Below are 56,356 nucleotides of genomic sequence, written 5' to 3'. Positions count from 1 at the left end.
CCGACTATCACTATGGGGTAGCCCGTCCCCTGGGCGGCATTCAGGAGAATGTGCAGCCCCTTGTAATAGCGCATGACCCCGACGAACAGGAAGAAGCGCGGACCGAAACGCTGCCGCCAAGCATCCAGAACGCTCGCCGAAGGCACCGGGTAGGTGGTCTTGTCCAGACCATAGGGGATGATCGAGGTCTTGTGCCGATACCGCTTGAGGACCTCGCTGGTCTCCAGGTAGTTCGGCGAAGCCGCGACAATACGGTCGGTGCTGCTGAGAAAACGGTTCATCAGCGGCCGATAGAGCTTGAGCAGGTATTTCTGGCGAATGATGTCGGAGTGGTAGGTCACCACCGTCGGCTTGTCGATACGCGCAGCGAAGTGCAGCAGGTCCATGAACGGCCAGGGAAAGTGGTAGTTGATCAGGTCCACCTCGGCCGCCAATGCCTTCAGTCGCGCCAGGACGCTGTAGGAAAAGCCCGTCGAGGCCAGCTGCAGATCGAGCTTGGCCCGGTGCACACGATGTTCCGCCACCATCAGCTCGGACGGCCCGTCTTCGGCGCTGAGGGTCAGCACCTCGCCCTGGATGCCATGGGCAATCCCGCTCTGGCAGATCTGGAAAATAACCTGCTCGATGCCGCCGACGGTTTCCGGCAGGTAGGTCTTGAACAAGTGCAGAACGCGCATTCAGTGCTCCAACGCCTGCCGATAGGCGGCAGCGGTAATACCTGCACAACGCTTCCAGGAGAAGCCCTGCGCTTGCTCTAGGCCCGCCACCCGGCGCGCCTGCCATTCGGCCTGATCCTCGATCAGGCGCAGGATGGCACGGCACCAGCCTTCGGGGTCGCCGGCCTCGACATAGGTTCCAGCCTTCCCTGCCACCTCCGGCAGTGCCGAGCTTGGCGACAGCAGCACCGGCACACCGCTGGCCATCGCCTCCAGCACGGGCAGGCCGAACCCCTCATAGAGCGAGGGGAACAACAGCATGCGTGCTCCCGCCAGCAACTCGGCCAGGCGCTCGTCGTCCAGGTAGCCGAGCAGGCGCACCTGCCCGCTGGCCAGGGCCGCCTGCAGTTCGGCGGCAAAGTCGTCTCGACGCCAGCCGGCCATGCCGGCGATCAGCAGCGGGTAGCGCCGGCGCACCGCCTCGGGCAGCAGCGCGTAGGCGCGCAGCGCCAGCGCCAGGTTCTTGCGTGGTTCGAGGGTGCCGACGCAGAGCAGGTAGGAGCCCGGCGTCACGCCCAGCGGCGCCGTTACCCGGCCCAGATCGGCCAGCGGTCGCGGATGAAAGCGCTGGGCATAACCCAGCGGGGCCACCTTGAGGCGCTCGCGCGCCACGCCGTAATGCCGCTGCAGCTCGTCGGCAACGAACTGCGAGTCGGTGAGGATGACCCGCGCCCGGTCCAACGCGGGCTCGACGCACCTGGCGATTTCGGCCAGACGATCTGCCGGCTGCGTCTGCGGATAGTGGACATGGGTCAGGTCGTGCAGGGTCATCAGCATCGGGCCCTCGAACTCGAATGGCCACAAGCTGGGCTCGTGATACAGCGCTGGCTGCAGGCGTTCAACCCCCTGAGTGAAAAGCCTCTGTTCCACAGCACGTCGCACCTGATAGGCCTTGGGCACGACCGATTTGACCAAACGACTCAATTGCGAATAGCCGGGCATCGCCGCTTCAGGCACGGATTGCTGCCAGCCTAGACCAGTAAACAGCTGTGGCTGGACAAGTTGCTGCGCAGCCAATGCCGAGGCCAACGACGCAACGTACTGACCAATACCAGTACGCGGTGCCCGCAGGATAGTGGCGTTAAGCGCGACGGAGAGCGGGTTTCTCATCAGCCTGCTCAATTCGTCCGGCAATGCTTAACGTTCTGTCGAGTAATTGCAGACTGGCCTCGCGCCAACCAATCCACCGCCAGTCAGCTAGCGATTTACCGGCAGGGAAGACGCCACTGTTGATATGCCCCTCAACCAATTTGGCCAATGCCTCAGGGTCGCCCAGATCAAAGTACGCGGCAAAGTCACCGCCGATTTCTCGGAAGACGGGAATATCACTGACCATGGCCGGCACACCGCGCTGCATGGCTTCAACCATGGGTAGCCCAAAGCCCTCCGCATGCGAGGGGAACACCAACGCACTAGCTCGAGCGTAGGCGTACTCCAGTCCCGAATCATTAAGCTGGTTGAATACAAACAACTGGCGGCTGAGTTGCGGATGCCTCTGTATACGCCCGATCAACTCCTCACTTTTCCATCCCACCTTGCCAATGATACACAAGCGCGCCTTTATTCCCCGAGCCCATATCCGCTCAAAAGCATCCAACAAATAAGCATGATTCTTCCTGGGTTCAATGGTGCTGACCATCAGATAAACCGGTTCATTCGATACGAACACCGTTTCGATCTCAGAATCCAGCTCAGGATCGCGCTGGGTCAGATCAAGCTCCGAGCCCAGATAGAAATGTTCAAACTGTCGTGAATCGGCTAACTCCTGCCCCAGGCGTGCTGCAACTGCATGCCGCACATCATCCTCAACAGTACGGGAAATACACAAAAACCCGTCGGCAGTTTTCGCAACCCAGTCAAACCATCGTTCAAACACCCGAGTCAAACCCGCATCGCAAAATTGTGGTTGCATCAGCGGTATCAGGTCATAGACCACGCTAATGATGCTGGCACCCCGCGCCTTGAGACGCTCAGCCAGATCGTAGAAGTCCAGATGCCAGGAGGAATCGAGCAGCAGGAAAACGTCCCCCTCAGCGATATCCATCGGCTCGCTACGTTGCAAGGCAGCCACATTGCGTCGATCCAACCAAAGAAAAGCTCGCAACGGTACCGTGATCGAGAGGTTGAGTACCCGGCAGAAGGTAAAAAACGGCCAGCGCAGTGCAGTGCTGGCCAACACAGGTGCACGATTGATTAACGCTGAGTACGCTCCCCAATAACGCAGTCTCAACCGGTCAAGCCTCTGCGCCCACTTGCGCTGCCAGGACAGTGGCCGTGAGGCGGGCGGAAGTAGAGAAATAACGCGCTTGAGCTGGCCCTCCTGCATGATCACCGGAATACACTCACAGCCGGCGTTCGCACGTTGCAGCTCACTTATGACATTACGCACCACTCGCTGAATCCCCGAATTCAAATCCGGGTGTTCAAAGACGTAAGTACATTCAATTAGCAGGCGCATATGCCTTCAATACTCCCGTTGGCTATTGCTCAACCGATCAGATCCACTAGGTCGTTCATACGCGTGCAACCTTCCGCTACACACAGTAGATTCAAGAAGCCCCAACTCTGTGGGGATATATCCTCACTCATACGCCGCTCTAATGCCTCAGGCTGCAAATTGCGCAGCCTTGGAGTGTGTTCGGACACCTCATACAGGCGATAACCTAGCGCCTGCAGTTGACATGCAAGCGCCATGGGATCATCGCCCGAACGAGTCAGACCGAATGGCCAGAATTCAATAATCATCAGTGGCCGCCAACCGCTTGCCAGCAGCTGCGCTGCTCCGCGCAGAATGCGCGCCTCCGAGCCTTGTGTGTCGGACTTGATAATATTCGGCAACGACGTACGTGTATCAGCGTAATAAGCATCGAGCGTGGTGACCGGCACTGTGGCGACCTCACGTGCGCTGCCATCACTAAACAGTCGGTGATCGCCAAGATTGTTGCCAGAACGATACAACGACATCTGGCCATGAAGATCACTTACCGCGCAATGATTGACCTGCACGACACCATGGCAATCGACCATAGAAACGTTGCGGCGCAACAGTTCAACATTCGCGGCATCCGGCTCAAACGCGGTTACCATGCCATTGGAGCCCACCAGTTTGGCCGCCAGCACGCTGTACCAGCCTATATTGGCCCCCAAATCCAGCACCCGATCACCGGACTGGCAAAGGCGCCCAAATACCGTAGTTTCGAACGGCTCCCAAATACCATCCCGGGCCAGATTGCGCGAAATGCACTCATCACCAATAGCGTGAATTGCAAAGTCAAACGGCGGTAAGTCCAAAGCACGCGCCCGAACAAGCCGATAGTCCGGCGCCACGCGTCGACGCAACCAATTTGGCCACTTCATCTAGTCCCCCCTACAGGGTTCTCACAACGCGACCGATTGTCCGCTAAGTCAACCACTTACGAGTCGTTCCCTTATATTTATCCCAATGTCGCGGCTGAAATTCTACAGGGCGCGTATGCCAAGCCCCACAGGTTGTACACCTGTTCACCGTCTGGATAGAGCACTGCATAACGTGCGCCCCCAACGCAATAGTCCACAACCTTACCCAACATCAGTTGCCCCTTGTTCACTGGATTGGGGGTACATACGGCGATACCCGCCATCAACCCGTACTCACCTGGACACAGAGGGCTGGTGAATTCGAATTCGATGACCTGGGGCGCTTGCAGCCCGTCGCTAGACAGGTAAATACCTTCCTGCGCCGAATTGAAATGCATAATCTGCCTTCCGCTGCTATCGGCAATCCCCAAAGTGATGCCGTAGTCAGGCGGCAGCGGCTGTTGGGCACGATAGACCACCTCCACCTTGCATGGGCGGTTGAAGCCAACACGATCAGACTCCACGCCATGCTCATCACGCAACACGATGTCGAGGATGTGTGCCTCACCACTGCCCGTACGCAACGGGGCAACCCGCTCAGCAAAAGCAGCCTGACGTGCACTTAGCGCCTCACCTCGACTTGCAACCGTTGCAGTGCTTGCCCGCACCTTGTCGGGCTGATCGACCAGACCCGACTGCACCATGCGCCGGAACACTTCTTTCTGGTACTCGGCACCCACCGCCGCCGAGGCGCCGCACATACGCACATGCCCCTTGTTCATCCAGATGCCCTGCTGACATAGCGATCGAATGGAATCTGCCGCATGGGTTACGTAAATGAAGGTGGTACCCAAATCGAGCAACGACTTGATCTTGTGCAGACACTTGTTTTGAAAATAAGCGTCACCAACGCTCAGCGCCTCATCGACAATGAGGATATCCGGCTCTACGTATACCGCACATGCGAACCCCAGGCGCATCGCCATCCCGCTGCTATAGGTCTTGACCGGGTGATCCACAGCATCACGCAACTCGCTGAACTGAATAATATGAGGCACCGCCTCATCGGTCTGAGCACGACTCATCCCATGCAACATACAAAACTGCCGGATGTTCTCACGCCCAGGCAGCTCAGGGTTAAATCCTGCGCCAAGTTCCAGTAGCGCGGAAATTCGTCCCTCAACCCTCACGCTACCGGAGCTCGGAGTCAGCACACCGGCTAGGATCTTGAGCAACGTGCTCTTGCCGCTGCCATTTTCCCCTACAATGCCCAGGCGACTGCCGCGCTCCAGCGTCAATGACACATCATCAAGCGCTCTGACCTCATGGGCATAGCGCCTGCGTCCACCTGTGAGCAGCTCGATCAGCCGATGCTGCGGACTGCTGTAGGTCTGGTAGATCTTTGAAACGTTGCTCAGCTCGATGATCGGGCTGGAATTCGTACGATTTGTCACGCCCACACAGCCCCGTCAAATCACATCGGCAAAAGCAGATTTCAGCTTGCGGAATATCGCGACACCGCACGCCAGGATCACCAGAGAAAGAACAGACACCTTAAGCAGCGCCCCCCACATAATCTCCCCCGTGCCATAGACCGCGTGCCGGGAGATCTCGACTAGGTAATAGAAAGGGTTGTAGTCCATGATTATTCCACGCACCCACAGCGGACCATGATCTTCAACCAACGTGGCTGGATACAAAATTGGTGTCAGCCAAAAGAGGATATTGACCACCACCGGAATGATCTGCGCAAGGTCAGGGATGTACATCGCCAACGCCGAAATTCCGTAAGCGAGCCCTAACGACAATATCAAACAGGCTCCCCACGCCAACACATAGATGTACGCGGTATCAGCCATAGGGATACCCTTGTACATCATTAGCCCTGCCACAATTACCAGAATGATCGCCTGGCTGATCAAGGCAGATAGCATTGGTACCAACGGCAGCACCCAAAAAGGGAACGCAATCTTGTTGATCAGATAACCGTACTCCCGCAGCACCATTGTGCTGCGATTCACCATGTCGGAGAAAAATATCCACAGGGAAAACGGCAGAAAATAGAACAGCGCAAATGGGATATCCCCGTAGCGCACTCCCATACGCCCATTCATCAAAATGGAAAACACCACGACATTGATCACCGCATACAACAGCGGTACGCCAATGCTCCAAGCGATACCGGCATAGGAGCTCGCATAGCGATTTTTTATATCTTGCTTGGCCAGCATCCAGGCCAGTGACAGCCCGGATTTCAAACCCACGTTACGCACCATGACCTTCCGCCTACCCACACCCAGCGATCAACACCTTTAAACAGCGGAGCCAAGCCCTTCTACGTACGAGCCCCAATGTTCTCAACTTGGGAGCCGCGAGGTGCCCCCCCCTCACATCGTCAGACAGGAGCCCTGCCGTACTGATCCTCGAAGCGGACGATATCGTCCTCCCCCAGGTACTCGCCGCTCTGCACTTCGATCATCACCAGATCGATCACCCCGGGGTTCTCCAGGCGGTGCTTGTGTCCAGCGGGGATGAAGGTCGATTCGTTGGCGCTGACCAGCCGCGGCTCGCCGCCATTGACCACTCGCGCCATACCCTGCACCACCACCCAGTGCTCGCTACGGTGGTGATGCATCTGCAGCGACAGCGCCGCGCCCGGCTTGACCACGATGCGCTTGATCTTGAAGCGCGGGCCCTCCTCGAGCACCGTGTAGGTGCCCCAGGGACGGCTCACCGTGCGGTGCAGGCGATAAGCGTCATGCTCGCTGGCCTTCAACTGCTTGACCACCTGGCGCACGTCCTGCGCGCGCTCGGCGTGGGCGATCAGCAAGGCATCCGCGGTATCGATCACGATCAGGTCGTCGACCCCGACCGCCGCCACCAGACGCGCCTCGCTCTGCACGAAGTTGTTGCGGCTGTCGATGAACAGCGCATCGGCGGCCGCGCGATTGTTCTGCGCATCCGCCTCGACCAGCTCGCTCAGGGCGTTCCAGGAGCCGATATCGCTCCAGTCGAAAGCCGCCGGCACCACCGCCACCCTGTCCGAACGCTCCATCAGTGCGTAGTCGATGGAAATATCCGGCAGCTCGGCAAACAGCTCGGCGTTCAGCTCCTGCTGCGCCAGTTCGCCCTGTTGCAGCGCCGGGCTGGCGGCGACGCAGGCGGCGACCTGTTCGAGCAACTGCGGTGCCTGTTCGGCGAGCTCGCGGAGCAGGCTGCCGACGCTGAAGCAGAACATGCCGGAGTTCCACAGGAAGCGGCCGCTGGCCAGGTAATGCTCGGCCGTCTGGCGATCCGGCTTCTCGACGAAACGCACGACCCGGGCGGCGCCATCGCCGCCCAGCGCGTCGCCCGCCTCGATATAGCCGAAACCGGTTTCCGCACGAGTCGGGCGGATGCCGAAGGTCACCAGGTAGCCATCCTGCGCCAGAGTCGCCGCCTGCCTGGCCGCGGCAACGAACGCCTCGCTGTCGCGAATCAGATGATCGGCCGGCATCACCACCATGATCGCCTGGTCGCCATGCCGTTCGCGCAGCGCCAGCGCGGCCGCGGCAATCGCCGGCGCGGTATTGCGCCCCAGCGGCTCGAGCAGGTAACGGGCGCGCCGCTGCGGCAGCCTGGCCGCGGCGAACTCGTCCTTGCTCTGGAAGTAGTAATCGCGGTTGGTCACCGTGACGATCTCGCCGCCGTCGGCCAGCAAGGCGCCCGCCCGGCGATAGGTCTTGAGCAGCAGCGACTCGCCGTCCGGCAGGGCCATGAACGGCTTGGGATGGCCTTCGCGGGAAACCGGCCATAAACGGGTACCGGCGCCGCCGGACAGAATCACGGGAAACAACATCGGCCTACTCCTTGGCTACGCGAACGAGATCGGCATCCACCATCATGCGGATCAGGCTTTCCAGGCTGGTCTTCGGCGTCCAGCCGAGCATCCGCTCGGCCTTGCCCGGATTGCCGAGCAGTACCTCGACCTCGGCCGGACGGAAGAACGCCGGATCGATCACCACATGATCCTCATAGTTCAGCTCGACATACTCGAAGGCGATGCGGCACATATCACGCACCGTGGTGGTCACCCCCGTGGCCACCACATAGTCGTCGGCCTGCTCCTGCTGCAGCATCAGCCACATGGCTTCGACATAATCGCCGGCAAAGCCCCAGTCACGCTTGGCATCGATGTTGCCCAGGCGTAACTCGCGCTGCTTGCCGAGCTTGATCCGCGCCACCGCGTCGGTGACCTTGCGGGTGACGAACTCGATACCGCGCAGCGGCGACTCGTGGTTGAACAGGATGCCGCTGGAAGCATGCAGGCCGAAGCTCTCGCGGTAGTTCACGGTGATCCAGTGGCCATAGAGCTTGGCCACGCCGTAGGGACTGCGTGGATAGAACGGCGTGCTCTCGTCCTGCCGCTCGGCCTGGATCAGGCCGAACATCTCGCTGGTCGAGGCCTGGTAGAAACGACTCTGCGGGCTGAACTGGCGAATGGCCTCGAGCATATGGGTGACGCCCAGACCGTCGACGATGCCGGTCGTGACCGGCTGGTCCCAGGACGAGCCGACGAAACTTTGCGCGCCGAGGTTGTACACCTCGTCCGGGCCGGCCTTGAGCAGTGCACGCTGCACGGAGCAGGCGTCGGCCAGATCCCCGTCCAGGTAATTGATCTCCCGCTCGATACCCAACTCACGCAGACGCCAACGTGTGTCGGTACTGCGCCGGGCCACCAGACCATGGACCCGATAGCCTTTTTCCAGCAGCAGCTTGGCGAGATAGGCGCCATCCTGGCCGGTAATACCTGTAAGCAAAGCGTTTTTTGTCATTTCTTGTCTCGCCACTCAACACGCCAGGATCATATCTAGCCCGAATCTTTATTTGTCTAGCAGATGCCCTTCACAGCGGGCAATCAGCGCACCCATCAATGCCTAACCATCAGGCGATAGTGCCCTACACATGCCTGCCCCTTTTACAGCCAGCTGCTCTCTACAACTGCGCCTGGAATTCATCCAATACGTCTTGCAGAGTTTGTTTTATGGGGATTACCGGTGCCCATGCAGTATCTCTCAGGAGTTTTTCAGCACACCCAACAACCCGGCGTTGTTCAGCCAGCCTAAATCGGACAGGGTTCTGAATCAGATCAACCTCTACACCGGCCAATTGCACCATCTGTTCGATCAAGTCCCGAACACATCGCTCTCGACCGGAGCACACATTGTAAATCTCACCACCTTTGCCACTCTCGAGCAGGCTGAAATACGCCGAGACAACGTCTCGTACATCCAGAAAGTCCCGCGTGACCTCCACATCCCCGACCTCAAGACGAGGCGCTTGCAGTCCTTTTTTCACACGCACCAACTGCCTGGCCATGTCCGCAACGACAAAATCTGTTCGCTGCCCGGGGCCGACATGATTGAAGGGGCGTGCAACCATAATTCGCCAAGGCTCGGCATAACTCCATTGCTGACACAGAAGTTCCGCAGCCACCTTGCTCACCGCATAGGGGTTACGCGGCTGCGGCGATTGCAGCTCACTGATCGGTAACGCCTGATCATCGACACGACCATACACATCACCGGAACTGACGTACAGGAAACTGCCATTGAAGCCGTGACGCTTCAGCGCCTGTAATACATTCAGGGTACCCAGAAGATTGACCTGGAGCGTGGCCTGCGGGTCACGGAATGATTCCGGGACAAACGTCTGGCCAGCGAGGTGAATGACTGCATCCGGGCAGCCCTGAACCAAGGCATCGTTGAGGGAGGCGCTGTCGAGCACATTCAGCTGAGGCGTCTGCAGTAATTGCCAGGTAGACGGAAGCTGCGCCTGCACATGCCTTCCAACAAAACCGCTCAGCCCCGTAACCAGCAGCGAACCAGCCATGCCTGACTCTCCTCCTATCATAGAAACCCGCCTAGGGTAGCTTTCAGCCGAGCCAGGCGCCGGATTAACCGCCATGAGCGACTACCCTGCAGCGTTTGCAGTTGTTGCTGGGCTTGCATCAAGGCATCGCGTAACGCCTGTACCTCCGGCCCTTCACTCGCCAGCACATGCCCTGGACACAGCTTAAATTCGTCCAAGATATTGGGTGGCAAGGAGAACGCCGGCAACAGGTGATCGCGCTCGCTGGCCACCCAATAACGATTGATACCGTCGCCATAGGCATGCTGATAACCGGCTGCGATCATCAACTCCTCCCAGTCCGGTTGCTTGTCAAACGGACACTCCAATACAACGATCCAAGGGCGCCACCGAGAAAAGTCCATGCTCTGCAGCACCTGCAACTCGAAGCCCTCGACATCGATCTTGAGGAAATGAAATGGCTTATCCGTCGGCAAATAATCCTGACAAATAGCGTCCAACCGCATTGCCCGCACTGTGCGTGGTACGAACTGAATGCCCGCGCTCTCCTGCATTTCGCGCATCGCCTCACTTGGCGTGGAGAGCCCGCTGTCACAATTCTCGTAAAAGGTTAGCTCGCCGGCCGCCGGGCCTACAGCCACACAGAGATTGACATCCCCTGGTCGCTCGGCACACAAGGCTTCGTGATAGTGCTCAACCGGTTCAATATTGACCCCACGCCAGCCCCGCTCATAAAAGGCTCGCGTCACCGAGTCGTGCGTGGGGTGATTGGCGCCCACGTCAATATAATGGCCCGGCCCGAATAGCCTCAGTGCACGCCAGAGAGTGACGTCTTCAAAATTCTGTGCATAGGAGATGAATGCCATGTCGGCTCCTAACGGTTAGCGAGTGGCGCATCGGTTGCACTTACCGTAGGGGCCTGCATGGGCTCCTTATTCAACATATTCAGGGCAACGCGGGCACCTCGACGGCGTAAGGGCAGTTCGATAAAGCGGTAATTCAGGTCGCTCAGAATTAACACCATTAGCACGGCAGAGCAGGTGAACAGCATAAACGCGTCTTGAGTCGGCAACTCGCCACCACTGTGGCGGTGCCAGAGCTCGCGCACCAGGTAGAAGCAGGGCATGTGGATCAGGTACATCGCGTAGGATCGCTCTCCCACCCAGACCAATGGCCGACGTATCCAGTCCTGTTTATAGAACAGGAGGTTGCCATCATGGCTGGCCACAAACACCAGCAGCGCCGCTAGCACGGCAACCACACTTAGGCGATAGGGCGCAACGTTGAGATGGTGCGACCCGAATGTCAGCAGCAATGTCAGCAAAAGCAACACGCTCAGGGTGCTGGCCAGGCGGCTGGCGAGAAAGTGCGGTCGCGCCAGTTCATAGGCACGCGTACGGCTGATCAGGGCCAGTAGAACGCCCAAGCACAGCGCGTCGGTCCTGAAGATCACCGCAAACATTGTGTCGCGCGGACTGATGAGCTGCATCAGCGCAATGACACAGACACCCCAGACCAGGTACTTGCGCAGGCATAACGCCAGGAGCGGAAGCAGAAAATAGAACTGTTCTTCCAGCGAAAGACTCCAGTAAACAGCTGTGGCACCGTATTCTTGGCGTCCCCATGCATCGGCCAGACGAAAGTTCGCCACATGCGCCAATCCGGCCATAGTGGCCTCAATATTGGCCCTTACGCCACCAAAGGCTCGACTGTCGTTAAGCAGTAGCGCCAGCAACAGCGGCACCATCAACCACAGCCAGGCCGATGGCCACAAACGCCAGGCACGCTTGACCCAAAACGCCAGCACAACTCGTGCTCGGTTATCGCCAGCCGCCTGCTCAAGTCGGGGCAGCAGGTCCCGCGCAATCACGAAACCCGAAATGGCAAAAAAAAGATCTACCCCAATGGCGCCACCAAAGTAGGTGAAAAACAGCTCCAGGGTTGGGTTTGTCCAACTGTAGAGATTGAAATGCGCATGATGAATGACCACAAGTAGGACTGCGATCCCACGCAACACTTCAATATCGAGTATTCGCCGGCTCATGCCGTTCACTTCTTACGGGCTACGATGATTTGGCTCTTCGGCAAAATACCATCCAGCACCTGTTTAACCGCATCGCCCTGGGGGAGGCTTAAGAGTTCAGCCCAAGTAGCATCCCAGTGCCTGATGATTGCCTCGTTCTGTCCATCCAGCGAGCTTTGGCCGCTGACCCAGAAAAACAACCACCACAGGGTGCGGTAGAAACCGTATTCGGTGTGCTGCTCGATGACCAATCCGGCCTCACTTACCAGCCGAGCGAACTCCTCACGCTCAAAGATGTGTATGTGATTGGGTTTTTGGAAATACGCGGGACTGGCAATCCCTTGCTGAGACCGCTCGCTCAGGGCTGCCGGCACGGAAATTAGGTACTGCGCACCGGGCTTGCCCACTCTGACCAGTTCAGCCAAAAAGGTTGCCGGATCGTCGACATGCTCCAGCACTTCCATCGCCACCACCTTATCCAGATGGGCATCGGGTAGCGGGATAGGATTGGCATCCGTGACCAATGGATGAACCGCGCGGGCGTCAGTCTCTCTCAGGCGCGCCACCGCCCGCTCAACGTTGCCTTCATCGATATCGGCAACATAGATTTCCGCGCCCTGGCGCCCACAGAAGAGCGTAAAGCCACCATCGCCACAGCCAATATCCAGCAGGCTGTCGCTGGCCTTCACAGCAAAGCCTGCAAACAACTCGCCGCTGTCATTCTTCAACCAGCCACTACGCGCCATATCGATAAGCCCCACCGGCAACAATACCGGGGCCTCCTCAACTGATACTGCCACAACAGCCTCTTGAGGCTTTAGTTGCGCAAAACGGCGTTTCAATCGCTCCAGCATCATCGGCTCCCAGATAGAGGTTTACGTGCCACCACGATCTGACTCTTAGGCAATAGTGCATCGAGCCGGCGTTTGATCGCCGGGCCGGCCGGCAGTTGCAGAAGCTGCTGCCATAAGGTCGCCCAGTCATTGAGTAGCTCCGCATAGGGTGGCGCAATCAAATCGTGGGTGGCCGCATCCAGTTGCTTGCCTTCTGCCTGGAAATCGGCCCAGTACAACATCATCCAAAATGCCCAATAGAAGCCGAAGTCATGGCGGCTGACGATCTCCAGCCCGCTGTCTTGGACAAGGTCGGTGAACATCGCCTCATCAAAGACATGCTGATGATTGGGCGCTGCGAAGTGCGAGTCCGGAGCAATACCCTGCTGCAGACGTTCTGAGCGTGCATGCGGTACAGCAAGCAGGTACAGGGCGCCTGGTTCGCCAACCCTGTATAGCTCTGCAAGCACCGCCGACGGTTCATCGACATGCTCAAGCACCTCTTGCGCGATTATTCGGTTGAAACAGGCATCACCCAATGGAAGGGGTAGTGCCTGGTTGACAATCCCCAGGTGACTGCCAGCGCTATCACGCAACAGATGGTTGAGATGAGTGATTTTTCCCTCATCACTGTCGAGAAATGTGACATTAGCCCGGTGACGGGCACAGAATTGCGTTGCCCCGCCAGCTCCACAGCCAAAGTCCAGAACGCGATCTGCGGAGCGGATGGGAAAATTGGGGTGCAGTTCACCGGTCTCGTTGTTAAACCAGCCACTGAGCACTGCATCATGAAGGCCACAGTAACGAGAATCGACTGTATGGCGAACCATTTGAACAGCTGGTTTTCTCCTGCGCATAAACCTGTTCCAAATCATGCGCATGCTGCCGCCTCAAGGAAAGGTTTGAGCTTGCCTTTAACCACCTCACGGGAGCAATGCTGACGCATGCGTTCAATCGCATAATCGGACATCGCCATGTATCGGTCAGGCTCGTTCAGATAGGCGTGGTAAGCCTCAGTAAACGCATTGCGCAGCGATGTCCAACTGACCTGCTGGCGACACGTGCGTGTCGCAAAGCGCGGGTCATGGGGCCAGCCTGTTGCCTCATCCCAGCTGTCGACAACAAACGCCATGCACTCATCAATGTAATCGACCATCCCGGAATGCTTCGGCGCAATCGCCGGCTTACCGCAGGACAGAAACTCCATCAGCGGCAAGCACTGGCCCTCGCCGTAGGACGCGTTGACCACATAGGCCGTGGCGCTGACCATGGCTTGGTAGTCGGTATCGTCCAGATAGCCATGGAGGAGGATCACTCGGCAGCTAAACGCCGGTAAGCGGGCCAGGTAGCGCAGCATCTCGACGATGGGCTGGGTACAGGCGCGATGGGTTAGCTTGAACAACAGCACCGCATCTTCTTTGTCGGAAAAAGCGCTGCAAAACGCACTGAGCATGTCTTGCCAGTTCTTGCGTCCGTCGTAAGGATTAAATACCGAGGTAAACACCACGCCGTCGAGCTCCAGAGCGAAAGACGCAGACTGGAACAGGGCGAGGGGAACTGAGTCATCTGGCACTGACTCAGGTAGCGGCTCGGGCTGAGCCGGCTCCCCAGCCTGAGAAGCTCGTCGCGGAACAGCTACACCGAGGTACCACGCCATCGCGTAACGTTTGCCGATTTTCCACCACTGTCGATCAAATATCCGCTTTCGGGCAGGCAGTCCCGGGGCAGGAATGACTAATTGTTGCCCCTCAGATGGCAACCGGGGAGCCATAGGCTGCTCTTCAGGCGATAGGTCACTGGCCGTGAAACGACGGTGAATGACATCGAGCTCATTCCTTATGGAAGACTCCAACTCAGGGTCGTCATGTGGAGTCGGGAGACCATGCACCACTGCATGCCAGTGTCCCGGGCTGGCCCTGAGAAACATCGACAAATCCAATACACCGGTATCGAATATGGTACCCCTGCCCTGAACTTGCCATGACCCAGAATAACGCTTGCTATCGCGCAAACAGCCAAAGGTATCCCAGACCGGTGCGGGTACGTTCAACAAGGGATAGTCCGGCTCCAGCACCCGATAAGCCGCCCTCACCGTGGAAATCGAATGAGTGATAGCCTGTCCTAGCTGGCGAAGCACCCAGCCCCAGTCCTCTTCCGGCCGCCCCAGCCAGGTTTCGTGCGGAATACTGTCAAACTCCCAGGCGAATACGGGGATTGTCGGGCACTGCAGATTCAGCAATGTCCGGTGTGGCGGCGAAAAGCTCAGGAACACACACGGCTCACCCCGGCGCGAACAGTCTAGATATACGGCGTCAACCTCATCTTCTGGGTGCTCGACAACCTGGACGTCGCCCAGGCTCTCTAAAACCGGGATGAACTCCCGCAGCACGAAAAAGTAGCTGTATTCAGCAGTGCCCAGACGGCTTTGCAAGTTCGTAGCACTGGTTTCGGAATAGACAAGAATCCTCATGAGATCGCCTGCGCGACATCTGCACTGGTTTGCACAGGTACGGCTTTAGACAGAAACGTTCTCACCACCTCCGAAATACGCTCATGTGATGCCTGCATCAGCATGCCCGTGCGTGCCGCTCGGGACTTGGCGCGATAGCACTCCGGAGCCTGCTGAGCCATACGAAAACTATCTGCCAGGGCCTGACAGAGTGAAGTCCAATTCAGGCGTAGCGATTGGTGATGCAATTTTTTATCGATATCTCCATTCCAGTAAGCCGGCTGAATATCACCGCCCACCAGAAATGCGTTTTCCGCCGTCAGCCAGTCGGCCAGTGCTCCGTGCACGGGCCCAATCACGGGCCTACCAGCACTCAGAAACTCCTGCGCCGTCAGCGCCGATGCCTCGGCCTCGTGAGGTGTAACAAGATAATCGGAGGTGGCAATCAGCGCCGCATAGTCCTGAGTTTCTAAAAAGGCATTAATCGCGACTACCCGACAACGGAATGGTGACAATCGAGAAAGGGTCGTGAGCAAAGGTATCAGACCGGATGTTTCTTTATGGTGAGTGAACTTGAGCACCAGTGTCGCATTGGGCTCATCTCGGAAAGTCCAGCAGAACGCCGTTAACAGCTCCATCCAACGACAACGCTCATCCTCTGCCCTGAGAATGCAGGTGTAGACAGTGCCAAAAAGTTTCAGCCGTTGCTCTGGCGGCGTTGCTGCTGGTTCAATCAGGGATGGCTGAGGGTGTTCACTCGGCGCCACCTCGGGAGCAGTGGCAGCCGGCTGCGGCGCCTCCGAAAAAACGTAAGCGACAACCGCCTCATGCCACCAGTTGAACACCAGTTGGCCACTAATACGCAACCGCTCGATAACCCCGGGAACAGCCGGCGGAGCTACAGGCTGCTCCGATTCCGGCAGGGCCTCAAATTGACGCTCCAGCTGGGGCTCCAGCCTAGCCAGGCCGTCTACTGACAAGCCAATACGTGGACTGTCAAGCAGATGCCCACGAAACACAAGCATGCGTGGGCGTTTGTGGGGAAGCTCGCCATGATCCGCACAGAGCCCCGCGAATCGCTCGGCAGGTTGTGCAGGTAAAACCTGCACTGGGTAGTCATCCCCCATCAGCCGCCTGATCGCTCCAGCAGCCTGCTGGCTAAATACCAATGCACCGCAACACGTCTCCAAGCCCCGTCGCCAATCACTAATCGGAGCCCGGTTGCAGGCTGGAGGAAATTCGTCATACGCCCAAGCACAGGCCAATACCCTAGGGGGCTGATCCTTATCTATCGGAAGCTGATAAGGAAGGCCAAAGAACAAGGAGATGGGCTGCTCCACACTCCCCGGAACAGACAAGACTCCAGACAGGGCCTCAGCGATGAAGTAAAACCCTTGACCAGGATTGCCCAACTCCATTGGCGGGTGCCCGAGGTTAAAAATACTTCGGGTTTGCATCGACATTTTTATAGTTGTGACGTCTAAAATTGCATCAAAAGGAGGGCTCCCAGATACCGAGGCGCCCCTAGGTTGTGCAAGCATTCTATGAGCCCCAATGACAATTCAACAAGGGACAGTTGGAAATTCCTAGCACGCACCAAACTGACTCCATAGTCATGAAAAGTGATCCTCGGCGGGTATCCCGGCCTTTGCCATCCGACGCAATCGTGGCGCGGTGAAATTCCTCTGAAAGACGCGCCAGCAGAACGCCAGCAACTGGTCGGCGCAAGCGCCCCTGAGCTAGGCTTGTTATTCCGGCCGCAGGCCCTCTGCACCGCCCATCTCGCCCGTTGAGGAATATCCCATGACCGCCTTCCGCATCCTGAGCGCCGCCACCCTCCTGGCGCTGGCCACCAGCGCCTCCGCCACCAGCTTCGTGGTCACCACCGACGCCATCGTCAGCGGCGTCGCCGCGACCAGCGAGGCCACCTCGGATATCAGTTCCTCGCTGCGCGACGACAAGGTCGTGCTCGCCGCCCGTGACGATGCCGCCAGCTTCGTCGCCAGCGCCGGCGAGATCCGCGGTGTGCAGCTGGAGGCGGCGCTGCTGCATATCCGCAGCCAGGTGCCGGCGCTGGCGGCGGCCGACGACCTGCACCTGGCCGAGGCCATCCTCAGCCTCTGATTGCTCCCCAGGCAACGCCGGCCGGCCCAGTTGCTGACCGGCGCGCGCCGGCCCCGTAAACTGCACGGGCATACGCGCCCGCCTGCGGAACCCCAACCGCGCGGGCTCGTCCAACCGTCCATTCGCCGTTTGCGGAGTTTCTCCATGCGTCATTCGCTTCTCGTCCTCGCCACCGCCTGCGCCCTGTTCAGCGGCCTCGCCCAGGCGCAAACCGTGGTCGCCACCAGCAATATCATCGTCCGCGCCCTGGATCGCAGCATCGACTTCACCTCCGATACCACCACCTCGCTGCGCGACATGAAGCTGGTGGTGCAGGCCCGCGACGACGCCGCCAGCTTCGTCGCCAGCGCCGGCGAGATCCGCGGCGCGCAGCTGGAGGCGGCGCTGCTGGCGATCCGCACGCAACTGCCGCAAGCGCGTAGCGCCAGCGACCTGCAACTGGCCGAAGCCATTCTCGCCCTGTGAGGTCCCTGCGCGCCTGGTGCTGCGCCGCGCTGCTGGCGCTCAGCGGCGGCGTCCAGGCCGAGCTGCGCCTGGTGCTGGAGCACGACCAGCTGAGCGCCGCCGAGCGCCAGGCCAGCCAGGCGCTGCTCGACGACGCCCTGGCCGCCCTGCCGCCGAGCTTCGTCCAGCGCCTGGCGCGCAGCGTGAAGGTCGCCTGGCGCGACGACCTGCCGGCCAACGCCTACGGCCGCGTCGGGCGCTGGTCCGGCATCGAGCTCAATGCCAGCCTGCTGCCGGCGCTGACCGACGGCACGGCCGCCACGACGCAGACCGGACGCGTACACGGCAGCCAGCGCCGCGAACTGCTCGCCACCCTGATCCACGAGCTGACTCACCTCTACGACCGCGCCCAACTCTGGCCCGCGGCGCAGCGCCGGCAACTGCAGCGCTGCCGGCAACGCGCCGAGTCGCGGGGCCTGGTCGGCCTGCCGGACAGCTGTCGCGGGCAGACTGCGCGGCGCTTCACCCTCAGCGACGACCCGCGTCTGCTCGACCTGGCCGGCTGGGCGCAGCAGGTCGGCCGGCGCGGCGCGCGCGAGCAGGACAACGGCCAGGTCGCGCGCAGCCCGGACGTCTACGAGCTGAGCCGGCCGCTGGAGTTCGTCGCGGTCAACCTCGAGTATTTCCTCCTCGACCCCGGCTACGCCTGCCGTAGGCCGTCGCTGGCGCGCTACTTTCGCGAGCATTTCGCCTGGGCGCCGGCGCAGGCTGACTGCGCCGGCGGTCATGCCTACCTCAACGCCGGCCGCGACTTCGCCCGCCAGCCGCTGGGCCGCCTCGATCCCGAGCGGGTCTATGCGGTCGACTACCTGCTGGCCGAGGCCAACCAGCAATGGATGAGCCGCTGGGGCCACAGCATGCTGCGCCTGGTGGTGTGCGCGCCGGGCCGACCGCGCGGCCCCGACTGCCGGCTGGATCTCGACCAGCACCTGGTGCTGTCCTACCGCGCCTTCGTCGGCGACCTGCAGCTGTCGAGCTGGGATGGCCTGACCGGCGTCTACCCCTCGCGGCTGTTCGTCCTGCCGCTGGAGCAGGTGGTCGAGGAGTACACCAAGGTCGAGCTGCGCAGCCTGGCCTCGGTGCCGCTCAAGCTGTCGCGCGACGAACTGGAACAGCTGGTCGCGCGCGCCGTCGAGCAGCACTGGAGCTACGACGGCGACTACTACTTCATCTCCAACAACTGCGCGGTGGAGACCCTCAAGCTGCTGCGCAGCGGCACCGCGCATCCCGATCTGCAGGCGCTCGACAGCATCCTGCCCAACGGCCTGCTGCAACTACTGGCGGCGCGCGGCCTGGCCGACACCGCGGTGCTCGACGATCCCCGCGAGGCGCTGCGCCTGGGCTATCGCTTCGATTCGTTCCGCGAGCGCTACCAGGCCATGTTCGCCGTGCTGCGCCAGCGTCTGCCAATCGCCCAGGACAACGTCGAGGCCTGGCTGGAGCAGCCCGCCAGCGCACGCCGCGACTGGTTCGCCGAGGCCGACCTGCGTGCCAGCGCCGCCCTGCTGCTGCTGGAACAGGCGGCCCTGCGCCGCCAGCTGCTGCTGGCCCAGGACGAGCTCAAGCGCCGCTACCTGAGCGGCCGCGCCGCCGGCGACCCGAACCTGGACAAGGCCGGTGCGGCACTGGAGCAGATACTGGCCGGCAGCGGCTTTCTCAGCCGCCCGGCCGAGCTGCTCGACGGCGGCTACGGCCTGCCCCAGGCCGGCGAATGGCACAGCCTGGAAACCCAGAGCCGGCAGCGCCAGCAGCAACTGCGTCAGCTCAGCGACGAGCTCGACGCGGAAGTGCGCAAGCTGCTGGCGCCCGCGCGCCTGGCCGAGCTGCAGGCCAACGAGGCCAACCTGGCGGCCCTCGGCGCGCACCTGCGCAAGTTGCACCAAGACAGCGGCGGCCTGCAGTTGCCCTGAGTTATACGGCCAGGAATCTGGTGCGCGCAGCCCGGACGGCCCCGCGATACCCCGCACCCGCGACCGGCTAGAGAATCTCCTCGTCTTCCTCCGGCAACTGCGGGTCGACGCTCAGCCAGGGCAGCCGGCTGCGCACCCAGATATGCCGATTCGCCGGCGCCCGATCGGGCTGGTCGAGGCAGGCCACGCTGATATCCAGGCTGTGCGGGCTGAGCGCGCTGAACAGGGTCAGCTGGGCACCGCAGTGAGGGCAGAAGCTGCGCGTGCAGGTCGGCGTGCTGGCGTACTCGGCGGGCGTGCCGCGCAGCCAGCGGAAACTGCTCAGCGGCACCGTCAGCCAGGTGACCAGGATGCCGCCGCTGCTGCGCCGGCAATCCGCGCAATGGCAGTGGGCGATATCCGCGAGCGGGGCGTCGAAGGCATAGCGCAGCTGGCCACAATGGCAGCCGCCCTGGTGCGAGGCGGGCATGGCAGGAACTCCGCGAAGGGCTCGCCAGCAGTCTAGACTCTGACGGTCACCTCAACGCCCCGGGTTGCCCATGCGCGCCTTGCTCCTGCCCCTGCTGCTGGTCGCCACGGCCCTGCTCGCCGAGCAGGACGAGCGCGCCTGCATCGACTGGCTGCAGCGCTGGCAACTGGAGCTGCCGGCGCAGTTCGCCGGCTGCGCCGAGGAGGGCGACGGCGCGGCGCTGTACCGGGTCGCCGCCGGCCAGGCCGAGGCCCTGGAAGCCCTGCTGATCCGCCAGTTCGGCATGGCGCCGCTGGAGTTCCGCGGCTCGGACTGGGAGCCGGCGCGCCCCGGCTACCGCCGCACGGCGGACGGCGAGCACCGCATCGTCCTGCACTCGACGCCGACCCTGGCCAACCGCCGCGAGGACTGGGAACGGCTCGACTTTCACCTGCGCATCAGCGCCCTGCCGCCGAGCTGAAGGCTTGCGCCGAGGCGCGCAGCTGGTCGACTATCGCCGCTTTGCCCATGGAAGAAGCTGCCGTGATCGACCTGTTGCTGGCCCTCTGGCCGCTGTTCGCCATGATAGTCGCCGGCTACTGGCTGCGCCTGCGCGACTTCCCCAGCGAGGCGTTCTGGCCCGGCGCCGAGCGCCTCAACTACTTCATCCTGTTCCCCGCCCTGCTGTTCTCCAGCCTGGCCCAGGCGCCGCTGAGCAACCCGGCGCTGCCGCGCCTGGCGCTGGCGGTGCTGCTCGGCCTCGGCATCGCCTGGTTCGCCCTGCTGCTGCTGCGCCGTCTGCGCGGCTGGCCGGCCGCGCGTTTTGGCGCCTTCACCCAGGGCATCCTGCGCTTCAACACCTACCTGGGCCTGGCCGCGGTGGGCAGCCTGTTCGGCCAGGACGGCCTGACCCTGGCGGCGCTGATGCTGGCGCTGATGGTGCCGACGGTGAACGTGCTGTCGGTCTGGTCGCTGACCGCCGAGCGCGGCGTCAGCGCGCGCGGCCTGCTGCTGCCGATCGCCAAGAATCCGCTGATCCTCGCCTGCGTCGGTGGCGCCCTGGTCAACCTCGCCGGCATCGGCCTGCCCGGCGGCAGCGATCGCCTGCTCGGCCTGCTGGCCGCCGCCAGCCTGCCGCTGGGCCTGCTCTGCGTCGGCGCGGCGCTCAAACCCGAGCAGCTCGGCGGGGAAATTCCGGCGCTGGGGTGGAACAGCGCCCTGCGCCTGCTGGCCATGCCGCTGCTGGCCTGGGCGGTGGCCTGGGCGCTGGCCCTGCCGGCGATGGAGAGCGCCGTGCTGGTGCTGTTCTTCGCCCTGCCCACCGCGCCGACGGCCTATGTGCTGACCCGCCAGCTGGGCGGCGACAGCCAGCTGATGGCCGGCATCATCACCCTGCAGACGCTGCTGGCGGCGGGCAGCCTGGTGGCGATCATGGCGCTGCTGGGCTGAGCTCAGGCGGCTGCAGATAGGCCTCGAGCAGGCGCTGGTAGGCGCCGCTGGCCTGCAAGGCGGCCAGGCCGAGGTCGAACTCGGCGATCAGCTCGGCGCCGCGCGGATGGTTGCGCGGAACGATCAGGTGCAGGGTGCTGTTGCCGAACACTCCCCGCGAGCGGTGGAAGCGGCCCGCCGGCGCCCCGGTGGCGCGCAGGGCGCTCTCGCCCAGACGGCGGTCGGCGATGAACAGGTCGTCGCGCGCCAGCAGCAACAGGCGCGCGCACTCGTTGAGACCGAGCGGCGAATGGCGGGTCAGCAGGCCCTGGTCGAGCAATGCCTGGATCGGCGCCGGCGGCTGCCAGCCGAGCGGGTAGCACAGGCGCTTGCCGGCCAGGCGCGACAGATCCGCCACCTCGATGGCATCGCCGGCGCGACTGAACAGGTGCTGTTCGGCGACGAACAGCGGCGCCGAGTAGAGGAATTCCGCCTGGCGCTGGGCGCCGGGGACATAGGGGAAAGTGGCGTCGTAGTCGCCGCGCAGGGTCTTCAGGTAACCGCGCTTCCACGGCTGCCACGCCAGCGTGGCGGACAGCCCGCGCTCGGCCAGGGCGGCGTGCACCACCTGGGTCAGCAGGCCGCCGCCGGGCAGGCTCTGGCCGGTGAAGGGCGCGTAATCGTCGCCGGTCACCAGGCGCAGCTCGGCCGCCCAGGCGGCGCCGCTCAGCGCCAGCCCCAGGAGCAGGCACGCCCGCCATTGTCCCGCCATCGATCCCCAGCCTTAGCGTCGGCCCAGCGCCCGAACGCAACGAATTCGCTCCAGTGGCCATAGTGTAGAGCTTCGGGCACCGGCACTTCAGAGCTATTCACGGCGCCACGCACTCCTTGATCCAAGGCAAGCCGCGCCAACCCCGGCCGACTATGCTTGGCGTGATCCGATCGACCAGTGACCATTCCGATGAACGACCCCCAGAGCCCCGAGCAGCCCGACGTTTTCCCCTACCTGCAGCTGATGCACCAGCACGGCGGCTCCGACCTGTTCTTCAGCGTCGGCGCGCCGCCGCACATGAAGGTCGAGGGCCACAGCCAGCCGCTCGACACCCACACGCTCAAGGCTGGCGAGGTGCAGCAGCTGGCCTATCAGCTGATGACCCAGAAGCAGATCGCCGAGTTCGAACGCGATCTGGAGATGAACCTGGCGGTAAGCCTGCAGGGCGCTGCGCGCTACCGGGTCAACGTCTACTACCAGCGTGGCGAGGTGACCATGGTGGTGCGCCTGATCAAGGCGCAGATTCCGAGCTTCGAGGCGCTCGGCCTGCCCAAACTGCTGGAGAAGCTGTCGATGCAGGATCGCGGCCTGATCCTGGTGACCGGCGCGGCCGGCTCGGGCAAGTCGACCACGCTGGCGGCGATGCTGGACTTCCGCAACCGCCACAAGAGCGGACATATCGTCTGCATCGAAGACCCGATCGAGTTTCTCCACGAGCACCAGCGCTCGATCATCGACCAGCGCGAAGTGGGCCTGGACACCCACAGCTTCGCCGACGCCCTGCGCAACGTGCTGCGCGAGGCGCCGGACGTGATCATGCTCGGCGAGATTCGCGACGCCGCCACCATGCAGCACGCCCTGCACTATGCCGAGACCGGCCACCTGTGCCTGGCCACGCTGCATGCCACCAGCAGCAGCCATGCGGTGGAACGCATCGTGCGTTTCTTCCCCGACGAGGCGCGCAAGCAGGTGCTGGCCGACCTGGCGCACAACCTGCTGGCGGTGATCGGCCAGCGCCTGGTACCGGGCCGGGCGCAGAAGCGCGTGGCGGCGGTGGAGCTGATGCTCGGCACGCCCTATATCCGCGACCTGATCCAGCGCGACGAGCTCGACCAGCTGCGCGAGGCCACCGCGCGCGCCGCCGAACAGGGCCTGCAGACCTTCGACCAGCACCTGTTCGCCCTGCTCGAGGCCGGCCGCATCAGCCTGGCCGAGGCGCTCAAATACGCCGACTCGCGCACCGACCTCAGCCTCAAGTTCAAGCTCCAGCGCGGCTTCTCCGCCGACGAGGCCGAACTCAAGGTGTTGCGCGACGGCTGACTGGCGCAACGGCGAATTCCGGCCGATGCTAAGTACAAGCCGGATAAAACATTTCTCGCCGGCCGGCTACGCAACCTGCGTCGCGATCGCGACCGATCGCCAGCGGGCTCGCAAGGGGGAGCCGCCTTATGCTGACCCTGCTCAATCTGTTGTCCGCCATCGCCCTGCTGGTCTGGGGCACCCATATCGTGCGTACCGGCATCCTGCGGGTATACGGCTCGCACCTGCGCAAGATCCTCAGCCACAACGTCGGCCGCCGGCCGCTGGCCTTCGCCGCCGGCATCGGCGTCACCGCGCTGGTGCAGAGCAGCAACGCCACCGCGCTGCTGGTCACCTCCTTCGTCGCCCAGGGCCTGATGGCGCTGGCGCCGGGGCTGGCGATCATGCTCGGCGCCGACGTCGGCACCGCGCTGATGGCGCGGGTGCTGACCCTCGACCTGAGCTGGCTGAGCCCGCTGCTGATCTTCCTCGGGGTGATCTTCTTCCTCTCGCGACGGCAGACCCGCGCCGGCCAGCTCGGCCGCGTGGCCATCGGCCTGGGCCTGATGCTGCTGGCGCTGGAGCTGATCGTCGCCGCCGCCACACCGATCACCGAGGCACGCGGCATCCGCGTGCTGTTCGCCTCGCTGACCGGCGACCTGCTGCTCGACGCCCTGGTCGGCGCGCTGTTCGCCCTGCTCACCTACTCCAGCCTGGCCGCCGTGCTGCTCACCGCGACCCTGGCCGGCGCCGGGCTGATCAGCCTGCCGGTGGCCATCGGCCTGGTGATCGGCGCCAATATCGGCAGCGGTCTGCTGGCCTTTCTCACCAGCAGCCTGCAGACCCCGGCCGGTCGCCGCGTGGCGCTGGGCAGCCTGATCTACAAGCTGATCGGCCTGCTGCTGGTGCTGCCGCTGCTGCAACCGCTGGCCAACTGGCTGGACGGCCTGAACTGGCGTCCGGCCGAGCTGGTGATCTTCTTCCACCTGCTCTACAACGGTTTGCGCGCCCTGCTGATGCTGCCCACCGTGGGCTGGATGGCGCGCTTCTGCAACTGGCTGATGCCGGACCGCGCCGAAGAGGCCGGCATCGCCCGCGCGCGCCATCTGGACGCCACGGCGCTGGCCACGCCGAGCCTGGCACTGGCCAATGCGGTGCGCGAAACGCTGCGCATCGGCGATCTGATCGAGGCCATGCTCGGCCACCTGCTGCCGGTGCTGGAACACAACCAGCCGGCGACAAGCAAGGAGCTGCGCCTGCTCAACGACGACGTCGCCAGCCTGTGCCGGGCGGTCAAGCTTTACCTGGCGCAGATCCCGCGCGAAGCGATGAGCGAACACGAGAGCCGGCGCTGGGCCGAGGTACTCGAGCTGGCGGTGAACCTGGAGCAGGCCGGCGAGCTGATCGAACGCATGCTCGGCAAGATCCAGAACGAGAAGACCGCGCAGCGCCGGGCCTTCTCCGACAAGGGCCTGGAGGAGCTGACCAGCCTGCACGGACAGCTGATGGCCAACCTGCGCCTGGGCCTGAACGTGTTCCTCAGCGCCGATCACGCCAGCGCCAGCCAGCTGCTGCGCGAGAAGCGCCGCTTCCGCGCCCAGGAGCGGCGCCTGGCCCATGCGCATATCGGCCGGCTGCAGCGCCAGGTGGTGCAGAGCATCGAGACCAGCTCGCTGCACCTGGAGTTGATCGCCGACATGAAGCGCCTCAATTCGCTGTTCTGCTCCAGCGCCTACGTGGTGCTGGAGGGCGGCGAGACCGGCGCGCTGCAGCTCGAAGAAGGCGGCGAATAGCCCCGCGTCAGTCCGCGTCGGCGGCGCGCGCGGCCGGCGCCGACTCCACCCCACGCCAGGCGTACCAGGCGAAGAACAGCGCCATCAGCAGGTAGCCGTGGACGAAGTCCGGCGCGGCGTACCAGGCCAGCTTGGGCGCGTGCATCAGGCCGACGCAGGCCATGGCCGCGGCGACCAGGGCGAAGACGGTGGCCTGGCGGAACTGACGGTCGATCACCGCCGCGCACATGGCGCCGAGCAGGATGGCGCTGAACATGGCGCCCTGGCCGAGGGCGCCGATGGCCGTGGAGATGCCTTGCACCACCTCCGGCGCGCCGCGGTTGAAGCGGGTCATCAGGTAATTGGCGAAGTACGGCAGCATGGCCAGCGCCACCGCCGGGTAGTAACGGGCGTGGTTGCTGTTGAAGGCGGTGGCGATCATCGACATGCCGACGAACACCAGGATCGGCGCCACCACCGCCACCGGAATCAGCGCGGCGACGAAGGCGATCAGGCCGAACATGGTGGCCAGGCCGTAGACCGCGCCGTTGAGCAGGCTGTAGCCGCGCCCGGCGCCCATCCACTTCGAGCCCACGGTGGCAATGTACACCGTGGTGGGGAACACCCCGCCGAACAGCGCACCGAGCAGGGTGCCGACGCCGTCCACCGCCTGGCATTCACGCACGCTGTAGCGGTCGCCGGCGGCGCTCATGGCCTCGACGTTGTTCATGGTCTCGATGGCGTTGTACAGGGTGATCGGCAGGATCACCGTCATCAGCGCCAGCATGCTGGTGAACAGCAGGCCAAGGCCCTCGTACCAGGCCAGGTTGGGCAGCAGCGGGTAGAAACCCAGGTGGGTGAAGGCGTCGCTGAACTTGCCGCTGTCGGCGGCGCCGACCAGGTAGGCCAGCGCGGTGCCGACGACGATGGCGAACAGCGAGGCCGGCAGGCGCAACGGCATGCTGATGCGCGCCACCAGGCCGACCAGGGTGATGGCCAGCACCAGCAGGCCGATCATGGGAATTTCCAGGGTCTTGAACAGCATCTCGCCGGCGATGAAGGTCAGCGCCACCCCGGCCACCGCGCCGAGCATGGCCGGGCGCGGCAGATGGCGTTGCACCCAGTTGCCGATCAGGCTGATCGCCGCCTCGATCGCGCCACTGATCAGGCAGGCCGCCACCGCCACCTTCCAGGCCAGCTCGGCGTCGCCGGTGAGGTTCTTCGCCGGCAGCAGCACGCCGAACAGGAAGACGAACATCACCGGGGTGCTGATGCCGTAGGACAGCGCGGTGACGTCGGCGCGGTTCTCCTTGCGGGCCAGGCGCGCGGCGCTCCAGGCGTAGTAGAAGTTGCCGGCCATCACCGCCACCGCCGCACCGGGCAACACCTGGCCGAACACGATCTCGGCGGGAAAACCCATGCCCAGCATGCTGATGGCGATGATCACGAAGTTGGCGATGTTGTTCTGGAACAGGGCGAAGAAGGCGTCGGTGTCCTCCTTCTTGTACCAGGGGTAATGCACGCGCGGCGTCGACATGGCGGGCGGAATCCTTGTTGTCCGAATGGTCAGGTCGGCGAGTCTAGCAACCCGCCGCCGGGGCATAAACGAACAAGGCAGCCGAAGCTGCCTTGTTGCGGTGACACCGGATCCCTACGCCGGCTGCGGCAGCTGACGGCGGCGCTGCAACCAGACGATCAGGGCGAACAGCATAAAGCCCGGCAGCCACATCAGCTCCTTGGTCCAGCGGTCGGTCGGCGCCCGCACGCTGAGGATCTGCTGGTCGAACTCCAGGCCGGCGTCGGCCGCCAGGCTGCCGAAGGTGACGCTGTCGACCAGCACCTTGTCGCCCTCCTCGTAGAGGTTCAGGCCGAGCTTGGCCAGGCGTTCCTCGCCCGAGGCGCCATCCGGCACCGCCAGCAGCAGGGTGAACTCGCGCGGGTCGCCCACCGCGTTCTCGCCGAGTACGCGCAGGCGCAGCTGGCTGCCGTCGGCGACGCCGTCGAGGGCCTGCGCCAGCTGGGCCGGCGGCACGTCCTGGTAGGGGTCGTGGAGCCTGTCCATCCAGAAGCCGGGGCGGAACAGGGTGAAGGCCACCAGCAGCAACAGCAGGCTCTCGTACCAGCGGCTGCGCACCAGGAAGAAGCCCTGGGTGCCGGCGGCGAAGATCAGCATGGCGATGGTCGCCACGATGAAGATCAGCACGCCGTGCCAGAAGTCCACGTCGATCAGCAGCAGGTCGGTGTTGAAGATGAACAGGAACGGCAGCGCCGCGGTGCGCAGGCTGTAGAAGAAGGCCACCAGGCCGGTCTTGATCGGGTCGCCCTTGGACACCGCGGCGGCGGCGAACGAGGCCAGGCCCACCGGCGGGGTGACGTCGGCCATGATGCCGAAGTAGAAGACGAACAGGTGCACCGCGATCAGCGGCACGATTAGGCCGTTCTGCTGCCCCAGCGCCACCACCACCGGCGCCAGCAGGCTGGACACCACGATGTAGTTGGCGGTGGTCGGCAGGCCCATGCCGAGGATCAGGCTGAACACCGCCACCAGCACCAGCATCAGCAGCAGGTTGCCCATCGACAGCAGCTCGACCAGGTCGGCCAGCACCAGGCCGACGCCGGTCTGCGACACCGCGCCGACGATGATGCCGGCCGCCGCGGTGGCGATGCCGATGCCGATCATGTTGCGCGCGCCGGCGATCAGGCCTTCGCGCAGGTCGATCACGCCGTCGACGAAGGTGCCGTGGTCGTGGCTGCCGTCGTGGCGCATCCAGCTCAGCAGCGGGCGCTGGGTGAGCAGGATGATGATCAGCATCACGCTGCCCCAGAAGGCCGACAGGCCGGGCGACAGGCGCTCGATCATCAGGCACCAGACCAGCACCACCACCGGCAGCAAAAAGTGCAGGCCGGAGAGCAGCACGGCACGGGTCTCGGGCAGCGACTCCAGCGGCGCATTGGGGTCTTCCGGCGGCAGCACCGGCACGCTGGCGGCGACCTTCAGCAGGCCCAGGTAGACCAGCGCCAGCAGCACGCCGATGCCCGGCAGGGCGTAGTCGCCGAGCGCCGGCTTGAGCCAGCCGAGGCCGTAGTAGACCGCCAGCGACAGGCCGCTGATCAGCGCCGCGCCGAAGGCGAAGCCGGTCAGGCGGCGCAGCCAGGGCTTGGGCTGATGGCCGCCGATGGGCTGCAGGCCGAGCTTGAGCGACTCCAGGTGGACGATGTAGAGCAGCGCGATATAGGAGATCGCCGCCGGCAGGAAGGCGTGCTTGATGATCTCGACATAGGGCATGCCGATGTACTCGACCATCAGGAAGGCCGCGGCGCCCATCACCGGCGGCATGATCTGGCCGTTGACCGAGGAGGCCACTTCCACCGCGCCAGCCTTATCCGCGGAGAAGCCGGTGCGCTTCATCATCGGAATGGTGAAGGTGCCGGTGGTGACCACGTTGGCGATCGACGAGCCGGAAATCATCCCGGTCAGCCCGGACGACAGCACCGCCGCCTTGGCCGGGCCGCCGCGCAGGTGGCCGAGCAGGCTGAACGCCAGCTGGATGAAGTAGTGCCCGGCGCCGGCCCGCTCGAGCAGGGCGCCGAACAGCACGAAGAGGAAGACGAAGCTGGTGGACACGCCGAGGGCGATGCCGAACACCCCCTCGGTGGTGATCCACTGGTGGTTGGCCAGGGCGTTGAAACTGACCCCGCGGTGCGCCAGCAGCCCCGGCATGTACGGGCCGGCCAGGCTGTAGACGAGAAACACCAGGGCGATGATCGCCAGCGGCGGGCCGAGCGCGCGGCGGGTGGCCTCCAGCAGCAGCGGAATGCCGATGCAGGCGGTGACCAGGTCGCCGGTGGTCAGGCTGCCGGGGCGCAGCGCCAGCTGCTGGTAGAAGACGAACAGGTAGGCGGCGCTGGCGGCGGCCACCAGGCCGAGGGCGATATCCAGCAAGGGCACACGGTCGCGCGGCGACTGCTTGAACGCCGGGTAGGCGAGAAACGCCAGCAGCAGGGCGAAGGCCAGGTGAATGGCGCGGGTCTGGGTATCGTTGAGCACGCCGAAGCCGAGCACGAACGGCAGCGGCGAGGCGATCCACAGCTGGAACAGCGACCAGAGCAGGGCCAGGCCGGCGATCACCTGGGCCATGGCGCCGACGGGCAGACGCGCGCCGACATCCTGGGCGATCAGTTCCTCGGTGGAGAGTTGCTTGTCATGCATGGGATCAAACCTGCATTCGAGTCATCGGAGAACGGCAAAACCCGCAGGCCTGCGCCGTGCGGGTTTGCTTAACACTAGAAGCGAATCGGGCGCAGCGCCCGCCGGAAAGGCCAACCGGCCTGCTCGGCAGGCCGGTCGCTGGCAGCTTACAGCCAGCCGCGCTCCTTGTAGTAACGCGCGGCGCCTTCATGCAGCGGCGCGGTCAGGCCGACCTTGATCATGTCGGCTTCCTTGAGATCGGCGAAGGCCGGGTGCAGGCGCTTGAAACGCTCGATGTTGTCGAACACCGACTTGACCAGCTGGTAGACCACTTCCGGGTCGGCGTTGGCCGAGGTGGAGAGCACGGCCTTGCCGCCGATCGACGGGGTCGGCGCATCGTTGCCCTTGTACAGGCCGCCGGGGATGTCGGCCTTGGTGTAGTAAGTCTTCTCGGCCAGCAGCTTGTCGATCTCGGCGCCGGTCACCGGCACCAGCACCGCGTCGGTGGTGGTGGTGGCTTCCTGGATCGCGCCGTTGGGATGACCGACGAAGTAGGTCATGGCGTCGATGTTGTTGTCGCCCAGGGCGCTGGCCTGCTCGGCCGGCTTCAGCTCGGCGGCGAGGGCGAAGGCGGAACGATCCCAGCCCTTGACGGCCATGATCTCTTCCAGGGTGTCGCGCTGACCCGAACCCGGGTTGCCGACGTTGACGCGCTTGCCCTTGAGGTCGTCGAAGCTGGCGATCTTGGCGTCGCGGCGGGCGAGGATGGTGAACACCTCGCTCTGCAGGGAGAACACCGCGCGGATGTCGCTCATCGCGCCTTCGGCCTCGAACGGCGCCGCGCCGTTGAGCGCCTTGTACTGGTGGTCCGACTGCATGATGCCGAAGTTGAACTCGCCGCTGCGGATGCCGTTGACGTTGGCCACGCCGCCACCGCTGGCCGGGGCGTTGCACTTGATGCCGTGCTCGGCCGCACCGCGGTTGAGGAAACGGCAGATGGACTGGCCGGCCACGTAGTAGACGCCGGTCTGGCCGCCGGTGCCGATGGTGACGAACTTCTCTTCAGCCTGTGCCATGCCACTCAGGGTAGTGCCTGCGAGTGCGGCGGACAGGACCCATGCCAAGGATTTGCCTTTCATGGGAGATCTCCTTTTTCTGTTGTTGTAGAGCGAGCGCGCCTTGTGGGCGACGTTCGGGAGGGCAAGTCTAACCGCTCGGCGCCAATATGCACGCGCCAACGACCAATCGGTCGTAACCGCGTGTGGCGCGCCGGGCTATCGCCGTTCTCCGCCATTGGGCAGAATCGGCACATGTCACACGCCATTCACGAGTCGCCGCAGGCCTCGGTCAGCGCCAGCCTGACCCAGGCGATCCTGCACGCCGCCAGCCGCCTCGGCCTCGACCGCCAGACGCTGCTGACGGCCTGCGGCCTGCACGAAGGGCAACTGGCCGACCCCGACGCGCGGGTGCCGTTCAGTGCCCAGGAGGCACTGTGGCGCGAACTGGATGCGCGCCTGCAGCACCCGGAGCCCGGCCTGCTGCTCGGCCGCAGCCTCACCCCCGGCCCGTTCAGCGTACTCAGCTACCTGCTGCAGAGCAGCGCCACCCTCGGCGAGGCGCTGACCGCCGCGCTGCGCTACCAGCGCCTGGGCGGCGAAGGCGGCGAGCTGCACATCGAGGAACGGGGCGAGGCCCTGCTGCTGCTCTATCGCCCGCTGCACCCGCAACACCCGGCGACGCGCATCCGCGTGCTGGCGATGATGACCTGCTGGGTGCAGATGACCACGCCGCTGCTGGACGGCTTCCACCTGCTCGGCGCGCAGTTCCGCCACGCCGCACCGGCGGATCTGGCGCCCTACCGCGAGGTGTTCGCCTGCCCGCTGCAGTTCGCCGCCGCCGACTACGCCATCGCCCTGCCCCGCGCCCTGCGCGACGTGCCGCTGGTGCAGGCCAACCCGCCCTTGCAGCAGCTGCTGCGCCAGCACGCCGAAGCGCTGCTGGCGCGCCTGCCCAGCGCCAGCCTGAGCGCGCGGGTGATCGGCCTGCTCGGCGAACAGCTGGCCCACGGCGAACCGGATCGCGGCGAACTGGCGCGCGCCCTGCTGCTCAGCGAGCGCACCCTGCAGCGGCGCCTGGCCGAAGAAGGCTGCAGCTACCAGCAGCTGCTCGCCGACACCCGCCGCCAGCTGGCCGAACAGCACCTGCGCGAAGGCCGCCTGCCGGCCGCCGAGATCGCCCTGCTGCTGGGCTACTCCGAGCCCAGCGTATTCTTCCGCGCCTTCCGCCAGTGGACCGGGCTGACCCCCGGCGAATACCGCGCGCGCCACGGCAGCGGCCCCGCCACCTGAGCCCGAGCCCTGCATCAGCCCCTTCGCCGCCATGGCCGCGCGCCGGGTCGAACTGGCTGCGGGTCGCCCGGCTTCTCGGCGTCGAATCGGCCCGCAACGACCTCGGCGCATCAGCCGCGTCGATGATGACTATGCCCCTGCACGGCGTGCGCCGCCCGGACTCAAGGGGTTAGAGTGGCCGGCCACGCAACGAGGAGCCCCTCATGAGCCGACTGGCCTCGATCAAGCTGTCCACCCTCGACCTGGCGCCGATCCGCGACGACGGCGACGCCGCCCAGGCCCTGCACAACTCGCTGGCGCTGGCGCGGCACGTGGAAAGCCTCGGCTTCCAGCGTTTCTGGGTCGCCGAACACCACAACATGGACGGCATCGCCAGCTCCGCCACCGCCGTGCTGCTCGGCTACCTGGCCGCCGGCACCTCGCGCATCCGCCTCGGCGCCGGCGGGGTGATGCTGCCCAACCACGCGCCGCTGGTGATCGCCGAGCAGTTCGGCACCCTCGCCACGCTCTATCCCGGGCGCATCGACCTGGGCCTGGGCCGCGCGCCCGGCGCCGACCAGTACACCGCCCACGCCCTGCGCCGCAGCCGCGACGGCAGCGCCGAGGATTTCCCCGGCGACGTCGAGGAGCTGCAGGCCTACCTCGGCCCGCGCACCCCGGATCAACGGGTGATCGCCATGCCCGGCGCCGACACCCAGGTGCCGATCTGGCTGCTCGGCTCCAGCCTGTTCAGCGCGCAGCTGGCGGGAATGAAGGGGCTGCCCTATGCCTTCGCCTCGCACTTCGCACCGCGCTACCTGCACGAGGCGCTGCGCATCTACCGCAACCACTTCAGACCTTCCGAGGTGCTGGACAAACCCTATGTGATGCTCGGCGTGCCGCTGCTGGCGGCCGACAGCGACGAGCAGGCGCAGTACCTGGCCACCTCGGCGTTCCAGCGCATCCTCGCCCTGCTGCGCGGGCAGAGCCTGGTGCAACGGCCGCCGGTGGCGAGCATGGAAGGGCTGTGGTTGCCGCACGAGCGCCAGGGGGTCAGCGAGTTCTTCGGCCTGGCCGCCATCGGCGGACCGCAGACCGTGCGCAGCCGCCTGGAGCAGCTGCTGGAGCAGACCGAGGCGGACGAGCTGATCTTCACCTGCGATATGTACGACTTCGCCGACCGCCTGCACGCCTTCGACATCCTCGCCGAACTACAGCGCGGCTGAACCAGCCGGCGGACAAGCTGCGGGTTGTCCAACCTGCTGCTCGGACGAGGTGGGGACGCTGCCGCCTCAGCTAGATCGCGGTGCCGCAGCGCATCACCTTGCCGCGCGCCAGCACGTTGCGCTGCTCGTCGTAGAGCCAGGCCTGGGCGGTCATCGCCATCGAGCGGGCCTCCACCCGGTAGCGCTGGCCGGCGGCGAACTCGTCGTAGCGCAGGCGCAGTTCGCAGGTCAGCAGCAAGGGTTCGCTGTTGAAGCCCATGCCGCCGCCGCGGCTGGCCTCGAACTGCAGGCGCACCAGCAGTTCGTGGGCACCGGGGCCGACCTGGAAGTAGCGACCGTCCGGCCAGCGCTTGCGGTCCAGGCGGTCGGCCATCAGCAGGTCGCCGGCCGGCGCGTAGAGATCGACCCAGGCCTGTTGCGGGTCGGGTTTCGGCAGGGGTGAAGCGCAGGCACCGAGCAGCAGCGCGGCGGCGATAAGCAGGGCACGCATGGCGACCTCCGGTCTGTGGCGCGAAACCCTAGCCTACGCCCATTCGGCGCTGGAGGCAGCTGCGCCGATGGGGTAGCGTGGCGCCATGCCCATCGCCCGCCTCCGCCTGCTGCGTCGCCTTAGCGCTCCCCTGCTCGCTCTGCTGCTGGGCGGTTGCTCGACCCTGGACTACTACGCCCACCTCGGCCAGGGCCAGTGGCAGCTGCTGCAGGCACGCCAGCCGGTCGCGCGCCTGCTCGCCGATCCCGCCACCGAGCCGCAGCTGGCGCGGCGCCTGGCCCTGGCACAGCAGGCACGCGACTTCGCCAGCAGCCAGCTGGGCCTGCCAGACAACCGCAGCTACCGCCTGTACGCCGACCTCGGCCGGCCCTTCGTGGTATGGAACCTCTTCGCCACGCCGGAGTTTTCCCTGGAGCCCGAGCTGCACTGTTTCCCCATCGCCGGCTGCGTCGCCTACCGCGGCTATTACCAGCTGGGCCGCGCCCGCGGCGGCGCCGCGCTGCTGCGTCAGCAGGGCCTGGACACCCATATCGGCGGGGTGGAAGCCTATTCCACCCTCGGCTGGTTCGACGACCCGCTGCTCAACACCATGCTGCGCTGGAACGACCAGCGCCTGGTGGCGGTGATCTTCCACGAGCTGGCGCACCAGCAGTACTACCTGGCCGGCGACACCGCGTTCAACGAGTCCTTCGCCACCTTCGTCGAGCGCGAAGGCCTGCGCCAGTGGCATGCCAGCCGCGGCGAAGCGCACGCGGACGACGGCGAGCGCCAGCGCCAGCAGTTCGTCGACCTGGTGCTGGCCAGCCGCGAGCGCCTGCAGCGGCTGTACGCCAGCGAACTGGACGCGGCGGCGATGCGCGCCGCCAAGCAGGCCGAGTTCGAGCGCCTGCGCCGCGACTACCGCGCCCTGCGCCAGCGCGAATGGGGCGGCAACGGCCGCTTCGATGCCTGGATCGAAAGCCCGCTGAACAACGCCAAGCTGCTGCCGTTCGGCCTCTACGACCAGTGGGTGCCGGCCTTCGCCGCGCTGTTCGCCCAGCACGCAGGCGACTGGGCGGCCTTCTACCGGGCGGTGGCCGCCCTTGGTCGGCTGCCGCAGGCAGAGCGTCGCGCGGCATTGGACAGGCTGCAGGCCGGCGGCTAGAACTGGCCAACCCATCTGCCTGTCGAAAGTGACAGGACTCGCTCGACACCGGAGGTAAGCGATGCAACGCCTGATACCCACCCTGGCCCTGATGCTGCTCGCCGCCGGCGCGCAGGCCGCGCCCAAGCCCTGTGAAGAACTCAAGGAAGAAATCGAAGTGAAGATCCAGGCCGCCGGCGTGCCCAGCTACACCCTGGAAATCGTCGCCAACGACGAGGTCACGGATCAGAGCATGGTGGTCGGCAGCTGCGACGGCGGCAGCAAGAAGATCATCTACCAGAAGAACGGCTGATACCTCCCCTCAGCTGGCCACCTCAGTTCTTGCAGGCGCGAGCCGGCTCGCGAAGCCCTCGCCTGGGCAGCATTCGCGAGCAGCGCCCGCTGCTACAGCCTCTCAGCAGATGAATGCCCGGTGCAGCTCCTCCAGCGTCGCGAAGTGATAGGTCGGCGCCTCGCCGAGCAGCTCCTCGCGACTGCCGAAGCCGTAGCCCACCGCCGCCGCATCCAGGCCGTTGCGCCGCGCGCCGATCAGGTCGTGCTTGCGGTCGCCGATCATCAGCGCCGTCTGCGGCGCCAGCCCCTCGCATTCCAGCAGATGCGCCAGCAGCGCCACCTTGTCGGTGCGCGTGCCGTCCAGCTCGCTGCCGTAGATGCGCTTGAAGTGCCCGGCGAAACCGAAGTGACGGGCGATCTCCTCGGCGAACACCGTCGGCTTGCTGGTGGCGATATACAGGCTGCGGCCCTGCCCCGCCAGCTCGCCGAGCAGCGCCGGCACGCCGTCGAACAGGCGGTTCTCGTACAGCCCGGTGACCTTGAAACGCTCGCGGTAGTGATTGACCGCCTGCCAGGCCGTGGCCTCGTCCAGCGCGTAGCTGGCCATGAAGCACTGCATCAGCGGCGGGCCGATGAAATGCTCCAGCGCCGCCAGGTCCGGCTCGTCGATGCCCAGCTTGGCCAGGGCGTACTGCACCGAACGGGTGATGCCCTCGCGCGGGTCGGTGAGGGTACCGTCGAGGTCGAAGAGGATGGTCTGGTAATGCATCAGCCGTCATACCCCTCGACCAGATGCAGGTCCTTCAGGCGCACGTAGTTGGCCGCGCTGTAGGCGAAGTAGCTGCGTTCCTGCTCGGTCAGCGGCCGGGCCTGTTTTACCGGGCTGCCGACGTAGAGGTAGCCGCTCTCCAGGCGCTTGCCCGGCGGCACCAGGCTGCCGGCGCCGATCACCACCTCGTCCTCGACCACCACGCCGTCCATGACGATGCTGCCCATGCCGACCAGGATGCGGTTGCCCAGGGTGCAGCCGTGCAGGGTGACGTTATGCCCGACCGTCACCTCGTCGCCGATGATCAGCGGATAGCCGGCCGGGTTGAACGGCCCGGCGTGGGTGATGTGCAGCACGCTGCCGTCCTGCACGCTGGTGCGCGCACCGATGCGGATGCTGTGCATGTCGCCGCGCACCACCACCATCGGCCACACCGAGCTGTCGCTGCCGATTTCCACATCGCCCAGCACCACGGCGCTGGCGTCGACGAACACCCGCTCGCCGAGCTGCGGGCTGAACTGTTGGTAGCTGCGAATCGCCACGATAGAAATCTCCTGGGCTGCGGGAAAGCTTGATTGTAATTAAGATGGCCCCCATGTCGGTTGTTATCGACCCTGGATTGTTTATCGCGTCCCGGGGTCGCAACCCTGGAATCCATTCGCCACAGGTGCCTCGTCGTGACCGCGAACAACCCCCTGCTGCAAGACTTCGACCTGCCGCCCTACTCGCAGATCAAACCCGAGCACGTCGAGCCGGCCATCAACCAGATCCTGGCCGACAGCCGCGCGGCCATCGCCGAACTGCTCCAGCAGCAGGCCGAGCCGAGCTGGGACGGCCTGGTGCTGGCGCTGGACGAGCTGGGCGCGCGCCTGGGCCGCGCCTGGGGCCCGGTCAGCCACCTCAACGCGGTGTGCAACAGCCCGGAGCTGCGCGCCGCCTACGAGGCCTGCCTGCCCAAGCTGTCCGAGTACTGGACCGAGCTGGGCCAGAACAAGCCGCTGTTCCAGGCCTACGACGCGCTGGCGGGCAGCCCCGAGGCCGCCGGTTTCGACGTGGCGCAGAAGACCATCCTCGAGCATGCGCTGCGCGATTTCCGCCTGTCCGGCATCGACCTGCCGGCCGAGCAGCAGAAGCGCTACGGCGAAATCCAGATGCGCCTGTCCGAGCTGACCAGCAAATTCTCCAACCAGCTGCTCGACGCCACCCAGGCCTGGACCAAGCACGTCACCGACGAGGCTGTGCTTGCCGGCCTCACCGATTCGGCCAAGGCGCAGATGCAGCAGGCCGCCGCGGCCAAGGGCCTGGGCGGCTGGCTGATCACCCTGGAGTTCCCCAGCTACTTCGCGGTGATCACCTACGCCGACGACCGCGCCCTGCGTGAGGAAATCTACGCCGCCTACTGCACCCGCGCCTCCGACCAGGGGCCGAACGCCGGCCAGCACGACAACGGCCCGCTGATGGCCGAGATCCTCGACCTGCGCCAAGAGCTGGCGCGCCTGCTCGGCTTCGCCCACTACAGCGAGCTGAGCCTGGCCAGCAAGATGGCCGAATCCACCGAGCAGGTGCTGAGCTTCCTGCGCGACCTGGCGGTGCGCAGCAAACCCTTCGCCGCGCAGGACCTAGCCGAGCTCAAGGCCTTCGCCGCCGAGCAGGGCCTGAATGACCTGCAAAGCTGGGACGTCGGCTACTACAGCGAGAAACTGCGCCAGCAGCGCTACAGCATCTCCCAGGAACAGGTGCGCGCCTGGTTCCCGGTGGACAAGGTGCTCACCGGCCTGTTCGCCATCGTGCAGAAGCTCTACGGCATCGAGATTCGCGAGCTGAAAGACTTCGACAGCTGGCACCCGGACGTGCGCCTGTTCGAAATCCAGGAGAACGGCCAGCACGTCGGCCGCTTCTTCTTCGACCTCTATGCCCGCGCCAACAAGCGCGGCGGTGCCTGGATGGACGGCGCGCGCGACAAGCGCCGCGCCGCCGACGGCAGCCTGATCAGCCCGGTGGCTAACCTGGTGTGCAACTTCACCCCGCCGGTCGGCGGCAAGCCGGCGCTGCTGACCCACGACGAGGTCACCACCCTGTTCCACGAGTTCGGCCATGGCCTGCACCACCTGCTGACCCGCGTCGAGCATGCCGGCGCCTCGGGGATCAATGGGGTCGCCTGGGATGCCGTCGAACTACCTAGCCAGTTTATGGAGAACTGGTGCTGGGAGCCGGAAGGCCTGGCGCTGATCTCCGGCCACCATGAAACCGGCGAACCGCTGCCGCAGGCCATGCTGGACAAGATGCTGGCGGCGAAGAACTTCCAGTCCGGCCTGATGATGGTGCGCCAGCTGGAGTTCTCCCTGTTCGACTTCGAGCTGCACGCCACCCACGGCGACGGCCGCAGCGTGCTGGAGGTGCTCGAAGCCATCCGCGACGAAGTCTCGGTGCTGCGTCCGCCGGCCTACAACCGCTTCGCCAACGGCTTCGCGCACATCTTCGCCGGCGGCTACGCGGCCGGTTACTACAGCTACAAGTGGGCCGAGGTGCTCAGCGCCGATGCCTTCTCCAGGTTCGAGGAAGAAGGGGTGTTCAACGCCGACACCGGCCGCGCCTTCCGCGAGGCCATCCTCGCCCGCGGCGGCTCGCAGGAGCCGATGGTGCTGTTCGTCGACTTCCGCGGCCGCGAACCCAAGATCGACGCCCTGCTGCGCCACCTCGGCCTGAGCCAGGAGGCCGCGTGAAGAAGCGTTTTATCGCCGGCGCCGTGTGCCCGGCCTGCAGCGAGCAGGACAAGATCCAGATGTGGGACGAGGACGGCGTGCCGCACCGCGAGTGCGTGGCCTGCGGCTACGCCGACACCCTCGACGCCCGCGGCAACTCGGTACCCAAGGAGATCCCCACCCGGGTCAACGTCAGCGGCCTGAAACCCAAGGCCGCCGACCCCAAGGTGCAGGCGGTGCAGTTCTTCCCCAATCCCAAGCTGAAGAAGCCGAGCGAGTGATCCGTAGGGTGGGTTAGCGGCGCCGACCGCCGATCTTGCAAGCGCCGATAAAGGCAGCGCGCCGCGTAACCCACCAGGCGATAGGCCGTGTTGCGCCGATGGTGGGTTACGCCGCAGCAGGCACAGCGGCTTTTTCAGACCCGGTGACAAGCGGCTAACCCCCCCTACGAATCGTGGCGATTGCTGCAGGCGAACTACCCCCGCCCTCTCCGCTACTCACGAAAGAACTCCCCCGGCGTCGCGCCGAACTGGCGGCGAAAGGCGGCGATAAAGGCCGATAGCGAGTCGTAGCCGCAGGCCAGCGCCACGTCGGTGACGCGCTCGCCCTGCTCCAGCGGGGTCAGCGCATCGAGCAGGCGCTGACGCTGGCGCCAGGCGCGAAAGCTCAGCCCGGTCTCGCGCAGGAACAGCCGGCTCAGGGTCTTCTCCGACACCCCCAGGCGCTCGCCCCATTCGCCCAGGCCGAGCTGGCGCAGGCGCGCATCCTCCAGCCCCAGGCACACCTCGCGCAGCCGCGCGTCCTGCGGCAGCGGCAGCATCAGCGCCACCTCCGGGGCGGCGCGCAACTGATCCAGCAGCACCGCGGCCAGCCGGCCTGGCGCGCCCTGTTCGTCGTATTCCACCGGCAGCGCACTGAAGCCGCGAATCAGCTCGCGCAGCAACGGACTGACCGCCAGCACCCGACACGCGTCCGACCCCCAGGGCACCACGCTGCCGTCGATATAGAGGCTGCGCATCTCGGTGCGCGGCGAGCTGAACACCCGGTGCTCGACGCCCGCCGGCACCCACACCGCGCGTTGCGGCGGGGCGACGAAGCGGGCGCCGGCGGTCTGCACCTCGAGCACCCCGGCGATGGCGTAGGACAGCTGCACCCAGGGGTGGCTGTGGCGGAAGGTCAGCGCGCGGTTGCTCAGCGATTCGACCCGGCCATAGAGCGGCCGCGGCAGACTCGGCAGCTCGGGCAGGCTACGGTACAGGGTGGACGAATGTCTGTTTGGCGACACTTGCTGGCTCTTTGGCGTTAGCCGGAAATTTTCCAGCACGATAGTGTGGCCGCCTCCCGTACCGCAAGCCCGAGAGTCGCCATGTTCCTGCGCCGCTTCCTGCCCGATGCCTTCACCCAGACCCTGCTCGCCGTGGTGCTGATCGCCACCGTCCTGCCCGCCAGCGGCCAGGTGGCCGTGGCCTTCGCGTGGATCACCAACCTGGCCATCGCCCTGCTGTTCTTCCTCCACGGCGCCAAGCTGTCGCGCCAGGCCATCCTCGCCGGCGCCGGGCACTGGCGCCTGCATCTGTTGGTATTCGCCTGCACCTTCGTGCTGTTTCCCCTGCTCGGCTTGGCGCTCAAGCCGCTGATGGCGCCGCTGATCGGCACCGAGCTGTACCTGGGCATGCTCTACCTCTGCGCCCTGCCGGCCACGGTGCAGTCGGCCATCGCCTTCACCTCGCTGGCGCGCGGCAATATCGCCGCGGCGATCTGCAGCGCAGCGGCCTCCAGCCTGCTCGGTATCTTCCTCACCCCGCTGCTGGTGGCACTGCTGATGGGCGTTGAGGGCGCCAACGGCTCGACCCTGGACGCCATCGGCAAGATCAGCCTGCAGCTGCTGCTGCCGTTCATCCTCGGGCAGATCGCCCAACGCTGGATCGGCGCCTGGGTGACCCGCAACAAGGGCTGGCTGAAGTACGTCGACCAGAGCTCGATCCTGCTGGTGGTCTACACCGCCTTCAGCACCGCGGTGATCGGCGGCCTGTGGCAGCAGGTGCCGCTGCTCACCCTGCTGGCCCTGGTACTGGCCTGCTGCGTGCTGCTGGCGCTGGCGCTGCTGCTCACCCACCTGCTCGGCAAGTGGCTGGGCTTCAGCCTGGAAGACCGCATCACCATCCTCTTCTGCGGCTCGAAGAAGAGCCTGGCCACCGGCGTGCCCATGGCCCAGGTGCTGTTCGCCGGCAGCAGCATCGGCCTGCTGATCCTGCCGCTGATGCTGTTCCACCAGATCCAGCTGATGGTCTGCGCGGTGCTGGCGCAACGTTATGCCAAGCGCCCGGAGATGGCGCAGGAGGCCGCCCCGACCTCCGCCTGACCCGCGACGATGACCGGCACTTGCTCGGACCCAAAATAACTGTATTTTTATACAGTACATCGAGGAGTCCGAGCATGTCCGTCAGCCTGCCGCCACGTGGCCGTGGCACCGCCAGCAATCCGCATAACCGCTTCGCCCCGACCCGGGTGATCGCCAGCGACGACGGCTGGTTCGAGGAAGTGCCACCGAGCCGCGCCACCGAGGTGCGCGCGGAAACCGCCAAGACCATCATCAGCCGCAACCAGTCGCCGGACCTGCCCTTCGACCGCTCGATCAACCCTTATCGCGGCTGCGAGCACGGCTGCATCTACTGCTACGCGCGGCCCAGCCACGCCTACTGGGACCTGTCGCCGGGGCTGGACTTCGAGACCCGGCTGATCGCCAAGACCAACGCCGCCGCTCTGCTCCAGCAGCAGCTGAGCAAGCCCGGCTACCAGTGCGCGCCGATCAACCTGGGTGCCAACACCGACCCCTACCAGCCGATCGAGCGCGAGCAGCGGCTGACCCGCCAGTGCCTGGAAATCCTCCTCGACTACCGCCACCCGGTGACCATCGTCACCAAGGGCGCGCTGATCCTGCGCGACCTCGACCTGCTCGCCGAGCTGGCCAAGCAGCGCCTGGTGGCGGTGTATATCAGCCTCACCACCCTGGATGACGAACTCAAGCGCATCCTCGAGCCGCGCGCGGCGGCGCCTTCGGCACGCCTGCGGGCGATCCGCGTGCTGCGCCAGCAGGATATCCCGGTCGGCGTGCTGTGTTCGCCGATGATCCCGATGATCAACGACATGGAGCTCGAGCGCCTGCTCGAAGCGGCGCAGCAGGCCGGTGCGCAGAGCGCCAACTACATGCTGCTGCGCCTGCCGCGCGAGGTGGCGCCGCTGTTCGAGGAGTGGTTGCGGGCGCATCACCCGCAGCGCGCCGAGCACGTGCTCAGCCTGATCCGTCAGAGCCGCGGCGGCGAGCTGTACGACAGCCGGTTCGGCGCGCGCTTTCGCGGCGAGGGCGCCTTCGCCGAACTGCTGGCGCAGCGCTTCGCCCTGGCCATCCGCCGCCTCGGCCTGCAGCGGCGCCAGGCCCTGCAACTGGACTGCAGCCGCTTCGCCCCGCCGGGTGGACAGCTGGCCCTGCTCTGACGCACCCGGCCACAGTCTGCACGGGCCTGCGGGTTGTCGCCGCACCGGCCCTGAGGCGACACTTGGCGTGTGACTCGCCAGCGGCTGCGGCTGTCGGTTTAGCAGCGTCTTTTCAGGTTCATAGAGGTTCAGGGCATGCCTTACAAACACCAGGTCATTCCACTTCAGACCCACGAGGGCAACGAAACCGCCGAGCAGGCGCTGCAAAGCATCGTCGACGGCTTCAAACGCTTTCGCAACGAGGTATTCCCGCAGCAGGAAGAGCTGTTCAAGAAGCTCGCCACCGCGCAGAACCCGCGCGCCATGTTCATCACCTGCGCCGACTCGCGGGTGGTGCCGGAACTGATCACCCAGAGCTCGCCGGGCGACCTGTTCGTCAACCGCAACGTCGGCAACGTGGTGCCGCCCTACGGCCAGATGATGGGCGGCGTATCCACCGCCATCGAGTACGCGGTGATGGCCCTGGGTGTGCAGCACATCGTCATCTGCGGCCATTCCGACTGCGGCGCGATGAAGGCGGTGCTCAATCCGGCGTCGCTGGAAACCATGCCCACGGTCAAGGCCTGGCTGCGCCATGCCGAAGTGGCGCGCACGGTGGTGGCGGAGAACTGCAGCTGCGGCAACGACCAGGAAACCCTCGCCGTGCTCACCGAGGAAAACGTGGTGGCCCAGCTCGACCACCTGCGCACCCATCCCTCGGTGGCGGCCAAGCTGGCGCGCGGCCAACTGTTCATCCACGGCTGGGTGTACGACATCGAAACCAGCCAGATCCGGGCCTACGACGCCGAGCTGGGCGGCTTCCTGCCGCTCGATGGCGACAAGGTGCCGATGGCCACCCCGCGCGCGCGCTACCCGCAGGACTGAGCGCTGCGCGCCTCACCCCTCTGCGGCAAGTGACCGCACCGAGGGGCCGCCGGGTGCGCATAGCGCACCCTACCGGGTCCCCGTCAGAACTTCTCCCCGCGCAGCACCTCCACCTGCGCCAGGTAGCAGACCATGGCGAAATGGTCGTAGTAGCGCGCCTGCAGGTGTTCGGCAATGCGCTCGGCCAGCTCGCGGCCGCAGATGATCTCCAGGCGGATATTGCCCTCGGTGTCCCAATCGGCGCTGCGCACGCCGCGGTGCCCGCGGCCGCGGGCGTCGGAGAGGGTCCAGCCGGGGGCGCCGAGCGCCTCCAGGTCGGCCAGCAGCTTCTTCTCCAGCGCCGCCTCGCAGATCACGGTGAGCAGGGTACGGCTATGTGCGTTCATCTCAGAATCCCCAGGCGATCAATAGCTCGGCCAGCGCCAGGTACAGCGGGATGCCGAGCAGGATATTGAAAGGGAAGGTTATCCCCAGCGAAGCGGTCAGCGACAGCGAGGGGTTGGCCTCCGGCAGCGCCAGGCGCATGGCCGCCGGCACCGCGATATAGGAGGCCGAGGCGGCCAGGGTGGCGAGCATCGCCGTGCCGCCCAGGCTCAAGCCCATGAAGCGCGCCAGCAGGGCGCCGATCAGCGCGCCGAGCAGCGGCATCAGCAGGGCGAAGGCGGCCAGGCGCAGGCCGAACTGCTTGAGCGCACCGAGCTGGCCGGAGGCGATCAGGCCCATCTCCAGCAGGAAGAACGCCAGCACCGGTTTGAACATGCTGGTGTACAGCGGCTCCAGCGGCTTGATCGCCTCCTTGCCGGCGATGGCGCCGATCACCAGGCCGCCGAGCAGCAGCATGATGCTCTTGCCGAGGAAGATCTCGCGGCCCAGCTCGCCCCAGTGGGTCTCGCGGGAGATGCCCTTGGCCAGGACGATACCGACCAGGATCGCGGGAATCTCCAGGATGGCCACGAACAGCGGCATATAGCTCTCGAACGCGACGCCCTTGGCCAGCAGATAGGCCACCACCACGGCGAAGGTCCCGGCGCTGACCGAGCCGTAGTGTGCGGCCACCGCCGCGGCGTTGATGCGGTCGAAGCGCAGGCCGCGCAGCAGGACGAAGGCGAGCAGCGGCAACAGCACGCCGAGCGCCAGCACCAGCGCCGACTGGCCGAGCAGCTGCAGGCTGGCCTGCTCGGCCAGCTCCACGCCGCCGTGCAGGCCGATGGCCAGCAGGAGGATGATCGACAGCGTCTCGTACAGCGCCGCCGGCAGCTTCAGCTCGCTCTTGAGTAGACCGGCGACCAGGCCGAAGACGAAGAACAGCACCACCGGGTCCAGAGCCACTTGAGCTCACCTCCTAGATCGGGTGAAACGAAGGAAAAGGCCATGCCCCGGCACAGGGCGGTGCTGATCGCCCTGCTTTGCCTCGCCACCGGGCGACGCACCGGGACATGACCGGAAAGCGTAGGCGCGCCGGCACGCGCGCGATCAAAAAAAGGGAGCCTTGCGGCCCCCGGGACAACACGCGCGCGCCGTCGCGCCGAAATAAAAAAGGAGCCCGGGCGATCCCATCAAACTTGCCCATTCAACAGGCCGGGCTCCATGAGGTTAACCTTCGATTTCCACCAGCACGTCGCCCGGGTTGACCCGGTCGCCCTTGGCCACGTGCACCGCCTTGACCGTGCCGGCGATCGGCGCCTGCACCTCGGTCTCCATCTTCATCGCCTCGGTGATCAGCACCGCCTGGCCGGCCTTGACCGCGTCGCCGACCTTGACCAGCACGTCGACGATGTTGCCCGGCATGGTGGTGGACACGTCGCCCGGCGCGCTGGCCTGCTTGCGCTTGCCGCCGGTGCCGGCGACGAAGTCGTTGAGCGGCTCGAACACCACCTCTTCCGGCATGCCGTCGATGGACAGGTAGAAGTGACGCTTGCCGTCGCCCTTGACGCCGACGCCGGTGATGTCGACGCGGTAGCTCTCGCCGTGCACGTCCACCACGAACTCGGTGGGCACGCCCTCGCCGCCCACCGGCGCCGCGCCGCCGGCCTGCGGTAGCGGCAGCAGGGCCTCGGGCTTGAGGGTGCCGGCGGCACGCTCCTCGAGGAACTTGCGGCCGATGTCGGGGAACATGGCGAAGGTCAGTACGTCTTCTTCGCTCTTGGCCAGAGTGCCGATCTCTTCGCGCAGCTTGGCCATCTCCGGCTTGAGCAGGTCGGCCGGGCGCACGTCGATGACTTCTTCGCTGCCGATGGCCTGCTTACGCAGGGCCTCGTCGACCTTGCCCGGCGCCTTGCCGTAGCGGCCCTGCAGGTACAGCTTCACCTCGTTGGTGATGGTCTTGTAGCGCTCGCCGGCGAGCACGTTGAAGAAGGCCTGGGTGCCGACGATCTGCGAGGTCGGCGTCACCAGCGGCGGGTAGCCGAGGTCGGCACGCACCCGCGGAATCTCTTCCAGCACCTCGCCCATGCGATTGAGCGCGCCCTGCTCCTTCAGCTGGTTGGCCAGGTTGGAAATCATGCCGCCCGGCACCTGATTGACCTGCACGCGGGTGTCGACGCCGGTGAACTCGCTCTCGAACTGGTGGTACTTCTTGCGCACGGCGTGGAAATACAGGCCGATCTCCTGGATCAATTCCAGATCCAGGCCGGTGTCGTAGGGCGTGCCACGCAGCGCTGCGACCATCGACTCGGTACCCGGATGACTGGTGCCCCAGGCCATGCTGGAGATGGCGGTGTCGATGCGGTCGGCGCCGTTCTCCACGGCCTTGAGCTGGCACATGCTGGCCACGCCGGCGGTGTCGTGCGAGTGCACCACCACCTCCAGCGGTAGGGCGTCTTTCAGCGCCTTGACCAGATCGCCGGTAGCGTAGGGGGTGAGCAGGCCGGCCATGTCCTTGATGGCGATGGAATCCACGCCCATGGCGGCCATCTGCTTGGCCTGCTCGACGAAGGCGTCGATGGTGTGCACCGGGCTGGTGGTGTAGGCGATGGTGCCCTGGGCATGCTTGCCGGCGGCCTTCACCGCCTCGATGGACACGCGCAGGTTACGCACGTCGTTCATCGCGTCGAAGATGCGAAACACATCGATGCCGTTGACCGCGGCCTTGGCGACGAAGGCGCGCACCACGTCATCGCTGTAGTGCCGGTAACCGAGCAGGTTCTGCCCGCGCAGGAGCATCTGCAGACGGGTATTGGGCAGCGCCGCCTTGAGCTGGCGCAGGCGCTCCCAGGGGTCTTCCTTGAGGAAGCGCACGCAGGCGTCGAAGGTGGCGCCGCCCCAGACTTCCAGCGACCAGTAGCCGACGCGGTCGAGCTTGTCGCAGATCGGCAGCATGTCCTCGGTGCGCATGCGGGTGGCCAGCAGCGACTGGTGGGCGTCGCGCAGGATGGTGTCGGTGATCGAGATCTTTTTGCTCATGTTCTGAATCCTTCCCCTACAGGCCGGCGTGGGCCGCGATGGCGGTGGCGATGGCGATGGCCAGGTGCGACGGGTTGCGCTTGATCGAATACTGGGTCAGCTCCGGATGGCTCTCGACGAAGCTGGTGTTGAACTCGGCGCTGCGGAACTCCGGGTTGCGCAGGATTTCCTGGTAATAGGGCGCGGTGGTGCGCACGCCCTGCACGCGCATGTCGTCCAGCGCGCGCAGGCCGCGGTCCATCGCCTCTTCCCAGGTCAGCGCCCAGACGACCAGCTTCAGGCACATCGAGTCGTAGTAAGGCGGAATGGTGTAGCCGGTGTAGATCGCCGTGTCGGTGCGCACGCCGGGGCCGCCGGGGGCGTAGTAGCGGGTGATCTTGCCGAAGGACGGCAGGAAGTTGTTCTTCGGGTCCTCGGCGTTGATGCGAAACTGCAGGGCAAAGCCGCGGTGGATGATGTCGTCCTGCTTGACCGACAGCGGCAGGCCGCTGGCGATGCGAATCTGCTCGCGAACGATGTCGATGCCGGTGATTTCCTCGGTGATGGTGTGCTCCACCTGCACCCGGGTATTCATCTCCATGAAGTACACCTCGCCCTCGGCGAGCAGGAACTCCACGGTGCCGGCGTTCTCGTAGCCCACCGCCTGCGCCGCGCGCACCGCCAGGTCGCCGATGTAGGCGCGCTGCTCGGGGGTCAGCTGCGGGCTGGGGGCGATCTCGATCAGTTTCTGGTTACGGCGCTGGATCGAGCAGTCGCGCTCGTACAGGTGCACGGTGTTGCCGAGGCTGTCGGCGAGGATCTGCGCCTCGATATGCTTGGGATTGACGATGCACTTTTCCAGGAAGACTTCCGCGCTGCCGAAGGCCTTGGTCGCCTCGGAGATCACCCGCGGGTAGGCCTGCTCCAGCTCCTCGCGCGAGTTGCAGCGGCGAATGCCGCGGCCGCCGCCGCCGCTGGTGGCCTTGAGCATCACCGGGTAGCCGATGCGCTCGGCTTCGCGCAGCGCTTCGGCGAGGTCGGCGACGTTGCCTTCGGTGCCCGGGGTGACCGGCACGCCGGCCTTAATCATGCTGCGCCGCGCCTCGGTCTTGTCGCCCATGCGGCGAATCACTTCGGCGGAGGGGCCGATAAACTTGACCCCGCGCTCGGCGCAGATCTCCGCCAGCTCGGCGTTCTCGGAGAGGAAACCGTAGCCCGGATGGAGGGCGTCGCAGCCGGTCTCCACCGCCAGGTTGACCAGCTTGCGCGGGTTCAGGTAGCCGGCCAGCGGGTCGTCGCCGACGCTGTGCGCCTCGTCCGCGCGCTTGACGTGCAGCGCGTGGCGGTCGGCCTCGGAATAGATGGCCACCGAGCGAATGCCCATTTCGGCGCAGGCGCGCACGATGCGGACGGCAATCTCACCACGGTTGGCGATCAGGATTTTCTTGATCACGGTTGGAATCCTCAGCGCAGAGCTGTCAGGGTCGCGGCGGCCAATACGGCGAACGCCCAGTTACCCTAGCTGGCTGTACGAATTAACCAAAATCAATAATTATTTGATCAGACATAAGTAATTACTTATGTATTGATCCAGCGAGGAGCAAAGCGTGCGTAAAACCCTGCTGCGCATGACCCTGCGCCAACTCCAGGTGTTCCGTGCCGTGTGCGACCACGGCTCGTACAGCCGCGCCGCCGACGAGATGGCACTGACCCAGCCGGCGGTGAGTCTGCAGATTCGCCAGCTGGAGGAGCTGGTCGGCCAGCCGCTGTTCGAATACGTCGGCAAGAAGCTCTACCTGACCGAGGCGGCCGAGGCGCTCAAGCGCGCCGGCAGCGACATCTTCGGCCGCCTGGAGAGCCTGGACATGCAGCTGTCGGACCTGCAGGGCTCGCTGCAGGGGCAGCTCAACCTGTGCGTGGAATCCAGCGCCAAGTACTTCATTCCCCACCTGTTCGCCGCTTTTCGCCGCCAGTATCCCGAAGTCAGCCTGAACCTCACGGTGGTCAACCATGCCCTGGCGGTGCGCCGCCTGAGCCTGAGCCGCGACGACCTGCTGATCATGAGCCAGGTGCCGCAGGACATGGCGCTGGATTTTCTGCCGTTTCTCAACAACCCCATCATCGCAGTGGCGCCGCCGGATCATCCGCTCTGCGCACGAGGCGACCTCCAACTGCAGGACCTCACCGCCTATCCGCTGCTGATCCGCGAAAGCGGCTCGGGCACCCGCCGCGCCTGCGAGGAATACTGCCACCAGAAGCGCGCGCACTTTCCCCAGACCCTGGAGATCGGCTCGCTGGACGCCCAGCGCGAGGCGGTGATCGCCGGCCTCGGCCTGGCCCTGCTGCCGCGCCACGCGGTGCATCTGGAGCTGCGCCACGGCCTGCTGCGCGAGCTGGCGGTGGCCGAGCTGCCGCTGTACCGCAGCTGGTGCGCGGTGAACAACCGTGGCCGGCGCCTGTCGCCGGTGGCCCAGGCCTTTCTCGACTTTATCCGCAGCGAGCGCGCCGCCATCGGCCAGCTGGCCGAGCGCTTTCAGCTCGGTGCGGCAGGATCGGGCAATGATCCAGCAGGATCGGCCTAACCCTTCGTAACCGGCCTGCGCGACATTGGCAGCCTGGGCGGCGCACCCCTGCGCCCCGCCGAACCTGCCTGGGAGAGAAGCCAATGCTGTCGGGAACCAGCGCCCTGCTCGGCGCCATCGCCGCCGTCGAGCGCGACGGCGGCCAGGCCGTGCTCGCCACGGTGGTCAAGGTCGAGGGCTCGGCCTACCGCCGCCCCGGTGCACGCATGCTGATTCCGCTCTACGGCGGCACGGTCGGCACCATCAGCGGCGGTTGCCTGGAGTCCGAGGTGGCGAAGAAGGCCTGGTGGCTGACCGACGGCGGCGAGCCGGTGATCCGCCGCTACAGCACCGCCACCCAGGACGATGACGACGACCAGGACGCCGCGTTGACCTTCGGCCTCGGCTGCAACGGCACCGTGCACGTGCTGCTCGAGCGCCACAGCGGCGAAAGACCCTTGGCGCTGCTCGGCCTGCTGCGCCGGGTGCGCGAAAGCGGCCAGGCCGGCGCCGTAGCCACGGTGATCGCCAGCTACCGCAACGCCCGCGTCAGGGTTGGCGAGCGCCTGTTGCTGCATCCGGCTCACGCCGACAGCGCGCGCCTGCTCGATCCGGCGCTGGACGCCCGAGTGCGCGCCGATCTGGCCGAGACCCTGGCTCGAGGCCGCTCCTCGCTGCACAGCTACCGCGATGCGCGCGGCGAGATCGAGGTGTTCTGCGAATACCTGGCGCCGCAACGGCGTCTGGTGATCTTCGGCGCCGGCCACGATGCGCAGCCGCTGGTGCATATGGCCAAGCTGCTGGACTGGCACGTCACGGTGATCGACGGCCGCGCCCATTTCGCCCGCGCCGAGCGCTTTGCCGAGGCCGATGCGGTGCTGCAGGTCGACACCGGCTCGCCCTACGCCCTGCACCATCTGACCGACGGCGCGCTGGTGGCGGTGATGAGCCACAGCTACAGCCAGGACCGCCACTGGCTGGGCGCTGTGTTGCAGGGCGCGCCGGTCTATATCGGTCAGCTAGGGCCGCGCGAGCGCACCGAACGCCTGCTGGAAGAAATTCGCCAGCACACCAGGCGTCTGCCGGCGCTGGAGCGTCTGCACTACCCCATCGGCCTGGATATCGGCGGCGACACCCCGGAAAGCGTGGCCACGGCGATCCTCGCCGAAATGACCGCAGCGCTGAACCAGCGCGATGGCGGCATGCTCAAGCATCGCCAGGCGGCGATCCATGTGCCGACGCCGCAAGACGCCAGCGAGCTCGAAACGGCGACCAGACTGAACGCGTCCTGAGCCGCCATCAAACAGGTGGACAAGCTTCGCGTCGCCCACCCGACACGCTCTTGCCTCCCACCACACCCTAGCCCGGATGCAATCCGGGAAGAACAGCCTCCATAAACACGAACGCCCGGGATTACCCCGGGCGTTCGTGTTTCCAGTATCGGACGTCAGGCCTTGATCTGCGCCGGCAACGGCAGCTGGCGCAGGCGCACGCCGGTGGCGGCGAACAGCGCGTTGGCCAGCGCCGGCGCCAGCGGCGGCACGCCCGGCTCGCCGACCCCGGTCGGGTTCTCCGCCGACGGCAGGATATGCACCTCGACCCTGGGCATCTCGTTCATCCGCAGCACCTGGAAGTCGTGGAAGTTCGACTGCTCCACGCGTCCCTCCTTCAGGGTGATCGCACCATGCAACGCCGCCGCCAGGCCGAAGCCGATGCCGCCCTCCATCTGCGCGCGGATCACGTCCGGGTTGATGGCGATGCCGCAATCCACCGCGCAGACCACACGATCGAGCTTGTAGCTGCCGTCGGCCTTGACCGTCACCTCGACGACCTGGGCGACGAAGGAGCCGAACGACTCGTGCACGGCGATACCGCGACCGCGCTTCTCACCCTCGGCGCCGGCGGCCAGCGGCTGGTCCCAGCCGGCCTGTTTGGCGGCCAGTTCCAGCACGCCACGATGGCGCGGCTGGCTGTCCAGCAGCGCATGACGGAAGGCGTAGGGGTCCTGGCCGGCGGCCACGGCAGCCTCGTCGATCATGGTTTCGGCGACGTAACCGGTGTGGGTATGGCCCACCGAGCGCCACCACAGCACCGGCACCTTGATATTGCTCGGCGTGCTCAGCTCCACCTGCAGGTTGGGCACGCTGTAGGCCAGGTTGGACAGCCCTTCCACCGAGGTGTGGTCGATCCCCTCCTTGACCAGGAACGGCTCCATCGAGGTGCCGGCAATGATCGACTGACCGACGATGCGGTTGTGCCAGGCCTGCAGCTTGCCGGCCTGATCCAGACCGACGCGCACGCGGTGCAGGTACAGCGGCCGGTAGTAGCCGGCGCGGGTGTCGTCCTCGCGGGTCCAGACCATCTTCACCGGCGCCTCGACGCCCTGGACGCGCGCCGCCTTGGCGATGGCCACCGCCTCCAGCAGATAGTCCGACACCGAACTGGCGCGGCGGCCGAAGCTGCCGCCGGCATACAGCTGGGTCAGCGACACCTGCTCCGGCGCCAGGCCCAGGTAACCGCCGATGATGGCCTGGTCGACGGTCTGGAACTGCTCGCCGTTCCAGATCTCGCAGCGCTCGGCGGACAGTTTCACCAGGCAGTTCATCGGCTCCATCGCCGCATGCGCCAGGTAGGGGAACTCGTACTCGGCCTCGAGGGTTTTCGCCGCCGCGGTCAACGCGGCGTCGGCATCACCCTTGCGTGTGGCCGGCAGCCCCGGCTGGTCGGCGGCTTCGCGGTACTGGGCAAAGATTTCCGCGCTGCCGAGGGTGAAGGCCTGGCTCTCGTCCCAGTCGATCAGCAGGGCGTCGCGGCCCTGGCGCGCGGCCCAGGTGTTGTTCGCCAGCACCGCCACGCCGGCGCGGCCGTGGGGCAGGTCGCGAAACTCCACCACCGCGACCACGTCGCGCACCGCCTTGGCCTTGCTGCTGTCCACGGTCCGCGGCACGCCGCCGAAACGCGGCGGGTAGGCGACCATGGCCACCAGCATGCCGGGCAGCTTGAAGTCCTGGGTGAAGATCGCGCTGCCGTCGGTCTTGTCCAGGCTGTCCTTGCGCCGCAGCTCGCGCTTGCCGATCAGCTTGAAGTCCTTGGCATCCTTGAGCTGCACCTGCTCGGGCACCGGCAGCTGCGCGGCAGCCTCGACCAGTTCGCCGAAACCGGCGCTGCGGCCGGAGCCGGCGTGGCTGACTACGCCCTGGCTGACGCCGATCTCGCTGGCCGGCACGCCCCAGCGCTGCGCCGCGGCGGCCACCAGCATGGCCTTGGCGACGGCGCCGGCGGTGCGCATCTGCTCCCAGGAGTTGGCCATGGCGGTGCTGCCGCCGGTGCCCTGCATCGCCCCGAAGGCGAGGTTGTTGTAGCGCTTGGCGTCGGCCGGCGCGCCCTCGACGCGCACCTGGTTCCAGTCGGCGTCCAGCTCTTCGGCGAGCAGGGTGGCCAGGCCGGTATAACTGCCCTGGCCCATCTCCAGATGCTTGGCCAGCACGGTCACCGTGCCGTCGAGGTCAATGCGCACGAAGGCGTTCGGCTCCAGCGGGCTACCTGCCGCCAGCGCCTCCCTGCCGCGCAGCAGCGGCGCGAAGAAGATGCCCAGGGCCAGGCCGCCGGCGCCCTTGAGCAGGCTGCGCCGGCTGAGATTGAGGATGCCGCGGGCGGCGCTATCGGGGGTTTCGATCTTGCCCATGCTGCGTCTCTCCTCAGGCCAGTTGCTTGGCGGCGTCGTGAATGGCGGCGCGAATCCGCACATAGGTGGCGCAGCGGCAGATATTGCCGCTCATGGCCGCGTCGATATCGGCGTCGCTCGGCGCCTTGTTGCCGCTGAGCAGCGCCGTGGCGGCCAGGATCTGGCCGGACTGGCAGTAGCCGCACTGCACCACGTCGAGCCGGCGCCAGGCGTCCTGCACCACCTTGCCCACGGCGTCTTCGCCGACCGCCTCGATGGTGGTGATGCGCTTGCCGGCCACCGCCGATACCGGGGTCACGCAGGAGCGGGTCGGTTGCCCCTCCACGTTCACCGTGCAGGCGCCGCACAGCGCCATGCCGCAGCCGTATTTGGTGCCGGTGAGATTGGCGACGTCGCGCAAGGCCCACAGCAGCGGCATGTCGTCGGCCACGTCGAGCTCATGGTCTTGGCCATTGAGGTTCAGGGTAATCATGGTTTGCCACCTTTTTCAGGCCGGTCTTGGATAGCCGGCAGCCAGGGCCGACAGGTCACGGTGGCCCGCGTGCGTCATGCGCAGCGGGGCAGAGCATCACTCTAGAGGGGAGCGCGGGCGCTGTCGTCGACCCGCGCGCAGATCGGCAGAACCGGGCAATAAGTTCGCAGGATCGGGCAACCCTGGCGGGCCGGCCCGGCGAGCGCCGGGCGCAGGCGGGCTTCAGGCGGCGTTGCGCTGGGCGCCGGCCAGCAGGTAGCCGGCGGGGATCAGGTCGGGATAGTCGGCCAGTTCGCGCTGCAGCTGGCACTGCTCGGCGTAGGCCTCGATGGCCCGGCGATAGGCCATGCGGCGCTGGTCCTGGAGTTTGCGGCGGGTCTTGGCGTCAGGCTTGGTCTGCAGTGGCGCGTCATCGAAGATACGAGGCATCTCGGTTCTCCCGGAACGAGGACTGGAGCCCTCAGCATCCTCCGGGCAGATGACGCTTTGACGGCGCCCACATGAACAGCCGGTGAAACCGGCTGCGCTCAGTCCTCGACGTTGCGCAGCGACTTCGGCGACAGGCGCAGGCTGCGCAGGCTGCGTTTGACGCTCTTGAGGTGGTTGACCAGGCTCGGCCCGCGCGCCATGGCCACGCCCATGGCCAGCACGTCGATCACCACCAGGTGGGCGATGCGCGAGGTCAGCGGGGTGTAAATCTCGGTGTCTTCCTGCACGTCGATGGCCAGGTTGACCGTGGCCAGGTCGGCCAGCGGGGTCTGGCTCGGGCACAGGGTAATCAGCGTGGCGCCGGACTCGCGCACCAGGTTGGCGGTGATCAACAGGTCCTTGGAACGTCCCGACTGGGAGATGCAGATGGCCACGTCGGATGGCTTGAGGGTCACCGCGCTCATCGCCTGCATATGCGGGTCGGAGTAGGCGGCGGCGGTCAGCAGCAGGCGGAAGAACTTGTGCTGGGCATCGGCGGCCACCGCGCCGGACGCGCCGAAACCGTAGAATTCCACGCGCTGCGCCTGGGCGCAGGCGGCGATGGCGCGCTGCAGCGCCTCGGGGTCGAGCTTCTCGCGCACCTCCATCAGAGTGTGCAGGGTGGTGTCGAAGATCTTCAGGCTGAAGTCGGCGACCGAGTCGTCCTCGTGGATGGCGAACTGGCCGAAGCTGGCGCCGGCGGCCAGGCTCTGCGCCAGCTTCAGTTTGAGGTCCTGGAAGCCGCTGCAGCCGATGGCGCGGCAGAAACGCACGATGGTCGGCTCGCTGATGCCGACGCTATGGGCCAGCTCGGCCATGGAGCTGTGCATCACCGAAGCGGGATCGAGCAGGACGTGGTCGGCCACCTTGAGCTCGGACTTGCGCAGCAGGTGGCGCGACTGGGCGATGTGTTGCAACAGATTCACGGATTCGGCTCTATGAAGAAAAGGGTCAAGCGCGGCGCTCGACCGGCCATGGCTCGGTTATGATCGGTGGCCGGCGGTTGTAGTGACCTTGTAGTTATACTACATGGCTCGTAGCCGCGCACAGGTTAAACCGAGTCGGAGTCCTCTCTTGAGCATCCCCTGCGACATGCTGGTTTTCGGCGGCACCGGCGATCTGGCCCTGCACAAGCTGCTGCCCGCGCTCTATCACCTGCACCGCGAAGGGCGTCTGCACGCCGGCATGCGCATCCTCGCCCTGGCCCGCAGCAGCCACAGCCGCGAGGCCTATCAGGCCCTGGCCGAGCGCCGCTGCCGGGCTCAGGTGGCACGCGCCGACTTCGATGCCGGCACCTGGGCCAGCTTCGCCGCGCGCCTCGACTATTTCGCCATGGACGCCGCGCAGAGCGCCGACTTCGGCCGCCTGAGCAAACGCCTGGGGCGCGACGACGAGCGCGTGCGGGTCTACTACCTGGCCACCGCGCCGGACCTGTTCGAGGACATCGCCGCGCACCTGGCCAACGCCGGCCTGGCCGGTCCCAAGGCGCGCATCGTGCTGGAAAAACCCATCGGCCACTCGCTGGACTCGGCACGGGCGATCAACGCCGCCATCGGCGCGGTGTTCGACGAGGCGCGGGTGTTCCGCATCGATCACTACCTGGGCAAGGAAACCGTGCAGAACCTGATGGCGCTGCGCTTCGCCAACGCCCTGTTCGAGCCGGTGTGGCGCGCCGGGCATATCGACCACGTGCAGATCAGCGTGTGCGAAACCCTCGGCGTGGAAAACCGCGGCGCCTACTACGACCATGCCGGCGCCATGCGCGACATGATCCAGAACCACCTGCTGCAACTGCTCTGCCTGGTGGCCATGGAGGCGCCGGTGCGCTTCGACGCCGAGGCGGTGCGCAACGAGAAGGTGAAGATTCTCGAGGCGCTCAAGCCGATCAGCGGCCTCGACGTGCAGGACAAGACCGTGCGCGGCCAGTACACCGCCGGCAAGATCGGCGGACACGACGTGCCGGCCTACTACTTCGAGAAGAACGTCGACAACGACAGCGACACCGAAACCTTCGTCGCCGTGCAGGTGGAAATCGACAACTGGCGCTGGGCCGGGGTGCCCTTCTACCTGCGCACCGGCAAGCGCCTGGCGAAGAAAACCTCGGAAATCCTCATCCAGTTCAAACCGGTGCCGCATCGCCTGTTCCACGAAGGCCAGGCCAACCAGCTGCTGATCCGCCTGCAGCCCGAGGAGCGCATCAGCCTGCAGCTGATGGCCAAGAACCCCGGCAAGGGCATGCACCTCAAACCCGTGGAACTGGACCTCAACCTGGCCGACGCCTTCAGCCAGCAGCGCCGCTGGGACGCCTACGAGCGCCTGCTGCTGGACGTGATCGAAGGCGACTCGACGCTGTTCATGCGCCGCGACGAGGTGGAGGCCGCCTGGCAGTGGGTCGACCCCATCCTGCAGGGCTGGCATCAGCACTACCAGAGCCCGCGCCCCTACCCGGCCGGCAGCGACGGCCCGGAACAGCTGCAGCACCTGCTGGAGCGCCATGGCCGGCACTGGGCCGAGTGAGCGACCTGGCAGCTTCTTGCGCAGACCGCTGTGGATAACCCTCCGCAGGACCGGGCCCAGCCCAGCGACATCGGGCCCTGCAGCAGGCTGCGCAACAAGCTGCACAGCACTGCGCAACTTGTTGCGCAACCAGACGTGACGCAGCGCGCACAATGACCGAAAACCGCAATTCGGTCATATCAAATAATTGATTTTATTGAAATTAAATTAACTGGCACGCCGCTCGCTATAAGCCTGGCTCCCGGATCGACCACGATCCATGACCCAGGCAAGGAGAGCACTCATGCCAACACCCGCGTATCTGTCCCTCGAAGGCACCAAACAAGGTC

51 protein-coding genes (1 of these 51 cut by a window edge) are annotated in these 56,356 nt (G+C 65.4%); 19 read left to right on the top strand and 32 right to left on the bottom strand.

The features are described from left to right. The 15 genes from ACIGFL_RS23625 to ACIGFL_RS23555 form a co-directional block, all read right to left on the bottom strand. Positions 1-677, bottom strand: the 5' portion of a protein-coding gene (locus ACIGFL_RS23625; protein ID WP_397498767.1) for a glycosyltransferase family 4 protein. Its footprint begins 448 nt before the window's first position; only the first 677 of its 1,125 coding nucleotides appear in the window; the start codon lies at positions 675-677; its stop codon lies off the left edge, out of view. Then, positions 678-1,826, bottom strand: a complete 1,149-nt coding sequence (locus tag ACIGFL_RS23620) for a glycosyltransferase family 4 protein (RefSeq protein ID WP_397498766.1) — start codon at positions 1,824-1,826, stop codon at positions 678-680. Next, the gene (locus tag ACIGFL_RS23615; protein WP_397498765.1) at positions 1,798-3,174 is read right to left on the bottom strand and encodes a glycosyltransferase family 4 protein; all 1,377 of its coding nucleotides are present in this window, start codon (positions 3,172-3,174) and stop codon (positions 1,798-1,800) included. The genes ACIGFL_RS23620 and ACIGFL_RS23615 overlap by 29 nt, the downstream gene beginning before the upstream one ends. A 29-nt stretch (positions 3,175-3,203) precedes the next feature. After that, positions 3,204-4,073, bottom strand: a complete 870-nt coding sequence (locus tag ACIGFL_RS23610; protein ID WP_397498764.1) for an FkbM family methyltransferase — start codon at positions 4,071-4,073, stop codon at positions 3,204-3,206. A gap of 77 nt (positions 4,074-4,150) precedes the next feature. After that, complete coding sequence (locus ACIGFL_RS23605) at positions 4,151-5,506, bottom strand: ABC transporter ATP-binding protein (protein WP_397498763.1); 1,356 nt, start codon at positions 5,504-5,506, stop codon at positions 4,151-4,153. A 15-nt stretch (positions 5,507-5,521) separates the two neighbouring features. Further along, the gene (locus ACIGFL_RS23600; protein WP_021443455.1) at positions 5,522-6,328 is read right to left on the bottom strand and encodes an ABC transporter permease; all 807 of its coding nucleotides are present in this window, start codon (positions 6,326-6,328) and stop codon (positions 5,522-5,524) included. A 119-nt stretch (positions 6,329-6,447) separates the two neighbouring features. Then, the gene (locus ACIGFL_RS23595; protein WP_021443456.1) at positions 6,448-7,890 is read right to left on the bottom strand and encodes a mannose-1-phosphate guanylyltransferase/mannose-6-phosphate isomerase; all 1,443 of its coding nucleotides are present in this window, start codon (positions 7,888-7,890) and stop codon (positions 6,448-6,450) included. A 4-nt stretch (positions 7,891-7,894) separates the two neighbouring features. Then, on the bottom strand, positions 7,895-8,866 hold the full coding sequence (locus ACIGFL_RS23590) for a GDP-mannose 4,6-dehydratase (RefSeq protein ID WP_021443457.1): 972 nt from the start codon (positions 8,864-8,866) through the stop codon (positions 7,895-7,897). Positions 8,867-9,026: 160 nt separating this feature from the next. Continuing rightward, positions 9,027-9,923 (bottom strand): GDP-mannose 4,6-dehydratase, encoded by an 897-nt coding sequence (locus tag ACIGFL_RS23585; protein ID WP_397498762.1) that lies wholly within the window; start codon positions 9,921-9,923, stop codon positions 9,027-9,029. A gap of 17 nt (positions 9,924-9,940) precedes the next feature. Next, entirely contained in the window at positions 9,941-10,768 is an 828-nt protein-coding gene (locus ACIGFL_RS23580; RefSeq protein WP_397498761.1) for an FkbM family methyltransferase, read from the bottom strand. An 8-nt stretch (positions 10,769-10,776) separates the two neighbouring features. Continuing rightward, positions 10,777-11,946, bottom strand: coding sequence for an acyltransferase family protein (locus tag ACIGFL_RS23575; RefSeq protein ID WP_397498760.1), 1,170 nt, complete (start codon positions 11,944-11,946; stop codon positions 10,777-10,779). Positions 11,947-11,951: 5 nt separating this feature from the next. Further along, entirely contained in the window at positions 11,952-12,779 is an 828-nt protein-coding gene (locus ACIGFL_RS23570; protein ID WP_397498759.1) for a class I SAM-dependent methyltransferase, read from the bottom strand. Then, positions 12,779-13,639 (bottom strand): class I SAM-dependent methyltransferase, encoded by an 861-nt coding sequence (locus ACIGFL_RS23565; protein ID WP_397498758.1) that lies wholly within the window; start codon positions 13,637-13,639, stop codon positions 12,779-12,781. Before ACIGFL_RS23565 ends, ACIGFL_RS23570 begins: the two co-directional genes overlap by 1 nt. Beyond that, entirely contained in the window at positions 13,630-15,228 is a 1,599-nt protein-coding gene (locus ACIGFL_RS23560) for a glycosyltransferase (protein WP_397498757.1), read from the bottom strand. The genes ACIGFL_RS23565 and ACIGFL_RS23560 overlap by 10 nt, the downstream gene beginning before the upstream one ends. Continuing rightward, positions 15,225-16,232, bottom strand: a complete 1,008-nt coding sequence (locus tag ACIGFL_RS23555; RefSeq protein ID WP_397498756.1) for a glycosyltransferase — start codon at positions 16,230-16,232, stop codon at positions 15,225-15,227. Before ACIGFL_RS23555 ends, ACIGFL_RS23560 begins: the two co-directional genes overlap by 4 nt. A 778-nt stretch (positions 16,233-17,010) precedes the next feature. Here ACIGFL_RS23555 and ACIGFL_RS23550 point away from each other — a divergent pair. The 3 genes from ACIGFL_RS23550 to ACIGFL_RS23540 all read left to right on the top strand — a co-directional run bounded on the left by ACIGFL_RS23550 (position 17,011) and on the right by ACIGFL_RS23540 (position 19,745). Continuing rightward, on the top strand, positions 17,011-17,331 hold the full coding sequence (locus ACIGFL_RS23550) for a DUF2388 domain-containing protein (RefSeq protein WP_122109994.1): 321 nt from the start codon (positions 17,011-17,013) through the stop codon (positions 17,329-17,331). Between the two features lie 144 nt (positions 17,332-17,475). Further along, positions 17,476-17,796 (top strand): DUF2388 domain-containing protein, encoded by a 321-nt coding sequence (locus ACIGFL_RS23545; protein ID WP_122109995.1) that lies wholly within the window; start codon positions 17,476-17,478, stop codon positions 17,794-17,796. After that, complete coding sequence (locus ACIGFL_RS23540) at positions 17,793-19,745, top strand: DUF4105 domain-containing protein (protein WP_397498755.1); 1,953 nt, start codon at positions 17,793-17,795, stop codon at positions 19,743-19,745. The genes ACIGFL_RS23545 and ACIGFL_RS23540 overlap by 4 nt, the downstream gene beginning before the upstream one ends. Before the next feature lie 67 nt (positions 19,746-19,812). On the opposite strand, the gene ACIGFL_RS23535 is transcribed toward ACIGFL_RS23540, so the two are convergent. Further along, positions 19,813-20,214, bottom strand: coding sequence for a GFA family protein (locus ACIGFL_RS23535; protein WP_397498754.1), 402 nt, complete (start codon positions 20,212-20,214; stop codon positions 19,813-19,815). 70 nt (positions 20,215-20,284) lie between these two features. On the opposite strand from ACIGFL_RS23535, the gene ACIGFL_RS23530 reads away from it, so the two are divergent. Further along, positions 20,285-20,674 (top strand): hypothetical protein, encoded by a 390-nt coding sequence (locus tag ACIGFL_RS23530; protein ID WP_397498753.1) that lies wholly within the window; start codon positions 20,285-20,287, stop codon positions 20,672-20,674. 47 nt (positions 20,675-20,721) lie between these two features. Then, the gene (locus ACIGFL_RS23525) at positions 20,722-21,642 is read left to right on the top strand and encodes an AEC family transporter (protein ID WP_397498752.1); all 921 of its coding nucleotides are present in this window, start codon (positions 20,722-20,724) and stop codon (positions 21,640-21,642) included. Here the strand turns inward: ACIGFL_RS23525 and ACIGFL_RS23520 are convergent. Next, the gene (locus ACIGFL_RS23520; protein ID WP_397498751.1) at positions 21,623-22,393 is read right to left on the bottom strand and encodes a substrate-binding periplasmic protein; all 771 of its coding nucleotides are present in this window, start codon (positions 22,391-22,393) and stop codon (positions 21,623-21,625) included. The genes ACIGFL_RS23525 and ACIGFL_RS23520 overlap by 20 nt on opposite strands. Before the next feature lie 189 nt (positions 22,394-22,582). Here ACIGFL_RS23520 and ACIGFL_RS23515 point away from each other — a divergent pair, with 189 nt between their 5' ends. Continuing rightward, a complete protein-coding gene (locus ACIGFL_RS23515) occupies positions 22,583-23,713 on the top strand; it encodes a PilT/PilU family type 4a pilus ATPase (protein WP_397498750.1) in 1,131 nt (376 codons plus the stop codon). A gap of 128 nt (positions 23,714-23,841) precedes the next feature. Beyond that, complete coding sequence (locus ACIGFL_RS23510; RefSeq protein WP_397498749.1) at positions 23,842-25,485, top strand: Na/Pi cotransporter family protein; 1,644 nt, start codon at positions 23,842-23,844, stop codon at positions 25,483-25,485. 7 nt (positions 25,486-25,492) lie between these two features. Here the strand turns inward: ACIGFL_RS23510 and ACIGFL_RS23505 are convergent, their stop codons facing one another. From ACIGFL_RS23505 to ACIGFL_RS23495, 3 genes are all read right to left on the bottom strand, one after another. Then, the gene (locus tag ACIGFL_RS23505; protein WP_397498748.1) at positions 25,493-27,001 is read right to left on the bottom strand and encodes an NCS2 family permease; all 1,509 of its coding nucleotides are present in this window, start codon (positions 26,999-27,001) and stop codon (positions 25,493-25,495) included. Between the two features lie 114 nt (positions 27,002-27,115). Then, on the bottom strand, positions 27,116-29,674 hold the full coding sequence (locus ACIGFL_RS23500) for a TRAP transporter permease (RefSeq protein ID WP_397498747.1): 2,559 nt from the start codon (positions 29,672-29,674) through the stop codon (positions 27,116-27,118). Positions 29,675-29,820: 146 nt separating this feature from the next. Then, positions 29,821-30,792, bottom strand: coding sequence for a TAXI family TRAP transporter solute-binding subunit (locus tag ACIGFL_RS23495; RefSeq protein WP_122110002.1), 972 nt, complete (start codon positions 30,790-30,792; stop codon positions 29,821-29,823). 171 nt (positions 30,793-30,963) lie between these two features. Here ACIGFL_RS23495 and ACIGFL_RS23490 point away from each other — a divergent pair, with 171 nt between their 5' ends. Then, complete coding sequence (locus ACIGFL_RS23490; RefSeq protein WP_397498746.1) at positions 30,964-32,001, top strand: AraC family transcriptional regulator; 1,038 nt, start codon at positions 30,964-30,966, stop codon at positions 31,999-32,001. 203 nt (positions 32,002-32,204) lie between these two features. Continuing rightward, positions 32,205-33,206 (top strand): LLM class flavin-dependent oxidoreductase, encoded by a 1,002-nt coding sequence (locus ACIGFL_RS23485; RefSeq protein WP_397498745.1) that lies wholly within the window; start codon positions 32,205-32,207, stop codon positions 33,204-33,206. Positions 33,207-33,276: 70 nt separating this feature from the next. On the opposite strand, the gene ACIGFL_RS23480 is transcribed toward ACIGFL_RS23485, so the two are convergent. Beyond that, positions 33,277-33,696 carry a hypothetical protein gene (locus ACIGFL_RS23480; protein WP_122110005.1) on the bottom strand — a complete coding sequence of 140 codons (420 nt, stop codon included), beginning with the start codon at positions 33,694-33,696 and terminating at the stop codon, positions 33,277-33,279. An 85-nt stretch (positions 33,697-33,781) separates the two neighbouring features. On the opposite strand from ACIGFL_RS23480, the gene ACIGFL_RS23475 reads away from it, so the two are divergent. Both ACIGFL_RS23475 and ACIGFL_RS23470 read left to right on the top strand, forming a co-directional pair. Then, positions 33,782-34,840: an aminopeptidase gene (locus tag ACIGFL_RS23475; RefSeq protein WP_397498744.1), complete on the top strand. Its 1,059-nt coding sequence runs from the start codon at positions 33,782-33,784 to the stop codon at positions 34,838-34,840. Positions 34,841-34,901: 61 nt separating this feature from the next. Then, positions 34,902-35,132 carry a DUF1161 domain-containing protein gene (locus tag ACIGFL_RS23470; protein WP_021443284.1) on the top strand — a complete coding sequence of 77 codons (231 nt, stop codon included), beginning with the start codon at positions 34,902-34,904 and terminating at the stop codon, positions 35,130-35,132. A gap of 102 nt (positions 35,133-35,234) precedes the next feature. On the opposite strand, the gene ACIGFL_RS23465 is transcribed toward ACIGFL_RS23470, so the two are convergent. Further along, entirely contained in the window at positions 35,235-35,882 is a 648-nt protein-coding gene (locus ACIGFL_RS23465) for an HAD family hydrolase (RefSeq protein WP_397498743.1), read from the bottom strand. Continuing rightward, positions 35,882-36,424, bottom strand: a complete 543-nt coding sequence (locus ACIGFL_RS23460; protein ID WP_397498742.1) for a gamma carbonic anhydrase family protein — start codon at positions 36,422-36,424, stop codon at positions 35,882-35,884. The genes ACIGFL_RS23465 and ACIGFL_RS23460 overlap by 1 nt, the downstream gene beginning before the upstream one ends. 135 nt (positions 36,425-36,559) lie before the next feature. On the opposite strand from ACIGFL_RS23460, the gene prlC reads away from it, so the two are divergent. Continuing rightward, positions 36,560-38,605, top strand: a complete 2,046-nt coding sequence (gene prlC / locus ACIGFL_RS23455; RefSeq protein ID WP_397498741.1) for an oligopeptidase A — start codon at positions 36,560-36,562, stop codon at positions 38,603-38,605. Further along, entirely contained in the window at positions 38,602-38,865 is a 264-nt protein-coding gene (locus tag ACIGFL_RS23450; RefSeq protein ID WP_397498740.1) for a YheV family putative zinc ribbon protein, read from the top strand. Before prlC ends, ACIGFL_RS23450 begins: the two co-directional genes overlap by 4 nt. Before the next feature lie 212 nt (positions 38,866-39,077). Here ACIGFL_RS23450 and ACIGFL_RS23445 read toward each other — a convergent pair whose 3' ends face one another. Continuing rightward, positions 39,078-39,869 carry an AraC family transcriptional regulator gene (locus tag ACIGFL_RS23445; RefSeq protein WP_397498739.1) on the bottom strand — a complete coding sequence of 264 codons (792 nt, stop codon included), beginning with the start codon at positions 39,867-39,869 and terminating at the stop codon, positions 39,078-39,080. An 81-nt stretch (positions 39,870-39,950) separates the two neighbouring features. On the opposite strand from ACIGFL_RS23445, the gene ACIGFL_RS23440 reads away from it, so the two are divergent. The 3 genes from ACIGFL_RS23440 (at position 39,951) to ACIGFL_RS23430 (ending at position 42,943) form a co-directional block, all read left to right on the top strand. Continuing rightward, positions 39,951-40,946 (top strand): bile acid:sodium symporter family protein, encoded by a 996-nt coding sequence (locus ACIGFL_RS23440; RefSeq protein ID WP_397498738.1) that lies wholly within the window; start codon positions 39,951-39,953, stop codon positions 40,944-40,946. Positions 40,947-41,020: 74 nt separating this feature from the next. Continuing rightward, positions 41,021-42,079 carry a PA0069 family radical SAM protein gene (locus tag ACIGFL_RS23435; RefSeq protein ID WP_021443751.1) on the top strand — a complete coding sequence of 353 codons (1,059 nt, stop codon included), beginning with the start codon at positions 41,021-41,023 and terminating at the stop codon, positions 42,077-42,079. A 135-nt stretch (positions 42,080-42,214) separates the two neighbouring features. Beyond that, the gene (locus ACIGFL_RS23430) at positions 42,215-42,943 is read left to right on the top strand and encodes a carbonic anhydrase (RefSeq protein ID WP_122110012.1); all 729 of its coding nucleotides are present in this window, start codon (positions 42,215-42,217) and stop codon (positions 42,941-42,943) included. 83 nt (positions 42,944-43,026) lie between these two features. Here the strand turns inward: ACIGFL_RS23430 and ACIGFL_RS23425 are convergent, their stop codons facing one another. The 4 genes from ACIGFL_RS23425 to ACIGFL_RS23410 form a co-directional block, all read right to left on the bottom strand. Then, the gene (locus tag ACIGFL_RS23425) at positions 43,027-43,329 is read right to left on the bottom strand and encodes a P-II family nitrogen regulator (RefSeq protein WP_021443749.1); all 303 of its coding nucleotides are present in this window, start codon (positions 43,327-43,329) and stop codon (positions 43,027-43,029) included. Between the two features lies 1 nt (position 43,330). Continuing rightward, positions 43,331-44,272 (bottom strand): sodium-dependent bicarbonate transport family permease, encoded by a 942-nt coding sequence (locus ACIGFL_RS23420; protein WP_021443748.1) that lies wholly within the window; start codon positions 44,270-44,272, stop codon positions 43,331-43,333. Positions 44,273-44,536: 264 nt separating this feature from the next. Next, positions 44,537-46,345 carry a sodium-extruding oxaloacetate decarboxylase subunit alpha gene (gene oadA / locus ACIGFL_RS23415; RefSeq protein ID WP_397498737.1) on the bottom strand — a complete coding sequence of 603 codons (1,809 nt, stop codon included), beginning with the start codon at positions 46,343-46,345 and terminating at the stop codon, positions 44,537-44,539. A gap of 16 nt (positions 46,346-46,361) precedes the next feature. Beyond that, complete coding sequence (locus tag ACIGFL_RS23410) at positions 46,362-47,777, bottom strand: acetyl-CoA carboxylase biotin carboxylase subunit (protein ID WP_021443839.1); 1,416 nt, start codon at positions 47,775-47,777, stop codon at positions 46,362-46,364. Positions 47,778-47,931: 154 nt separating this feature from the next. On the opposite strand from ACIGFL_RS23410, the gene ACIGFL_RS23405 reads away from it, so the two are divergent. Together ACIGFL_RS23405 and ACIGFL_RS23400 are read left to right on the top strand one after the other, a co-directional pair. Beyond that, a complete protein-coding gene (locus ACIGFL_RS23405) occupies positions 47,932-48,906 on the top strand; it encodes a LysR family transcriptional regulator (protein ID WP_397498736.1) in 975 nt (324 codons plus the stop codon). Positions 48,907-48,989: 83 nt separating this feature from the next. Then, complete coding sequence (locus ACIGFL_RS23400; RefSeq protein ID WP_397498735.1) at positions 48,990-50,177, top strand: XdhC family protein; 1,188 nt, start codon at positions 48,990-48,992, stop codon at positions 50,175-50,177. A gap of 155 nt (positions 50,178-50,332) precedes the next feature. On the opposite strand, the gene ACIGFL_RS23395 is transcribed toward ACIGFL_RS23400, so the two are convergent. From ACIGFL_RS23395 to hexR, 4 genes are all read right to left on the bottom strand, one after another. After that, positions 50,333-52,570 (bottom strand): molybdopterin cofactor-binding domain-containing protein, encoded by a 2,238-nt coding sequence (locus ACIGFL_RS23395; protein WP_397498734.1) that lies wholly within the window; start codon positions 52,568-52,570, stop codon positions 50,333-50,335. A gap of 13 nt (positions 52,571-52,583) precedes the next feature. After that, positions 52,584-53,042: a (2Fe-2S)-binding protein gene (locus ACIGFL_RS23390; protein ID WP_397498733.1), complete on the bottom strand. Its 459-nt coding sequence runs from the start codon at positions 53,040-53,042 to the stop codon at positions 52,584-52,586. Positions 53,043-53,264: 222 nt separating this feature from the next. Continuing rightward, positions 53,265-53,471: a PA3496 family putative envelope integrity protein gene (locus ACIGFL_RS23385; protein ID WP_397498732.1), complete on the bottom strand. Its 207-nt coding sequence runs from the start codon at positions 53,469-53,471 to the stop codon at positions 53,265-53,267. Between the two features lie 98 nt (positions 53,472-53,569). Continuing rightward, positions 53,570-54,436 carry a transcriptional regulator HexR gene (hexR, locus tag ACIGFL_RS23380; protein WP_021445989.1) on the bottom strand — a complete coding sequence of 289 codons (867 nt, stop codon included), beginning with the start codon at positions 54,434-54,436 and terminating at the stop codon, positions 53,570-53,572. A gap of 103 nt (positions 54,437-54,539) precedes the next feature. On the opposite strand from hexR, the gene zwf reads away from it, so the two are divergent. Beyond that, a complete protein-coding gene (zwf, locus tag ACIGFL_RS23375; RefSeq protein ID WP_177342939.1) occupies positions 54,540-56,027 on the top strand; it encodes a glucose-6-phosphate dehydrogenase in 1,488 nt (495 codons plus the stop codon). Positions 56,028-56,356: the final 329 nt, after the last annotated feature.

The sequence above is a fragment of the Pseudomonas sp. NPDC077649 genome (genome assembly GCF_044542855.1).
Lineage (GTDB): Bacteria > Pseudomonadota > Gammaproteobacteria > Pseudomonadales > Pseudomonadaceae > Aquipseudomonas.
This window is presented reverse-complemented; position numbering and strand designations above follow the sequence as displayed.

Excerpts from the sequence above, each read along its gene's own strand:
- ACIGFL_RS23620 (WP_397498766.1), bottom strand. The coding sequence starts at position 1,826 with ATGAGAAACCCGCTCTCCGTCGCGCTTAACGCCACTATCCTGCGGGCA.
- ACIGFL_RS23615 (WP_397498765.1), bottom strand. The coding sequence starts at position 3,174 with ATGCGCCTGCTAATTGAATGTACTTACGTCTTTGAACACCCGGATTTG.
- ACIGFL_RS23610 (WP_397498764.1), bottom strand. The coding sequence starts at position 4,073 with ATGAAGTGGCCAAATTGGTTGCGTCGACGCGTGGCGCCGGACTATCGG.
- ACIGFL_RS23600 (WP_021443455.1), bottom strand. The coding sequence starts at position 6,328 with ATGGTGCGTAACGTGGGTTTGAAATCCGGGCTGTCACTGGCCTGGATG.
- ACIGFL_RS23595 (WP_021443456.1), bottom strand. The coding sequence starts at position 7,890 with ATGTTGTTTCCCGTGATTCTGTCCGGCGGCGCCGGTACCCGTTTATGG.
- ACIGFL_RS23590 (WP_021443457.1), bottom strand. The coding sequence starts at position 8,866 with ATGACAAAAAACGCTTTGCTTACAGGTATTACCGGCCAGGATGGCGCC.
- ACIGFL_RS23585 (WP_397498762.1), bottom strand. The coding sequence starts at position 9,923 with ATGGCTGGTTCGCTGCTGGTTACGGGGCTGAGCGGTTTTGTTGGAAGG.
- ACIGFL_RS23580 (WP_397498761.1), bottom strand. The coding sequence starts at position 10,768 with ATGGCATTCATCTCCTATGCACAGAATTTTGAAGACGTCACTCTCTGG.
- ACIGFL_RS23575 (WP_397498760.1), bottom strand. The coding sequence starts at position 11,946 with ATGAGCCGGCGAATACTCGATATTGAAGTGTTGCGTGGGATCGCAGTC.
- ACIGFL_RS23570 (WP_397498759.1), bottom strand. The coding sequence starts at position 12,779 with ATGCTGGAGCGATTGAAACGCCGTTTTGCGCAACTAAAGCCTCAAGAG.
- ACIGFL_RS23565 (WP_397498758.1), bottom strand. The coding sequence starts at position 13,639 with ATGCGCATGATTTGGAACAGGTTTATGCGCAGGAGAAAACCAGCTGTT.
- ACIGFL_RS23560 (WP_397498757.1), bottom strand. The coding sequence starts at position 15,228 with ATGAGGATTCTTGTCTATTCCGAAACCAGTGCTACGAACTTGCAAAGC.
- ACIGFL_RS23555 (WP_397498756.1), bottom strand. The coding sequence starts at position 16,232 with ATGCTTGTGTTTCGTGGGCATCTGCTTGACAGTCCACGTATTGGCTTG.
- ACIGFL_RS23550 (WP_122109994.1), top strand. The coding sequence starts at position 17,011 with ATGACCGCCTTCCGCATCCTGAGCGCCGCCACCCTCCTGGCGCTGGCC.
- ACIGFL_RS23545 (WP_122109995.1), top strand. The coding sequence starts at position 17,476 with ATGCGTCATTCGCTTCTCGTCCTCGCCACCGCCTGCGCCCTGTTCAGC.
- ACIGFL_RS23535 (WP_397498754.1), bottom strand. The coding sequence starts at position 20,214 with ATGCCCGCCTCGCACCAGGGCGGCTGCCATTGTGGCCAGCTGCGCTAT.
- ACIGFL_RS23530 (WP_397498753.1), top strand. The coding sequence starts at position 20,285 with ATGCGCGCCTTGCTCCTGCCCCTGCTGCTGGTCGCCACGGCCCTGCTC.
- ACIGFL_RS23525 (WP_397498752.1), top strand. The coding sequence starts at position 20,722 with ATGGAAGAAGCTGCCGTGATCGACCTGTTGCTGGCCCTCTGGCCGCTG.
- ACIGFL_RS23520 (WP_397498751.1), bottom strand. The coding sequence starts at position 22,393 with ATGGCGGGACAATGGCGGGCGTGCCTGCTCCTGGGGCTGGCGCTGAGC.
- ACIGFL_RS23515 (WP_397498750.1), top strand. The coding sequence starts at position 22,583 with ATGAACGACCCCCAGAGCCCCGAGCAGCCCGACGTTTTCCCCTACCTG.
- ACIGFL_RS23510 (WP_397498749.1), top strand. The coding sequence starts at position 23,842 with ATGCTGACCCTGCTCAATCTGTTGTCCGCCATCGCCCTGCTGGTCTGG.
- ACIGFL_RS23505 (WP_397498748.1), bottom strand. The coding sequence starts at position 27,001 with ATGTCGACGCCGCGCGTGCATTACCCCTGGTACAAGAAGGAGGACACC.
- ACIGFL_RS23500 (WP_397498747.1), bottom strand. The coding sequence starts at position 29,674 with ATGCATGACAAGCAACTCTCCACCGAGGAACTGATCGCCCAGGATGTC.
- ACIGFL_RS23495 (WP_122110002.1), bottom strand. The coding sequence starts at position 30,792 with ATGAAAGGCAAATCCTTGGCATGGGTCCTGTCCGCCGCACTCGCAGGC.
- ACIGFL_RS23490 (WP_397498746.1), top strand. The coding sequence starts at position 30,964 with ATGTCACACGCCATTCACGAGTCGCCGCAGGCCTCGGTCAGCGCCAGC.
- ACIGFL_RS23485 (WP_397498745.1), top strand. The coding sequence starts at position 32,205 with ATGAGCCGACTGGCCTCGATCAAGCTGTCCACCCTCGACCTGGCGCCG.
- ACIGFL_RS23480 (WP_122110005.1), bottom strand. The coding sequence starts at position 33,696 with ATGCGTGCCCTGCTTATCGCCGCCGCGCTGCTGCTCGGTGCCTGCGCT.
- ACIGFL_RS23475 (WP_397498744.1), top strand. The coding sequence starts at position 33,782 with ATGCCCATCGCCCGCCTCCGCCTGCTGCGTCGCCTTAGCGCTCCCCTG.
- ACIGFL_RS23470 (WP_021443284.1), top strand. The coding sequence starts at position 34,902 with ATGCAACGCCTGATACCCACCCTGGCCCTGATGCTGCTCGCCGCCGGC.
- ACIGFL_RS23465 (WP_397498743.1), bottom strand. The coding sequence starts at position 35,882 with ATGCATTACCAGACCATCCTCTTCGACCTCGACGGTACCCTCACCGAC.
- ACIGFL_RS23440 (WP_397498738.1), top strand. The coding sequence starts at position 39,951 with ATGTTCCTGCGCCGCTTCCTGCCCGATGCCTTCACCCAGACCCTGCTC.
- ACIGFL_RS23435 (WP_021443751.1), top strand. The coding sequence starts at position 41,021 with ATGTCCGTCAGCCTGCCGCCACGTGGCCGTGGCACCGCCAGCAATCCG.
- ACIGFL_RS23430 (WP_122110012.1), top strand. The coding sequence starts at position 42,215 with ATGCCTTACAAACACCAGGTCATTCCACTTCAGACCCACGAGGGCAAC.
- ACIGFL_RS23425 (WP_021443749.1), bottom strand. The coding sequence starts at position 43,329 with ATGAACGCACATAGCCGTACCCTGCTCACCGTGATCTGCGAGGCGGCG.
- oadA (WP_397498737.1), bottom strand. The coding sequence starts at position 46,345 with ATGAGCAAAAAGATCTCGATCACCGACACCATCCTGCGCGACGCCCAC.
- ACIGFL_RS23400 (WP_397498735.1), top strand. The coding sequence starts at position 48,990 with ATGCTGTCGGGAACCAGCGCCCTGCTCGGCGCCATCGCCGCCGTCGAG.
- ACIGFL_RS23395 (WP_397498734.1), bottom strand. The coding sequence starts at position 52,570 with ATGGGCAAGATCGAAACCCCCGATAGCGCCGCCCGCGGCATCCTCAAT.
- ACIGFL_RS23390 (WP_397498733.1), bottom strand. The coding sequence starts at position 53,042 with ATGATTACCCTGAACCTCAATGGCCAAGACCATGAGCTCGACGTGGCC.
- ACIGFL_RS23385 (WP_397498732.1), bottom strand. The coding sequence starts at position 53,471 with ATGCCTCGTATCTTCGATGACGCGCCACTGCAGACCAAGCCTGACGCC.
- zwf (WP_177342939.1), top strand. The coding sequence starts at position 54,540 with ATGGCTCGTAGCCGCGCACAGGTTAAACCGAGTCGGAGTCCTCTCTTG.